General features: G+C 69.3%; 42 protein-coding genes and 1 pseudogene. 24 read left to right on the forward strand and 19 right to left on the reverse strand.

Annotated features, from left to right (window positions below):
- Positions 1-450: 450 nt before the first annotated feature.
- A complete protein-coding gene (locus ENSA5_RS36670; protein WP_146156404.1) occupies positions 451-3,492 on the forward strand; it encodes an alkaline phosphatase family protein in 3,042 nt (1,013 codons plus the stop codon).
- Here the strand turns inward: ENSA5_RS36670 and ENSA5_RS33915 are convergent.
- A complete protein-coding gene (locus ENSA5_RS33915) occupies positions 3,489-4,955 on the reverse strand; it encodes a transposase (protein WP_258183104.1) in 1,467 nt (488 codons plus the stop codon). The genes ENSA5_RS36670 and ENSA5_RS33915 overlap by 4 nt on opposite strands.
- Before the next feature lie 97 nt (positions 4,956-5,052).
- A complete protein-coding gene (locus ENSA5_RS33920; protein WP_146156405.1) occupies positions 5,053-5,640 on the reverse strand; it encodes a hypothetical protein in 588 nt (195 codons plus the stop codon).
- A gap of 60 nt (positions 5,641-5,700) precedes the next feature.
- Between ENSA5_RS33920 and ENSA5_RS33925 the strand changes: the two genes are divergently transcribed.
- The 3 genes from ENSA5_RS33925 (at position 5,701) to ENSA5_RS33935 (ending at position 9,833) form a co-directional block, all read left to right on the forward strand.
- Positions 5,701-7,884, forward strand: a complete 2,184-nt coding sequence (locus ENSA5_RS33925; protein ID WP_444843378.1) for a molybdopterin-containing oxidoreductase family protein — start codon at positions 5,701-5,703, stop codon at positions 7,882-7,884.
- A gap of 99 nt (positions 7,885-7,983) precedes the next feature.
- The gene (locus ENSA5_RS33930; protein WP_146156406.1) at positions 7,984-8,958 is read left to right on the forward strand and encodes a DUF4003 family protein; all 975 of its coding nucleotides are present in this window, start codon (positions 7,984-7,986) and stop codon (positions 8,956-8,958) included.
- 155 nt (positions 8,959-9,113) lie between these two features.
- A complete protein-coding gene (locus tag ENSA5_RS33935; protein WP_146156407.1) occupies positions 9,114-9,833 on the forward strand; it encodes a TlpA family protein disulfide reductase in 720 nt (239 codons plus the stop codon).
- Positions 9,834-9,871: 38 nt separating this feature from the next.
- On the opposite strand, the gene ENSA5_RS33940 is transcribed toward ENSA5_RS33935, so the two are convergent.
- The 4 genes from ENSA5_RS33940 to ENSA5_RS33955 all read right to left on the reverse strand — a co-directional run bounded on the left by ENSA5_RS33940 (position 9,872) and on the right by ENSA5_RS33955 (position 15,765).
- Positions 9,872-10,993, reverse strand: coding sequence for an acyl-CoA dehydrogenase family protein (locus ENSA5_RS33940; RefSeq protein WP_106395875.1), 1,122 nt, complete (start codon positions 10,991-10,993; stop codon positions 9,872-9,874).
- 198 nt (positions 10,994-11,191) lie between these two features.
- A complete protein-coding gene (locus ENSA5_RS33945) occupies positions 11,192-12,007 on the reverse strand; it encodes an EI24 domain-containing protein (RefSeq protein WP_106395876.1) in 816 nt (271 codons plus the stop codon).
- Positions 12,008-12,109: 102 nt separating this feature from the next.
- Positions 12,110-12,913, reverse strand: coding sequence for an MBL fold metallo-hydrolase (locus ENSA5_RS33950; protein WP_106395877.1), 804 nt, complete (start codon positions 12,911-12,913; stop codon positions 12,110-12,112).
- A complete protein-coding gene (locus ENSA5_RS33955; RefSeq protein ID WP_146156408.1) occupies positions 12,910-15,765 on the reverse strand; it encodes a peptidase MA family metallohydrolase in 2,856 nt (951 codons plus the stop codon). Before ENSA5_RS33955 ends, ENSA5_RS33950 begins: the two co-directional genes overlap by 4 nt.
- A gap of 147 nt (positions 15,766-15,912) precedes the next feature.
- On the opposite strand from ENSA5_RS33955, the gene ENSA5_RS33960 reads away from it, so the two are divergent.
- Complete coding sequence (locus ENSA5_RS33960; protein WP_106395879.1) at positions 15,913-18,159, forward strand: RelA/SpoT family protein; 2,247 nt, start codon at positions 15,913-15,915, stop codon at positions 18,157-18,159.
- A 262-nt stretch (positions 18,160-18,421) separates the two neighbouring features.
- Positions 18,422-19,282 (forward strand): hypothetical protein, encoded by an 861-nt coding sequence (locus tag ENSA5_RS33965; RefSeq protein ID WP_106395880.1) that lies wholly within the window; start codon positions 18,422-18,424, stop codon positions 19,280-19,282.
- Between the two features lie 196 nt (positions 19,283-19,478).
- On the opposite strand, the gene ENSA5_RS33970 is transcribed toward ENSA5_RS33965, so the two are convergent.
- A complete protein-coding gene (locus tag ENSA5_RS33970; RefSeq protein WP_146156409.1) occupies positions 19,479-20,786 on the reverse strand; it encodes a M23 family metallopeptidase in 1,308 nt (435 codons plus the stop codon).
- A gap of 273 nt (positions 20,787-21,059) precedes the next feature.
- Between ENSA5_RS33970 and ENSA5_RS33975 the strand changes: the two genes are divergently transcribed.
- Positions 21,060-22,139, forward strand: a complete 1,080-nt coding sequence (locus ENSA5_RS33975; RefSeq protein ID WP_146156410.1) for a hypothetical protein — start codon at positions 21,060-21,062, stop codon at positions 22,137-22,139.
- 125 nt (positions 22,140-22,264) lie between these two features.
- Here ENSA5_RS33975 and ENSA5_RS33980 read toward each other — a convergent pair whose 3' ends face one another.
- Positions 22,265-22,909: a DUF4920 domain-containing protein gene (locus tag ENSA5_RS33980; protein WP_106395883.1), complete on the reverse strand. Its 645-nt coding sequence runs from the start codon at positions 22,907-22,909 to the stop codon at positions 22,265-22,267.
- 170 nt (positions 22,910-23,079) lie between these two features.
- On the opposite strand from ENSA5_RS33980, the gene dusB reads away from it, so the two are divergent.
- Positions 23,080-24,303 (forward strand): tRNA dihydrouridine synthase DusB, encoded by a 1,224-nt coding sequence (gene dusB / locus ENSA5_RS33985; RefSeq protein WP_219906912.1) that lies wholly within the window; start codon positions 23,080-23,082, stop codon positions 24,301-24,303.
- Here the strand turns inward: dusB and ENSA5_RS33990 are convergent.
- Positions 24,287-24,889 carry a GIY-YIG nuclease family protein gene (locus ENSA5_RS33990; protein WP_106395884.1) on the reverse strand — a complete coding sequence of 201 codons (603 nt, stop codon included), beginning with the start codon at positions 24,887-24,889 and terminating at the stop codon, positions 24,287-24,289. The two genes, dusB and ENSA5_RS33990, sit on opposite strands and share 17 nt — an antisense overlap.
- A 42-nt stretch (positions 24,890-24,931) precedes the next feature.
- On the opposite strand from ENSA5_RS33990, the gene ENSA5_RS33995 reads away from it, so the two are divergent.
- Genes ENSA5_RS33995 through metF form a run of 3 tightly spaced genes read left to right on the forward strand, consistent with a single transcriptional unit; the run spans position 24,932 to position 27,331 of the window.
- Positions 24,932-25,741 carry an SDR family NAD(P)-dependent oxidoreductase gene (locus tag ENSA5_RS33995; RefSeq protein WP_181198442.1) on the forward strand — a complete coding sequence of 270 codons (810 nt, stop codon included), beginning with the start codon at positions 24,932-24,934 and terminating at the stop codon, positions 25,739-25,741.
- A gap of 14 nt (positions 25,742-25,755) precedes the next feature.
- Positions 25,756-26,364 carry a hypothetical protein gene (locus ENSA5_RS38730; protein WP_181198443.1) on the forward strand — a complete coding sequence of 203 codons (609 nt, stop codon included), beginning with the start codon at positions 25,756-25,758 and terminating at the stop codon, positions 26,362-26,364.
- Between the two features lie 37 nt (positions 26,365-26,401).
- Positions 26,402-27,331 (forward strand): methylenetetrahydrofolate reductase [NAD(P)H], encoded by a 930-nt coding sequence (gene metF, locus ENSA5_RS34005; protein WP_106395886.1) that lies wholly within the window; start codon positions 26,402-26,404, stop codon positions 27,329-27,331.
- Position 27,332: 1 nt separating this feature from the next.
- On the opposite strand, the gene ENSA5_RS38735 is transcribed toward metF, so the two are convergent.
- The gene (locus tag ENSA5_RS38735) at positions 27,333-27,509 is read right to left on the reverse strand and encodes a hypothetical protein (protein ID WP_181198444.1); all 177 of its coding nucleotides are present in this window, start codon (positions 27,507-27,509) and stop codon (positions 27,333-27,335) included.
- A gap of 20 nt (positions 27,510-27,529) precedes the next feature.
- Between ENSA5_RS38735 and ENSA5_RS34010 the strand changes: the two genes are divergently transcribed.
- Entirely contained in the window at positions 27,530-28,297 is a 768-nt protein-coding gene (locus ENSA5_RS34010; RefSeq protein ID WP_106395887.1) for an NAD-dependent protein deacylase, read from the forward strand.
- A 132-nt stretch (positions 28,298-28,429) separates the two neighbouring features.
- Here the strand turns inward: ENSA5_RS34010 and ENSA5_RS34015 are convergent, their stop codons facing one another.
- A complete protein-coding gene (locus ENSA5_RS34015; protein WP_106395888.1) occupies positions 28,430-30,376 on the reverse strand; it encodes a PEP-utilizing enzyme in 1,947 nt (648 codons plus the stop codon).
- Between ENSA5_RS34015 and ENSA5_RS34020 the strand changes: the two genes are divergently transcribed.
- The 4 genes from ENSA5_RS34020 (at position 30,366) to ENSA5_RS34045 (ending at position 34,060) form a co-directional block, all read left to right on the forward strand.
- The gene (locus ENSA5_RS34020) at positions 30,366-30,902 is read left to right on the forward strand and encodes a hypothetical protein (RefSeq protein ID WP_106395889.1); all 537 of its coding nucleotides are present in this window, start codon (positions 30,366-30,368) and stop codon (positions 30,900-30,902) included. The genes ENSA5_RS34015 and ENSA5_RS34020 overlap by 11 nt on opposite strands.
- Before the next feature lie 172 nt (positions 30,903-31,074).
- Positions 31,075-31,824, forward strand: coding sequence for a hypothetical protein (locus ENSA5_RS34030; RefSeq protein WP_219906913.1), 750 nt, complete (start codon positions 31,075-31,077; stop codon positions 31,822-31,824).
- A complete protein-coding gene (locus tag ENSA5_RS34040; protein ID WP_146156411.1) occupies positions 31,821-33,356 on the forward strand; it encodes a YHYH protein in 1,536 nt (511 codons plus the stop codon). Before ENSA5_RS34030 ends, ENSA5_RS34040 begins: the two co-directional genes overlap by 4 nt.
- Entirely contained in the window at positions 33,353-34,060 is a 708-nt protein-coding gene (locus ENSA5_RS34045) for a hypothetical protein (protein ID WP_146156412.1), read from the forward strand. Before ENSA5_RS34040 ends, ENSA5_RS34045 begins: the two co-directional genes overlap by 4 nt.
- A 7-nt stretch (positions 34,061-34,067) precedes the next feature.
- On the opposite strand, the gene ENSA5_RS34050 is transcribed toward ENSA5_RS34045, so the two are convergent.
- Together ENSA5_RS34050 and ENSA5_RS34055 are read right to left on the reverse strand one after the other, a co-directional pair.
- On the reverse strand, positions 34,068-37,193 hold the full coding sequence (locus ENSA5_RS34050; protein ID WP_106395893.1) for an efflux RND transporter permease subunit: 3,126 nt from the start codon (positions 37,191-37,193) through the stop codon (positions 34,068-34,070).
- Positions 37,190-38,725 carry an efflux RND transporter periplasmic adaptor subunit gene (locus ENSA5_RS34055; protein ID WP_106395894.1) on the reverse strand — a complete coding sequence of 512 codons (1,536 nt, stop codon included), beginning with the start codon at positions 38,723-38,725 and terminating at the stop codon, positions 37,190-37,192. The genes ENSA5_RS34050 and ENSA5_RS34055 overlap by 4 nt, the downstream gene beginning before the upstream one ends.
- Positions 38,726-38,927: 202 nt before the next feature.
- Here ENSA5_RS34055 and ENSA5_RS34060 point away from each other — a divergent pair, with 202 nt between their 5' ends.
- Genes ENSA5_RS34060 through ENSA5_RS34070 form a run of 3 tightly spaced genes read left to right on the forward strand, consistent with a single transcriptional unit; the run spans position 38,928 to position 40,773 of the window.
- The gene (locus tag ENSA5_RS34060) at positions 38,928-39,425 is read left to right on the forward strand and encodes an ArsI/CadI family heavy metal resistance metalloenzyme (RefSeq protein WP_106395895.1); all 498 of its coding nucleotides are present in this window, start codon (positions 38,928-38,930) and stop codon (positions 39,423-39,425) included.
- A gap of 8 nt (positions 39,426-39,433) precedes the next feature.
- On the forward strand, positions 39,434-40,033 hold the full coding sequence (locus ENSA5_RS34065; protein ID WP_106395896.1) for a sigma-70 family RNA polymerase sigma factor: 600 nt from the start codon (positions 39,434-39,436) through the stop codon (positions 40,031-40,033).
- On the forward strand, positions 40,030-40,773 hold the full coding sequence (locus ENSA5_RS34070; protein ID WP_106395897.1) for a crotonase/enoyl-CoA hydratase family protein: 744 nt from the start codon (positions 40,030-40,032) through the stop codon (positions 40,771-40,773). Before ENSA5_RS34065 ends, ENSA5_RS34070 begins: the two co-directional genes overlap by 4 nt.
- Before the next feature lie 44 nt (positions 40,774-40,817).
- Here ENSA5_RS34070 and ENSA5_RS34075 read toward each other — a convergent pair whose 3' ends face one another.
- Positions 40,818-41,273, reverse strand: coding sequence for an HU family DNA-binding protein (locus ENSA5_RS34075; protein ID WP_219906914.1), 456 nt, complete (start codon positions 41,271-41,273; stop codon positions 40,818-40,820).
- Positions 41,274-41,383: 110 nt separating this feature from the next.
- Positions 41,384-41,992, reverse strand: coding sequence for a hypothetical protein (locus ENSA5_RS34080; RefSeq protein WP_146156413.1), 609 nt, complete (start codon positions 41,990-41,992; stop codon positions 41,384-41,386).
- A gap of 150 nt (positions 41,993-42,142) precedes the next feature.
- On the opposite strand from ENSA5_RS34080, the gene ENSA5_RS34085 reads away from it, so the two are divergent.
- Complete coding sequence (locus ENSA5_RS34085; RefSeq protein ID WP_106395900.1) at positions 42,143-42,772, forward strand: hypothetical protein; 630 nt, start codon at positions 42,143-42,145, stop codon at positions 42,770-42,772.
- Positions 42,773-42,791: 19 nt separating this feature from the next.
- Complete coding sequence (locus ENSA5_RS34090) at positions 42,792-43,676, forward strand: hypothetical protein (RefSeq protein WP_106395901.1); 885 nt, start codon at positions 42,792-42,794, stop codon at positions 43,674-43,676.
- Between the two features lie 100 nt (positions 43,677-43,776).
- Here the strand turns inward: ENSA5_RS34090 and ENSA5_RS39525 are convergent, their stop codons facing one another.
- Complete coding sequence (locus ENSA5_RS39525; protein WP_258183106.1) at positions 43,777-44,946, reverse strand: DUF898 family protein; 1,170 nt, start codon at positions 44,944-44,946, stop codon at positions 43,777-43,779.
- Between the two features lie 2 nt (positions 44,947-44,948).
- Here ENSA5_RS39525 and ENSA5_RS39530 point away from each other — a divergent pair, with 2 nt between their 5' ends.
- Positions 44,949-45,629: a hypothetical protein gene (locus tag ENSA5_RS39530; protein WP_258183107.1), complete on the forward strand. Its 681-nt coding sequence runs from the start codon at positions 44,949-44,951 to the stop codon at positions 45,627-45,629.
- Here the strand turns inward: ENSA5_RS39530 and ENSA5_RS39885 are convergent.
- The 3 genes and pseudogenes from ENSA5_RS39885 to ENSA5_RS34105 form a co-directional block, all read right to left on the reverse strand.
- A pseudogene (locus tag ENSA5_RS39885) lies at positions 45,610-45,834 on the reverse strand (FHA domain-containing protein); the annotation flags it as partial. The gene ENSA5_RS39530 and the pseudogene ENSA5_RS39885 sit on opposite strands and share 20 nt — an antisense overlap.
- Positions 45,835-46,013: 179 nt before the next feature.
- Entirely contained in the window at positions 46,014-47,750 is a 1,737-nt protein-coding gene (locus tag ENSA5_RS34100; RefSeq protein ID WP_106395903.1) for a carbon starvation CstA family protein, read from the reverse strand.
- A gap of 127 nt (positions 47,751-47,877) precedes the next feature.
- Positions 47,878-48,621 (reverse strand): serine aminopeptidase domain-containing protein, encoded by a 744-nt coding sequence (locus ENSA5_RS34105; protein WP_181198445.1) that lies wholly within the window; start codon positions 48,619-48,621, stop codon positions 47,878-47,880.
- Between the two features lie 371 nt (positions 48,622-48,992).
- Between ENSA5_RS34105 and ENSA5_RS34110 the strand changes: the two genes are divergently transcribed.
- Positions 48,993-50,831 (forward strand): hypothetical protein, encoded by a 1,839-nt coding sequence (locus ENSA5_RS34110; protein ID WP_106395905.1) that lies wholly within the window; start codon positions 48,993-48,995, stop codon positions 50,829-50,831.
- A 29-nt stretch (positions 50,832-50,860) separates the two neighbouring features.
- Positions 50,861-51,691 (forward strand): hypothetical protein, encoded by an 831-nt coding sequence (locus ENSA5_RS34115; protein ID WP_146156415.1) that lies wholly within the window; start codon positions 50,861-50,863, stop codon positions 51,689-51,691.
- The last annotated feature ends 425 nt before the right edge of the window (positions 51,692-52,116 follow it).

A 52,116-nucleotide genomic window follows, 5' to 3' on the forward strand; every position in this document is an offset into this window, starting at 1 on the left:
GTCGCCTCGCGCCGGAATGTTCGCCCAGGGCGCGAAGCCAAAACGCCGCTGTACCGGGCGTACTGCAAGTTTTGGCGACAAAGCCCTCGGCGAAAAGGCCAAGCGAGGCGGCGCGAGGCATTGCACCACGGGCTGCTAGCAGCCCGTGGTGCAATGCATCGTGTCGCCTCGCGCCGGAATGTTCGCCCAGGGCGCGAAGCCAAAACGCCGCTGTACCGGGCGTACTGCAAGTTTTGGCGACAAAGCCCTCGGCGAAAAGGCCAAGCGAGGCGGCGCGAGGCATTGCACCCCGGGCTGCTAGGCCTGAATCAAGCGCTGTCGTGGGTCCACCTCGCTACGTCGGTGATCTCCTCGTGGGTGGGAGCGCCGAGCTCGTGAAGGCGCAACGCACCGAACGCAGAGCTCGAGGAAGGACGACCTGCGCGCCCCGCTCTCGCTCGGATTCCGCGCATGGAATTCAGCTGGAGTTTGATGGCGATGTACGCCATGATTGGCGTGCAGAGTCCCCAGAGACTGCTCATGAAAAAACCGCTTGGCAAACACGAGACCTATATCCGCATGCAGAACAACATCGACCAGCGGGTCCTTGTTCAGCTCTACCTGCGCAATCTGCAGAGGGTGGTCCAGAGTAAGTCCTGGGTGCTCGAGCCCGGGGAGACCTCGCCCAAGCGCGTTGAAGAAGCGTTTATTGCGGCCTACTTCTCGCAGTTTGGCTTGACATGGGACGGGTGGTTCTGCGTGCTGCACGTTCCTGGGGGCAGCGAAGAGGGCACCTACATCAGTCGGCCGGGTGGCAACGGGAGTATCGCGAACCCAGAGTACCTCAACGTCGACCTCTCACCATCTGACGCCGGCGTGTTCAACACGTTCACGATCAGCACCTCGGATTTTCAGGTCAACCTGGCCAAGCACTCGAACCACTCGCGCATGAATAAAGTGCGTGACTTTCGAGATGTGCAGCACGTGTTCTTGTTGATGCTCGAGAACCGCTCCTTCGACCAGATCTTGGGCAACTCGGGTCTCCCCGACATTGCGCATGCAAGCGCCGGGAGCGACTACAACGAGGTCGACGGCCAGAAGATCTACTTCGCGTCGGGCGCCAAGCCGCGCATCTCCGTCGACCCGCACCACGAGTTCGACGACATCCTCGAGCAGCTGTGCGGCAAGGGGGCCAAGCTCGGCGCTGACGGCTCGTATCCGCCGATCCTGAAGTCGAAGGCGACGCTGTTCGCGCAGCAGTACCGCGATATCGATCCCGAGGCGGGTCCGGACTCTCAACCCAGCTTGGACAATGACCTCGCACCGGGCTCCGACGTGGTGCTCTTTGGGTCGGGCGTGCCCAATGTGGGCATCGAGCGCGAGGGCTTCTCTTCGGCCATGTGCCGGGTCGACGGCGGTCAGGCCTTGCTGTCCATCCTCGACTCGGTCAAGGGCAACGTCGACCTGTCGCTGCAAGTGGCCGAGGCGACGAGTCCGGCGATTACCCGGCTCAATGGGCACTCCGACAACTGGGTCGTGGCCTATGTCGACCCCAACGCCAAGCTGTGTCTCGCCCGCAACCTGAACACCCCCCCGAACTATGGGGTTGCGCACGGCACGAGCCCTGCGATGACGGCGTTGAGCAACGGCTCGGACTGGGTCTGTGCCTTCGTCGGGGCCGATGATCTGCTGCAGTTCTACACCAGCTCCAACAACCTCAACACGCCCAGCGTCCAGGTGCTCGCAGGCACGAGCCCGAGCATTTCGGCGTGTCCGAACGGGGATTATGTCGCGGCCATCATCGGCGCCGATTACCATGTCGAGCTCGTATATGGGAATGGCGATTTCCACTCCTACAGCAACTGCAAACCCAACCCCCAGACGCGCCCGTCAGTGGCGGTGCGCCCTAACGGCGACTGGGCCTTCGCCTACCAGAACACAGACAATCAACTGACGGTCTACACCCAGATCGAGGGCCAGGGGAAGCGCCACAGCACCGGCATTCCGATGATGGCGTCGACCTCGCCCTCGCTGGTGGCGAATGGCAACAAGGGCTGGTTCGTCGCGATTCAAGGCGCCGAGGGGGCGGTCCAGGTACTGACCCACGAGGCGGTCTCACTGTACATCGGTGAGCCCATGGACTCGACCTCGAGTCCGCAGCTCTCGAATCGGGCCAGCGGCGGTTGGCAGCTCGCTTACAAGACCCAAGCGGGCAACCCCGCGCTGATCAACAGCATCGGTGACACCCCCATCTACGCACCGCCGTCCGACATCATGACCGGCTTCAACACGCCGGTTCAGCTCCCCGTCTTGTACACGCTGGCCGACAAGTTTGAGGTCTGCGACAAGTGGTTCTCCTCGCTGCCGGGGCCGACGTGGCCCAATCGCTTCTTCTCGCTGTGTGCGTCCTCTGGTGACCTCGACGACAGCCCATCGGGGGCCGAGATCTCGGAGTCGATGACCTTCTTCGAGTACGAGCCCAAGGGTGGCACGATGTTCACCCAGCTGCCCAAGACCAACTGGCCCGGCAGCAGCACGCCTTTGACCTACCGCATCTACAACGACGCGCTCTACCCTGGCACTCATCGTTACAAGAGTCAATTTGCCTATCAGCCGGACCGGAGCAAGGGGAGCACGGGCTCAGGCTGGATGCCGATTGGAATGGCTCTCGAGGGGGCCTCGTGGTCGGACTGGTACTCGCTCGACCGATTCGCTCGCGATCTGAACGCCCCCTATGAAGCGGCCTTTACGCTGATTGAGCCCCACTATGGCAACGCGCGGGGCGACACCTACCAGGGGGGCTCCTCGCAGCATCCCCGAGACGACTACTACGGCGGTGAGGCCCTGATTCGCGCGGTCTATGAGACCCTTCGTTCGTCGCCGCTGTGGTTCAACAGCCTGCTGATCATCACCTATGACGAGCATGGTGGGTTCTATGACAGTCGCCCGCCTGGGCCTGCGGTCTCACCTCAGGCCGGGCTTCGGGGCTCGAAGAAGGGGTTCAACTTCGAGACACTGGGGCCGCGTGTTCCGGCTGTCTTGGTCTCGCCCCTGGTGGGCGATGGCAAGTGCAGCACGACCTATGACCATGCCGTGATTCCCGCGACCATCGAGGACATCTTCGACATGAAGCCGATGTCAGACCGCGACGCGGCCTCGACCAGCCTGACGCATCGCCTGAAGTACAAGCTGGGCAGCGATGAGGGGCCTCGAACCGATTGCCCGAGGGTGCTTCCACCACCGGCCAAGCCCTACGCGAATGCCGAGCAGCAGGAGGCTGCGGCGGACTCTGCGCTGCCCGAGCAAGGCAACCTGCGGGGGGCGATGCAGATTGCCTTGAAACTCGCGCTTCAGCTGTCCTCGGACGAAGAGCGGCCAGGCGTCATCGCGCACTACAAGAGCCTGCAGACGCGCCAAGATCTCGATGGGTTCATGAAGTACGTCGCGGAACGCTTGGAGCAAGCGCAGGCTGAGCGCGACAAGGCCGAGGACGCGGCACAGGTGAAGGTCTAGCAGGCCGGGGTGGAAAGGAGTTTGCGAGGCACGGTCGAGGTGATCTCCCGGCCTCGACTCCACGGGCGACGGACAGCGCAGTCGCGGTCACAACCGGGCCGAGCGACGACACGAGCGCTGATACACGCACGCACCAGGTCGACGAGCACCATGAGGAGCGAAAAGAAGGCCGCAAGCCTCCCTTGAAGGCTTCGCGGGGTCCCGACTCCGAATGTCTTGCGCATCAGCAGCCCCAGGTTGTAGCCGGCGTTGTGGATCAGCACCCGCTTGAGGATGTTGTCGTGCCGTCGTAGGTGGGTCCGACCCATGCTCGTCGGCCCGTACATGTGAGCGAAGGGCCGCTCGAGCAGCTCGCCTCGTTGACGCATCAGGTGCCGACCGCGTCGACCCTTGACCCGGCGCCGGTTCGCGTAGACGAGCTTCTTTTCGACCTGCTTGTTTTTCCAGTTTCGTCGGCCCCGCTTGGGCTCGGCGATGTAGGTCCGAATACCGTCCTCGTCGAGATCGCACAGCTTGTGGTTGCTGTGATAGCCCTTGTCCATCACGGCTTCTTCGATGCGCTCGGCGACCTCGACGGCGGGAGACCCAGGCTCATCGTCGTCGTCGCTGTCATCGTCATTGCGCTCGGTCTCGAGCGTCTCGCGGACCTCGGACAGGTTGGCCTGCGCAGCCTCGAGCGTAGCGTCGACGCTCTGGGTGTCGTGCGTCGTTCCACCGTGAAGCGTGACCCCGAGGATCGCTCCTTCGTGCATGTCGACGGCGTGCTCGACCTTGTGAGCCATGTGCGTCGAGCCATCCTTCATCTTCGTGACTTGGGCGTCGGGCTCGTGCGGGTTGACCCACAGCTTGTTCGAGCCCTTCTTGGGTCGCTTGCGATCGAGGCGGGCGATGTCCTCGCGGGTCGGCTCCTCGATGCCCTCGGCCTTGGCGAGCTCGACGAGATAGTCCTGGTAGCTCACCCCGTCTTCGCGGCGTACCAGGGTCCGCAGCGCAGCGTTGGCCTCGAGGTCGCTCCCGTCGATGCCGATCGTCTTACCTCGGACCAGTCCTGCGCGGGCGAGCTGCGTCAGCACCCAGTTGAAGACCCGGTCGTGGACCTCGAGGTCGAGCCGGCGTCGCGTTCGGCCCAGCGTCGTGTGATCTGGCGGCGTCTTGGTCAGGCCCAGGCCTAGAAACTCGCGCAGACTCAGCGAGTCAGCGACCTGCCAAGCGATCCCACGCTCGCTGTCGATGCCCTCGAAGTAACCGATGAACAGGCAGCGAAAGTACACGCCCGGCGCGAGCGACGGCCGGCCTCGGCCCGAGTAGAAGCGCTCGCACTCGCGCTCGACGAAGTAGTCGAAGCCGTTCTTGCGCAAAATGCCCTCCAGCGCATCGTAGAAGGGATGTCCTGCTGAACGGGGGACGTCCTTGTAGGTCACGAACAGACCGGCCTGCTCGTCTTCCTTCGAACCCATCGTCATCGCGTCGGCACTCTACTGGAGCCCGACCTCGTTGTCCCCTGCGTGGTTGTCGCCACGCGTGGTTACCGCGGATTGCACCCCGGGCTGCTAGACGAGGCTAGGCGCCAGTGGTCCTTTCCCGCTCGTGAGCCTCGCGGCGACCTTGCTCGCGCTCGTCGGCGACGCTGCGGCGCCGGATCAGATCGTGCTGAACCACCACGATGACCAAGAGCAGCGGCACCGCGGGGGGCCAAAGCGCAAACACGAACAGCGCCAGCAGCCCCCCGAGCAAGCCGTGCAACAGCCGCTGCCCGAGCCACATCGGCACGGCGAGCACGGCCGCGAACAAGGCCGCGAGCGCCGACACGGTGTTGGCCGCCAGCGGCATGCCCTCGACGACCGCGACCGCAAACCACAGCACCGTCGACAGCGCGAGGATCCCACCGACGCAGGCCAGGAAGTGGAGCGTGAAGAAGATCAGGCTGCCGGGGTCGCGCTCGAACCCGTACATCGGGCGCAGGTTCGGCGTCGCCTCGGGCGCGCCCTGGCGAAAGGGGCCGGCGGCCGCGCCGGGCGAGTCGAAGCCCCGCAGGGCCAGACGCTCAAAGCGCCACTTGGGCCACGCCCGCGCGATCGACCAGGCCGTGAGCGCGACGCTCGCGAGCCCAAGCCACAAGGGCGGGCAGCTCGAGGGGTGTTCCAGCATCGCCTCTCGACCAGTCTAACGCGAGACACCCGAGGGCGGTAGGATCCCTGGGTGGCCCGAGTGTCCAAACGTGAACGAAGCGCGATCGAGCGGGGCCTTCGCGTCGTCACCGGCGCCTGTCCCCACGACTGCCCCGACACCTGCGCGTGGCAAGTCGCGGTCGATCCCGACACCGAGCGCGCCGTCGACATCTGGGGCCACGCCGATCACCCCTTCACGGACGGCAAGCTGTGCGGGAAGGTCGACAACTACCTCGAGCGGAGCTACCACCGCGAGCGCCTGACGAGCCCGCTGCGCCGGGTCGGAGCCAAGGGCGCCACGAACGGGCCCCGCTTCGAGGCGATCAGCTGGGACCAGGCGATCGAGGAGATCGCCGCCCGGACCGGGCACGCCATCGAGCAGCACGGGCCCGAGACCGTGCTCCAGTACTCCTACGCCGGGACCATGGGCCTGGTCCAGGGCGAAGGCATGGCCCAGCGATTCTTCAATCGCCTCGGCGCCACGCGCCTCGGTCGGACGATCTGCGCGAGCGCGGGCATGCAGGGCCTGAGCTACACCCTCGGCCGCGCGATCGGTCCGGACCCGCTCGACTTCGAGCACGCCGGGCTGATCTGGCTGTGGGGCACCAACACGCTGTCCAGCAACATGCACCTGTGGCCGGTGATCCAGCGCGCGCGCAAGGCTGGCGCCAAGGTCGTGGTCATCGATCCGGTTCGCACGCGCACGGCGCGAGCGGCCGACGAGTGGGTGCCGATCCGCCCGGGCACCGACGGCGCGCTCGCCCTCGGCCTGATGCACGTGCTGATCCGCGAGGACGCGATCGACCGCGACTACATCGAGCGCGGCACCCTTGGCTTCGAGCAGCTGCGCGAGCGCGCGAGCAAGTGGCCCCCCGCGCGGGTCGAGGCGATCACCGGGATCCCGGCCGCGCGCATCGAGGGCCTCGCACGCGAGTACGGCCAGCGCGGCGCCAAGCCCCCCGCGATCCGGATCAACTACGGGCTCCAGCGGCACCGCGGCGGCGGCATGGCGGTCCGCAACATCGCCTGCCTCCCGGCCCTGGTCGGAGCCTGGCGCCACCGCGGCGGCGGCGTGCAGCTGAGCAGCTCGGGCAGCTTCATGCTCGACCGGCGCGGGCTCGAGCGCCCCGATCTCCTCGGTGATCGCAGCCCTCGGACCTTCAACATGAACCGCCTCGGCCAGGCCCTGAGCCTCGATCCCGAGCAGCGACGCCAGGCCCACCTGCGCGAGCGCCCGGTCGACAGGCCGCCCGAACAGCCCGGGCCGCCGGTCCACGTGCTGTTCGTCTACAACTGCAACCCGGCCGCGGTCGCCCCGGATCAGTCTGCGGTCATCGCCGGGCTCGCGCGCGAGGATCTGTTCACGGTCGTGCTCGAGCACTTTGCGACCGACACGGTCGACTGGGCCGACATCGTGCTCCCGGCGACGACGCAGCTCGAGCACTGGGACCTCCTCAAGTCCTACGGACACCTCTACCTCGCCCTCAACCGACCGGCGATCGCCCCGGTCGGCCAGAGCTTGCCCAACTCCGAGATCTTCCGCCGCGTCGCGCGAGCCTGCGGGTTTGACGAGCCCTGCTTTCACGAGACCGACGAGGCCATGCTCGAGGCCTTCGTCGACAGCCAGGCCGATCCCTGCATGGCCGAGATCAGCTGGGCGCGGCTGCTCGACGAGGGCTTTTGTCGGCTCGCGCTGCCCGATCCCTACCTGCCCTTCGCGGCCGGCGAGTTCCCGACCCCCAGCGGTCGCTGCGAGCTCTACAGCGCGCGCATGGCCGAGCACGGCTACGATCCGCTGCCGGCCTACACCGCGCCCGAGTTCGCCGACGCCGAGCTCGACGATCCCGAGAGCGAGGCGAGCCCCGGGCTGCTCCACTGCATCTCGCCCCCGGCGCACTCGTTCTTGAACAGCACCTTCGTCAACGTCGAGAAGTTCGCCGCGCGCGAGAAACAGCCGCTGCTGCTCCTCCACCCCGACGACGCGGCCGCGCGCGCGATCACGGACGGCGTCGAGGTTCGCGTCGAGAACGAGCGCGGCGAGGTCCGGCTGCGCGCGCGAGTGACCGACGAGGTCGTGCGCGGGACCGTGGTCGCGTCCAGCATCTGGTGGACCAAGCTCAGCCCCGACCGCCGCAACATCAACTGGCTGAGCTCACCGGCCGAGACCGACATGGGCGCGGGCGCGCTGTTCTTCGACGTGCCCGTGCGAGTGCGGGCGTCGTAGCGCCGCCTCTGCGGCGACCGACGACGAGACCGAGGATCCCGAGCGCGCCAGCGTGCTCGCGCTTGGGCCCGGCGACGGCTTGCTGCTACCGTGGGCGCGATGGTGTTTCGTGGCTTCGAGCCAGGCGGCAGCGAGTTCCTGCGCGACCCAGTCGCGCGCTTCAAGGCCCTCGACGAGGCGCTCGAGCTCAGCCGGGGCGCGCTGACGAACCGCATCGCCCAGCGCCTCGCGGCAGTCAACTTGATCCTGACCCCCGGCGATCCGGCCGAGCTCGCCGCCGCGGCTCGAACCCTCCAAGGTGAGTTCGCGGCGCGCCTGGGCATGACCAAGGCCCCGCCCTCGCTGCGCCTGATCTTCGCGGCCCTCCTCCTGCGCCACGGCGACACCGCCGACGCCCTGGCCGACGAAGCCGATCGCGTGAGCCGAATGATGCGCGTGGTCGGGCTGCGCTGGGGCTCGACCTTCGAGCTGATCGCAACGATGGCCATGCGCGTCCACGCCCGCGGGATGCCGATCCCCGAGGCTCAGATCGAGCGCATGCGGGCGATCTACGAGGCCATGAAGGTCCACCACTGGTGGCTGACGGGCCCCGAGGACTTCCCGACCTGCGCGCTGCTGACCACGCGGCCGGGCAGCCCCGAGGCCCTCGCCGGTCGGGCCCACGAGATCTACGAGGCGATCCACAGCGAGCTCAGCGTCATGCGCGGCGACCCGCTCCAGACCGCCAGCAACATCCTCGCCCTCGCCGACGCGCCCCCCGCCGATCTCACCCACCGCTTCGGCGCCCTGATGCGCGACTTCAAAGCGGCCGGCATCAAGATCCGCGCCGACCGCTTCGACGAGCTCGCGGTGCTGTGCTTCTTGCCCCGGTCGAGCGCCGCCGTCGTCGAGACGGTGGTCGAGTACGACCGTCAGCTATCGGAGCACGTGAAGTGGCACGAGAAGCTGATGACCTTCGGCTTCGCCAGCAACCTGGCCTTCATCCACATCGTCGGCAACGACCCGGAGTTGGGAGCCTTGGCCGACGTCAAGCCGCTGCTCGACATCATGTGGATCATTCAGCAGGGTGGCTAACGCTCGAGGCAGCAACGGGCCTACATGTAGCTCCTCGGCTACTCCGGGCGCGACGAGCTGCCCTCTTGGGCCGCGACGCTCAAACCGCGATGACCCTTGCCATTGGGGCCCAGGTCTGGGATCAATGTTAGGTCATGCGCAGTACTGTATTTTCGGTGGTTCTGTTGGGTCTCTCGGTTCCGCTGGTGCTCGCAGGCTGCGACTCGGACGACGGTGACCCAACCCTCGACAGCGAGACGGCCGCCAACGGCGACACGGCTGGCGAGGGTGAGGGCGACACGGCCGACGAGGGTGAGGGCGAGGACGGAACCGACACCGGTGGTGAAGAGCTGGGCTGCCAGGCCGAGACCCCCTACGCGGGCGGCTGGGACATCGGCTGCTGCCAGGACGAGATCGTGCCCAACGGCTGGGCTCCGGGCGCTGTCAACGTCGGCACGATCTTGCCCGACTGGACCTTCAACGACCAGTTTGGCGACGCGGTCCGGGTCTACGACTTTTGCCACGAGGCCATCTATTTCGACTACGTCGCCCTGTGGTGCGGCTCTTGCCAGGCGCTGGCGCCCACGGTCTCGGGTCTATTCGACACTTACGATCAACGAGGCCTGATGACCCTCACCTACGTCAGTGAAGGGGCCGACGGGAGTCCGGCGACCCTGGCCGACGTCCAGGCGTGGACCAACACCTACAACCACAAGGGCCTGGTCGTGACCAGCGGCCTCCAGGACGTCTGGTACCCCTTCGGCGTCGACACGGGCGGAGGCTCGTTCAGCATCTCCCTCCCGGGCGTCATCCTGGTCGGGCCCAACATGAAGATCGCCAAGATGGGCGAGCCGACCATCCAGGAGATCGAGCTCGTCATCCCCGACGCACCGTAGCGAACACGCGGGTATTCAGGCGGGTCCAGGCCAGGCCATCAAAACAGCTCCTGTCCGCAGATCGCCTTGCCGATGAAGTCGTAGAGCACGTCGGTGGTCGGGGCCATGATCGAGGCCGCCTGCGCGTCACGGAAGCGGCGCTCGACCCCGACCTCCTTGCGGTAGGCGGCGCCGCCACACACGCGCATGCCGAGGGCCGCGACCTCGAGCGCCGCCTCGGCCGCGGCCGCCTTGATCTCGAGGACCCGGAGCATGGCGTCTTCGCGGCCGCCCTCGATCGCGGCGATCGAGTCCTCCCACAGCACCCGGATCTTGTCGGTCTCGATCTGCATGCGCGCCAGGTAGGCGCGGATCGTGGGCAGATCGGCGAGCGTGCTGTCGAGGTGCTCGAACCGGCCGCCGCTGCAGTGGGCGATCGCGGCCGCGGTGATGCTGTGCATCAGCCCGAGCGAGGCCGCGGCGTTGCACAGCGTGAAGATCGGCAGCGCGGTGCCCATCATCAAGTCGAAGCCCGCGCCGTCCGAACCGAGCCGGGCCGAGCTCGGGATCCGGACCCCGCTCGCGCTGACCGGGGCGCTGTCGTTGCCGCGCAGGCCGAGCCCGCGGTAGGGCCCGTCGACCGCGAGGCCCTTGGCGTCGCGGGGCACCAACCACAGCGTCGAGACGCCCTCGGCCGCCACCGGCTGGCTCGACCAGACGTAGACATCGGCGTGGTTGGCGGAGGTGATCCAGCTCTTGCGGGCGTCGAGCACGACCTGGTCGCCGTCGGCCCTGGCCGTCGACAGCGGCGCCCAGAAGTGGCTGCGAGAGCCCGCCTCCGAGATGGCCAGGGTCGACAGCATCTCGCCAGACGCGACGGCCCGGCGCGTGTCCGTGTCGGCGAAGGCCTCGATCAAGGCGGCGCCGCAGTAGTGCATGCAGACCACCATCGCGGAGCTGCCACAGGACCGGGCGAGGCGCTCGACGACCCGCGCGGCGTCGCCTAGCGAGCGGCCCTTGCCGCCGACTTCGGTCGCGCTGATCAGCCCGAGCAAGCCGAGCTCACGCAGCGCCTCGATCGTGGCGGTCGGGTACGCGCCGCTCTCATCGACCTGGGCGGCTTGGGGATCGACCCGCTGTGCGATGGCTTGGTCGAGGGTGTCGAATGAGTTGTCTTGCATCTCGAGTCTCCTGCGGCGGCGCGCCGCCAGAAGGCTCAGGCCTGCGCACCCGCGTGGTGATCGGGCCCGGTAGCTCCGGGCGCAATGGGGGTTCAGCGCGGTGCGAACATCTCGTCCTCGTCGGCTCCGCGTATCCTGCCCGCGCCGGCTTGCGAGGACAAGGCCGCTAGCAGCCCGGGGTGCTAGCAGCCCGGGCTGCTAGGCTGGGCCCCGCGACACCGCGCCACGATCGTCCCCGTCCAGCGCTCCTTGGTCCGGCCGCTCACGCGGGTCGACGGGCAGCTCCTTGGCCACGAACGCAGCCCCCGCGACCTGGGCAAAGCCGAACAGCAGCGGACCGGCGATCGGGATCGCGAGCATCAACGAGATCGGCAGGCCGAAGCCAAGCAGCGCCTTTTGATGGCGCCCGACGATCTCGCGCTGCTCGGCGTGGCGGATGTCGAGGCACCCGAAGTAGGGGTCGAGGAGCTCCCAGGAGACCGTGCGCGCGGCGAGCCACAGCTCACCGAGGGTCCCGGCGATCGTGCCGACCACCGGGATCAAGCCGATCAGCAAAAAGCACAGGCTCAGGCCGAGGAACTTGATCAGGCGCCAGGTCGCAATGCCCATCGCCGGCCCCAGCGGCATGCCCTGCTTGGCCGCGAGCGCCGCCGCGCGATCGGGGTCGAGGACCCGCAGCCCGGCCATGAACACGCCCTCATTGAAGAAGGGAAACGCGATGTTGACCGTGAAGATCGCCAGCAGCGGCCCGATCAACAGCGCGACGACGACCCCGACGACGCGCACGACCCACATGGTCACGACCAGCCACAGCGCCGCGTCGACGGCTGGCGCGGTGTTGGCCCACAGCGCCCAGATCGAGCCCGAGCTGATCGCGAGGCTGAGCACGAAGATCACCGCGACGACCTTGAGATAGGCGCGGCGCACGTCGGCGCTGCCAACCGCCACCTTCATGCCGTCCGCGGCGATGCGGAAGCCGCGAACGTAAGGGCTGGTCGAGGTCTGCTCGGACATGGGGCCGCTCAACTCGGGGACGGCGGACCGATTCCCCAGGATCTCCTATCACATGGCCGCAGAGCTCGGCCGAAAATGATCTCGATCTCGATCCGTCCGCGCTCATGTTCGCGGCGGGGCTCCGAGCGCGAGCGAGTCGCCGGGGCTCGGGGTCAGGAGCTCGAACATCCCGCGTTCGAGACCGCGCGCGGCCGCGCGGATCGCCTGCTTGGCCTCCGCTGCGAAGTGCAGCAAGGCCAGGGTCTCGACCCCCGCGTGCTCGGCCAGGACCACGCAACCCTCGACGTCGCCGTGTTTGCGCTGCCCGCTCGCGACCGCAAAAAAACACTCGTGGACCAAGACCGAGACCCCGCGGGCCAGCGCCCGCGTGCCCTCGGTCACCGCGCCGTCGCCCGAATACATCAAGGAGCGCAGCCCGGGCGCGTCGATCCGCAGCGCGTGGTTGACGATCGAGTGGGCGCTCGCGGCGATCCGCAGCTCGAGCGGACCCAAGCGATTGACCGCCCCCGCCTCGAGCTCGACGAACTCGATCGGGTAGCACTTGTGCGGCGCGTAGCTGCCCGGATACCCGAGCTCGAGCACCTGCTCGAGCCGCGCCCGGGACCCGGGCCCCCCGAGCACCGTCAGCGGCCGCTCGCGCCCGCCGAGGCGCATCCACAACAGCAGCGCCGGGAGCCCAAAGCAGTGGTCCGCGTGACCGTGGCTGATCCAGACGCCGTCGAGGAAGTTCACGTCCTGGCTGATCGCCCAAAACGCGTGGGGCACCGCGTAGCCACAGTCGAGCAGCAGCGTCCGCGGCCCTCGAACCAACAAGCTGGTGTTGGGCAGCGCAGGATCGAGGGCCTCGCCCGTTCCGACGAACACCAGCTCGGGCCCCAGGTCCTGGGAGACTGGTTTTATCGTCATGGCGCGTGCTTCTTGAGCTTCTTGCGCGCGGGCTCGGGTAGCTCCTGGCTCTGCAGCGCCCGCGGGGCCAGATCTTTGACCCGCGGATCCCCGATCTCCTCGGCCGCGATCGCGGCCATCACGACCACGTCGAGGGTCGCGTCGGGCCGCAGCGCGGTGACCATGACCTCGTCGAGCATCGCGGTGATGTCCTGCTTCTTGGCCTTGTTGCGCTTGGCGATCAGCGCGCTCGCGGCCAGCGCGACCGGGTGCAGCGGGGCGATCGCGTTGGCCCGGTCGACCGCGGCCTCGAGCCGCTTGTCGCCGGTCGCCGCGGCCAAAATGATCATGCGCAGCGGCGGCTCGAGGCTCATCGCGTCAATCGCCAGGATCTTCTCGAGCTGATCGATCTCGAGCGCGACGTCCTTTTGCTCGCGGGCGATCTTCGCAATGGCCATGAAGGGCGCGAGCGACTCCAGGGCGAAGCTCGCGGCCTTCTCGTACTGCTTGATCGCGCCCTTCTCGTCGCCCTTTTGATCGAGGACCGCGGCCAGGGTCGAGCGCGCGTGAAAGCCGTCGCCCTGGGCGGCGATCAGGTCCTCGAGCAGCTTCTGCGCCTCGTCGAGCTCCCCGGCGCCCGCGACCTCGAGGGCCTTCATCAGGGCCTTGGTCCGCGGATCGTCGGGCTTGTCCTGGCTCGGCCGAAAGCCCGAGAGCTTGCGGTCGAGCTCGCTGTCGAACCACGCCGAGAAGTCGGCCTCGACCGTGGCCAGATCCTTGCCGAGGATCTGCTTGAACAGCTCGTCAGTCGACTTGCCGGTCGCGTAGCCCTTTAGCAACGCGACGATCTTCGGGCGCCCGTAGGTCTCGCCGAGGTAGCGCATCGCCCAAGCCGCGGTCGCGTAGGCGACCTCCATCATCAGCGGGCTCTCGGCCCGGAGGAAGGCGAGCTCGAGCTCCGAGAGCTTGCGCAGCTTGTCGTGGCGCCGGGCCTCGAACAAGAGCTCGGCGCTCTCGCGCGCCCACGAGGGATCGGCGACCTCCGACTCCCACTCGGACAGACCCTCGGTGAACCACCGCGGGACCCGCCCGGCGCTGAGCTCGATCGCGTAGCTGTGGGCGATCTCGTGCCAGATGACCTGGTTGAAATTGTGCGTGCCCGAGTAGGGGCCGATCGAGGTGATGACCGCGCCAAAGCAGACCCCGACCGCGCCGAGGCTCGGGACCCCGACCGTGCGGATCGAGAACTCGTCGGGGTCGGCGTACATCTCGATCCGCAGCGGGCTGATCTTGATCCCGTAGCCCTTGTCGAGGGCCTCGCGCGCCCGCGTGATCGCGGTGACGTAGCCCGGCGCGAGCATGTCTTGGAACTCGGCGGGCAGGCGCAGGGTCAGGTCCTTCTCGACGCGCTCGGCGTAGTGCGGCTCGATCCGCTCGCTGTAGAGCTGGCGGACGTTGAGCGTGCGGGCGTTGTACTTGTCTTTCTTCCACGCCTTGTCGAGGGCCTCGCGCCCGGCCGCCTCGTCGCCGAGGCGCAGCTTCGAGAGGCCGAGGGCGCCGAGGACGTAGGGATCTTTGGGCAGGATCTTGGCGCCCTCGACGAGGACCGCGTCGGCCTCGGGGTAGAGGTGCAGGTAGCCGAGCAGATCCGACAGCTGCGAGAAGAACCGGCCGTCGCGGGGGTTGAAGGCCAGGACGGCGTCGCGGGCCTTGGCGTAGCCGCGGGTGTCACGATCGAAGATCGCCAGGGCCGCGAGCACGATCTGCCCGCCGTGGTGCGAGGGGTTGACGTTGACGACGTGGTCGACGATGTGGGCCCGGGCGACCTCGCGGTGGCCCTCGATCAGCGCGACCCAGGCCAGGACCGCGTGGGCGTCGGCGTTCTCGGGGTTGACCTGCAGCGACTCCTCGGCCGCGCGCGAGGCCGCGGCGAGCTTGAATTGATCGAGGAACACCCAGCCCATCTTGGCCAGGGCCTCGGGGTTCCACGGATCGCGCGCGAGCACCTGCGCGAGGGTCTCGCCGGCCTCGCCGGGCTTGTACTTCTCGAGGAAGAGCTCGGTCAGCTCCATCGAGATCTCATCGCCGATCTCGCTCCCCGCGCTGGCCGGGGCGGCGCGCTCGGCCTCTTGCAGCACGCGGCTGCTGCTCTTGAACGCGCGCTCGGCGAGGCCTGCGTAGGCGGTCCCGAGCAGGTCCTCGGCGGACTGGGCCGTGCCGTCGCTGTACGAGGCGTAGAGTTGATCGATCAGCTCGCGAGCCTCGCGCTCCTGGGCGCGCCCGGTCAGGAACATCAGGCGCACGAGCTCGCCCGCGAGCAGGATCTCGTCGGGCGCGAGCTTGCGCGCGTCCCGGATGTGCTGCTCGGCGCCCTTGATGTCGCCGCGGGCGAAGCGGAGCTGGGCGAGGCGGCGCAGGGCCTCGGCCTTGACCTTCGCGTCCTTGGCCGACTTGTGGAGCGCGCTGAGGGTCTTGTCGGCCTCGTCGAGCTGACCGACCAAGCGCTGGCCGCGGGCGAGGGCGAACCGGGCCTCGTGATCGTTCGCGTTGGACTCGAGGTGCTCGACCAAGAATTTGATCGCGCCGTCGGGGTTGCCGTGGGCGACGGCGACGAGGGCCGCGTCGCGGGTCTGAGGGTCGGCCGGCTTCTCGCGCTCGCGCGGTCCGGTCGGCTCTTGCTCGAGGGCCTCGCCGACCTCCGACGCGATCGCCTCGGGGTCGATCGCACCGCCTTCGCCGCCGCTCGCGTCGCCGCCCTCGTCGACGACCCCGCCCTCGTCACCACCGTCCGGTGAGACCGTGCCGTCGGTCTTGCAGCCGACGGCGAGCGCGAGGAGCAGGAGCAGGTGACGCGTGCGCGGACGGATGAGCATGGCGAGGTCGAGGCCGCAGCGCACGTGGGCGCACTGCAGCCAAATTCTGTGGGCGCCGCGCGGGGCTGTCAAACGGACGGCGACGGCGCTCGGCCTGGCGCGAGGCGCATCGGGCATCGCTCGCGCGCGCTGCTACACTCCCGCGCGATGTCGGACCCCGCCGAGGCTCCCGCGATCGAGGCAAGCGTCGCCGAGATCCTCGACGTGTGCCGCAGCAACCACCGCGCCGGGGCGTCAGCGCCAGACCAGCTCGCGCCCATGCTCACGGCGCTCGAGCGCGTGCTCCTGCGCCGCTGCGAGCTCGACGAGCCCGGCTGTGAGCGAGCGCTGCGACGCACGCTCACCCTCGCCCGCCTCCGCCTCGATCCGCCCACCCTGATCGCCAGCGCCATCGCCCTGCCCGGCGTCGACCTCGACGGCCGCCGAGATCCTCGCTTCGAGGCCGACACGCGGCTGCGCGCAGAGCTCGAGCTCGAGCCCGAGCGCCTCGTCGAGATCCAGGGCCTCGTCGACGGGGTCGAGCGCCTCGCCGCGATCCACTGGAACGCCCTCGACGAGGAGTCGGCCGAGTCGCTGCGGACCATGTTCGTGGCCATGGCCGCCGACACCCGCGTCGTGCTCTTGACCCTCTGCGACCGGCTCGAGGTCATCCGCCAGCTGCGGCTCGTCGATGCCCCCGAGGTCCGACGCCGGATCGCGCTCGAGACCCGCGAGGTCTTCGCCCCGCTGGCCAACCGCTTGGGCATCGGGCAGCTCAAGTGGGAGCTCGAAGATCTGGCCATGCGCGAGCTCGAGCCCGAGGTCTACGCCGACATCCGAGCCAAGCTCGCGGCCAAGCGCGAGGAGCGTCAGCGCCACGTCGACCAGGTCGTCGACGCCCTCCGCTTCGAGCTCGATCAGCTCGGCCTCGTCGCCGAGGTCAACGGCCGGCCCAAGCACATCTACAGCATCGTCAAGAAGATGCGGCGCAAGCGGGTCGGCTTCGACGAGATCTACGACGTGACCGCGGTCCGGGTGATCATCGAGGCCGACGACGAGGCCGTCGGCAAGCGCGACTGCTACGCGGCCCTCGGCCTGGTCCACGGGCTGTGGGCGCCGATCTCCGGCGAGTTCGACGACTACATCGCCCGGCCCAAGCCCAACGGCTACCGCTCGCTGCACACCGCGGTCATGGGCCCGGGCGGCCGCCCGCTCGAGGTCCAGATCCGGACCCGCGACATGCACCTGTTCGGCGAGTTCGGCGTCGCCGCTCACTGGGCCTACAAAGAGGGCAAGCGCGACGCCAGCAAGGCCCAGCGCTTCAACCTCCTGCGCCAGCTCGTCGACTGGCAAAAGGAGCTCGTCGACCCGCGCGAGCTCGCCGAGGCGCTCAAGACCGATCTGTTCGAAGACGAGGTCCACGTGTTCACGCCCGGCGGCGACGTGATCGCCCTGCCCGAGGGCGCGACGCCCCTCGACTTCGCCTACCGCGTCCACACCGAGGTCGGGCACAAGACCCGCGGGGCCCTCGTCAACGGCGTGATGGTCCCGCTCAACCACACCCTCGCAACCGGCGACCGCGTCGAGATCCTCAAGAAGAAGCACGCCGAGCCGAGCCGCGACTGGCTCAGCCCGCACCTCGGCTACCTCCACACCGCCAGCGCCAAGCAAAAGATCCGCCAGTGGTTTCGCCAGCAAGACCGCGACCAGGCCGTGGTCAGCGGGCGCGAGGCGCTCGAGCGCGAGCTCGTCCGGGCCGGCGTCAACGGCAAGCCCGAGCTCCAGAACCTCGACGAGCTCGCGCTCGCCCACGACTTCAAGTCCGGCGACGATCTGCTCGCGGCGATCGGCTTCGGCGATCTCAACCCCCAGGGCCTCGCGGCCGAGATCCTCGAGCGTCAGCGGCCCGAGCCCGAGCCCGAGCCCGAGCCCGTCGCCAGCCCCACCGTCGCGAGCACCCCCGAGGCCGCGGGCGTGTCGGTCGGCGGCATCAGCGACGTCATGAGCCAGCCCGCGCGCTGCTGCTCACCGGTGCCCGGCGACGACGTCGTCGGCTGGGTCAGCCGCGGGCGCGGGATCATGATCCATCGCCGCGACTGCCCCAACATCATTCACAATCAGGAGCCCGAGCGGATCATCGACATTGACTGGGGGCGCAAGCATCGACATCGCTATCCGGTCAAGCTCAGCCTCGAGGTCGTCGATCGGCCGGGGGTGTTGCGGGATATCGCCGATGTGATCTCGAACATGGGGATCAACATGCGAGCGACCCACAGCTCGCGCAGTCGCAAACGCTCGGGCACGCAGACCTTGACGCTGGAGCTCGAGGTCGATGAGACCACGCAGATCGTCCGGGCGCTCGGGCGGCTCGAGGGGCTGCCCGTGGTGCTCTCGGCCCGGCGGATCGCAGGCTAAATGAGCAGGCGATGAGCGTAGCCGCGGTCCGACCACGGAGGTCACGCGCTCGACCTGAGCTGTGCGCGTTTGGTGAATTTGCGCGCGTTCGAAGGTCAATGCTGCTGCAAGTCGTTCGTGGCACCTCAGTTGGGCCCCCTCGAGCACATGGTCTTGCAGGTCTTGTCACTACGGCCGCTGAGCCGGGCGATCTTGTTGACTGAGATCGGATCATGGCAGGCTCGCCGACACCCGGAAGGCAAGCCCACCCGGCCCCGACGCGATGACCCGGTCCGATTACTACACCGAACACCTCGACGAGCAGCTCGACGAGCACGGCGACATCACCCCGCCATGGGCGAAGTTTCCGAGCTACGAGGCCGGCTCGATCGGCTGGCGGATGGGCGCGGGCGAGACCTGGCTGTGCTTCGTGTCCGCGTTCCTCGACCGCCTCGGCGAGGACCCCAGCGCGCGTGAGGCCTACCTCCGCCGCCACCCACCAGCTCCGCACACCTGGACCGAGTGGGTGTCCTCGGTCCTCGACACGAGTGAGCGAGACGACGACGACGACGACGACAACGACGACGACGACGACGACGACGCGGCCATGCTCGCCGAGCTCGAGGCCCGAGGTCTCGTCGCAGCTGACGCGTCCTACGACTGCTGGCGCGCGCTCAATCCCTCGCCCGGCTGGCCTTGGGAGTGGGGCGAGGACATCCTGAAGGTGGCGCGTCACTACACCCGGGAGCTGAGCTTTTGGTCGCGTCAGGTCATCGTCGATCGCCCGACCGTGCCCGCGGTCCCGGCGACCGCCCCCGCCAGTTGGGACCCTGTGGTCCACGTCCTGCGCGGCGCTCGACCGGAGCCCGCGCTCAACCAGGGCCTGGTCGCCTTGACGACCTTCCTGGCCGCGGGCTGGCCACCCGCGCCGTGGACTTGCGGGCTCGAGATCGCCAGCTTCGAGGACAGCTTTGACGACGACATGGGCTACGCCGACGCGTTCCGGCTGTGGTTGATGAGCGCCTTCGATGATCGGCCGACCCTGGCGCGCTATCTGGCGACGCAGCGCGAGGCGCCCGAGGCCTGGCGCGCGTGGCTGTCCGAGCAAGTGTTCTTGCCGGGTAGTCGAGCGCGCAGCGCTTGATTCAGGGCTCGGGGAGTCGATCACCGAGCCAGAAACTCGAGCGCGGATTCGAGATCCGTGGTCACCAGCACCGACTCGGCTGTCCGGCGCGAGGCGACACGATGCATTGCACCCCGGGCTGTTAGCAGCCCGGGGTGCAATGCCTCGCGCCGCCTCGCTTGGCCTGTGTGTTCGCTGGTTTGTGCGCTCGCGCAGCTCACAGCGCGGTGAGGTATTCGTTCCCGCACACATCCGTGACGGCGAGCGAGAACGACTCGCCGAGCCCGAGCAGCAGACCAGCCGCGGCCAACCCGGCAAAGTCGATGTCCAGCTGCCAGCTCGCGCTGCTGCTGTCGAAGTCTGCGGGGCTGAACGTGATCCCGACGCCCTCGAAGTCGAGCAGAGGCAGATCCGGTTGTTCGAGCCCGACGATCTCCTGGAAGTCGATGCGCAGCTCGTCAAGGAGCTCGCCCTGCAGACCGCGGATCTGCAGCGTGACGAGCTCGACGTCGAGCTGCTGGCTGAGATCCATGACCGAACCAGGGGCCCCAGGCGCGCGCGGGATCTCGATGTGAGCGCGAACGCCCAGGCCGTTCAAGCTCAGGCTCGCGCTGTGCTTGGTCGTGTCGAAGTGCGGCAGATAGGCGAAGGGGTTGCGAGCGTGGGCCGACGTCGGATACGACTCGCGGATCTCGAAGTGCAGGTGCTCGTAGGTCGCGCCGCTATCGCCGATGACCGCGATCTGATCTTGTCGTTGCACGCGTGGATACGCTGTGATCGGCTCGCCGCTGGACTTGAAGTGGGTCCGTCGGCGGCCGCGATTCTCCGCGTTCGTACCGGAGCCGCCGAGGTAGTAGTACTCGCCCAGATCGACCTCGACCTGGGCAGCGGCGTCGCCATCGACCCCGAGCCGAGCCGGGAACGCTCCGAGCTCGAGCTCATCGAGGTGCATGTACACGCTATAGAGGGTCGGCGCGCCCGGGTGTAGATCGGCCTCGAGGTGTTCAATGATGACCACGTTGCCGGCCGATTCCGAGTAACTGGCGATCGCACCTTCGTTTGGGTTCGGGCGGTTCCCGATCGCGTAGATCGTCCCATCTGCGACGGCGTAAACCGGGTCGTGAAAGCCACCGTCGTCGGCGTGACCGGGGAGGTCGATGCCGTCGTGCCAGTCATAGCTGCCAGCGAGCAGGCGCGGACCAAAGGCGTCGTGGACCCGGGTCTGGTCCGTGGCCGTCCCCGTAGTCGGCCAGACCAGGTCGAACCCGCAGCCCCCCGCCTCGGGTTGGTTTGGGGAGGCGGGTGAGCTCGGGGGCTCTGGCAGCGGGTCCGGGATCGGCGGCGTCTCATCACCCTCGTCCGTGTCCGATTCCGCGCCCATGTCCGATTCCGCGCCCGTGTCCGATTCATCGTCCCCGAGCTCGGTCGGCGAGTCGACGCTGTCAAACGCGTGCTCGAGCCCATCCTCGCTACACCCCAACACGATCGAGCAGACCACCAAGATAACTGCGGGACGCGGTGCCATTGCTCAATAGTGTGCCTCAATCTGATAATTAGCTCAAATTTTTGACGTAATCCCGAGCACCACGCATGCACAAGCCAATACTCGCCGATGAACTTGGTCAGCGAGCCGAGCAGCCGGGCGCCGGGGTCTCCGACGCAGATCCAATCCCCGGGAGGATTGTCCCCCAGCGACCTTCTGAGATCGCGCATTCGCCGCTACTCGTGGTAAATCGCGAAGGAGCCCGGAGCGATATCGACCTCCTCCTCGACCACCCGGGCGCGAAAGAATGACAGCATGAGCGTGACCACGAGCATGTGGCTGGGTGTCTTGTTCCTCGCGCTGGCGGTCGCCGCCGTGCTGCTGCAGGCGTGGCTGTGGGGACCCAAATTCTGGAATGAAGAGACAAAGAAGACCGAGGCGCCCAAGCGCTGGCTGCGGTTTCACGCCTTCGTCGGCTACGTCTACGGGCTGATCTACATCGCGATGATGTGGAACATGTTTCCGCGCCTGTGGCAGTACCAGTACGAGCTCCCGGCGCGGACGGTCATCCACGCGGTCGTGGCGATCATCTTGGGTGTCTTGCTGATCACCAAGATCATGATCTTGCTGTTCTTTCGCCACTTCGAGGAGGCGACGCCGAAGTTCGGCTTTGGGCTGATGTTGTGCACGGTCGTGCTGATCACCTTGTCGGTCCCCCACGCGGCCCGGGCTCTCGATCTCCAGGGCCGGACCGCCGACCCCGAGAACATCGCGCGGACCGAGAAGGTGCTCGAGACGATCGACTTTGGCGAGGGCGCGCCCGAGCTCGCCGAGCTGACCTCGAGGCGCGGCCTCCAGGAGGGCCGCGACCTGCTCGTCAACAAGTGCGTGACCTGCCACGACATGCGCACGATCCTGCTCAAGCCGCGCACGGGCGCGCGCTGGCACGAGCTCGTGATCCGCATGCAAGACAAGCCCGACCCGTTCAGCAGCAACCCGCTGTCCGACGAGGAGGTGCCCTACGTGACCGCCTACCTGATCGCGATCTCGCCCGACATCCAGGCCTCTCGCAAGCGCAAGGTCGCAGACGAGCGCCAGGCTCGCGCGGAGCAGGCCAAGACCGTGGCCGCGATGGCCAGGGCGCCCGAGGCCGCGGCCGCAGCCGCCGACACCTCAGGCCCGAGCATCGAGGTCGACGAGGCCAAGGGCAAGGCGATCGTCGAGGCCCGCTGCAAGGACTGCCACGAGCTCGACGAGGTCGAGAGCTACGGCGGGGCCGACATCGCGGGCTGGGCCGAGGTCGTCACCTCGATGGTCGAGGAGGGCGCCGAGATCACGAAGGACGAGGCGATGGTCCTCGCGCCCTACCTCGCCCACGCGTACCCGAAGAAGTGAGCGGGGGCGCTCAGCCCCCGGGGATGAGGGCGAACAGCGCGCTGAGGACCTAAAACGAGTCGCGCCCACGAATTGAACGAGCCGCCTCGCGCAACGCGGGCGGCTCTCGTCGTGTGCGATTGAACTCAGCTGTTGGCGGCGAGCTCGACAGCGGTCGCGTGAAGGAAGATCTCCTGCCGCGGCCCGTCACCCTCGAGCTTGTCGTCGCCGTCTCGCTTGAGGTGCGCGACGTTGGCCTCGGTCAGCTCCTTGGCCTCGAGCGTGCCCTCGACGATCGCGGCCTTGCCCTCGCCATCCATCGGGATTGCGAACGCGTGGTCCTTGACGAGCACCCGCGCCGAGAACTCGCCCTCGTTGATGACCATCCAGCAGCCCTTCTTCTGACACACGCTCTCGACGGTGCCGCTGACCTTCACGGCCTCGCTCGGCACCCCGCTGGCCAGCACGGCCGACAGCGGCTGGGCCTCGGCGAGCGCGAACGCTGCGCCAAAGTGGCCGGTCGACTCGGTCGGCGCGGCCTCGCCATGCTCGCAGCTCTCACCCTCGGCCTTCTTCTCTTCGTGGATGCAGCCTTCCTCGGGGTCGACGGTCCCGGCCGCGACCTCCTGATCGCCGGCCTTCTTGGCGTCGGCCTTGGCGTCGGCCTTCTCCTCGGCCTTCTCGTCCTTCTTGTCCTCAGCTTTGTCCTTACCCTCGTCGGCCTTCTTGTCGCAGGCGGTCAGGGGGGTCAGCGCGAGGGCGAGCGTGAGCATCATCGGCAACGAACGCATGGCCGGCAGTTTGCCATGGACGATCGGGTGGTCAATGGTCCGACACCCGCGATTTGCTCCGGTACAGTGGGCAAAAGCTCACGCGGGGCGGGCGGGCACGCCGCAAACGAGAGAGGCTGCTGAAAAGGGTTTTCGTTTTCTGAGCTCGCCCAAGTAAGGGAGACTGCGACGTGGCCCAAAGCCCAAAGCCCGTCCGGCTCGGCGCGATCGAGCTGTGGCCACCGGTGGTGCTCGCGCCGATGGCCGGGGTCACGGACTACCCCTTTCGCGCGCTGTGCCGTCGCTTCGCAGCCGAGGCCTTCGCCCGCACCGGTGGCCCCGATACCGCGACACCGGGCCAGACACCGGGCTTGTTCGTGAGCGAGATGATCACCGCGCGGCCGCTGGTCGAGGGCAACCGCAAGACCCTGCGCCTCGCGAGCTTCGGCCCCGACGAGTCCCCGCGCAGCCTTCAGCTCTACGGCGTCGACCCCTACCACGTGGGCGAGGCGGTCAAGCGCCTCGTCGGCGAGGGCTCGATCGATCATCTCGACATGAACTTTGGCTGCCCGGTGCCCAAGGTCACCCGCCGCGGTGGCGGCTCGGCGATCCCGGCCAAGCCCAAGCTGCTCGCGAAGATCGTCCGCGCCGCGGTCGGGGCCGCGGGCGAAATTCCGGTCACGATCAAATTCCGCAAGGGCATCGACGATCGCCTCTTGACCTTCCGCGACGCCGGGCGCGTCGGGCAGGACGAGGGCTGCGCAGCCGTTGGGCTCCACGCGCGCACGGCCGCGCAGTTCTACGAGGACGGCGCCGACTGGGACGCGATCGCGGAGCTCGTCGATCTCCTCACAATCCCCGTGTTCGGCAACGGCGACATCTGGGAGGCCGACGACGCGCGCAGGATGATGCGCGAGACCGGCTGCGCGGGGGTCATCATTGGGCGCGGGTGCCTGGGGCGGCCGTGGTTGTTCGCGGAGCTCGTCGAGCTGCTGTGCGGCCGACAGCCCGGCGCGCCGCCTCGCTTTGGGGTCGTCGCCGCGATCATGCGCGAGCACGCCGGGGCCATGGTCGCGTGGTCGGGCCGCGAGGGGTCCGAGCGTGGGCGGGCGGGGCTGTCCGTGGAGCAGGGGGCGCTGCGGGCGTTTCGAAAGCACGCGAGCTGGTACACGAAGGGTTTCCGGGGCAGCACCGCGCTGCGCGAGCGGCTGATGCACGTCGAGACGCTGGCCGAGCTCGACGAGCTCCTCGCGAGCTGCGACCCCGACGAGCCCTTCCCCGACCACGCGCTGCGGGCCGTCCGAGGCAAGCGTGGCCGGCTGCGCAAGGTCGTGCTCCCAGCCGGCTACCGCGACGAGCTCGATGACGATCGCCCGCCAGCGGCAGACGCCGAGCAGCTCAGCTCCGGCGGCTGAGGGCGCCCTTCTTTGCCGTCTTCTTCTTTTTCACCGTCTTTTTCTTCGCCGCCGTCTTCTTTTTCGCTGCAGTCGTCTTCTTCTTCGCCGCCGCCGCCGTCTTCTTCTTTTTCTTCGCCGCCGTCTTCTTTTTCTTCGCCGCCGTCTTCTTTTTCGCTGCCGCCGTCTTCTTCTTCGCTGTCGCCGTCTTCTTCTTCGCCGCCGCCGTCTTCTTCGCTGTCGTCGTCTTCTTCGCCGCCGTCTTCTTGGCCACGCTCCGGGTGGTCTGCGGGGTCTCGAGCTCGGCCGTGGCGATCGCTTCGCGCGAGCGGCTGGGCTCGCTCGGCTCCCAGGTCGATCGCCGCGGGCCTCGGCAGCGCTTGAGCTGGTACTCGTGAATCGAGGCCTCGCTCCGCGAAAAGGGGCCCCAGGTCCGGGCCAGTGTCCAGGGTCGCCCGGCCCGGGTCGACTTGGCGCCGCCGGGCTGCTCGCCGTTGTGCTGGGCGAGGCGCCGGTCGAGCTCGGTGCTGATCCCGACGTAGGTTCGGCCCCGAGCCGATCGCAGCAGGTACAGCCACCAGCGCAGGGCCTCGGTCTCGTCGCTCATTGGTCAATGAGGCTGCCCCGAAGTTCCGCTAGAGTCCACGCGATGGCGCTCGATCTCCGTCAACGCAAGGTCCTGCTGACTGGCGCATCCCGAGGCTTGGGGGCGCACATCGCCCGGGGGCTGGCCGAGCGCGGCGCGACGCTGATCCTGACCGCCCGGGATGAGACCCAGCTCGCCGACACGGCCGCGGCCTGCGAGGCCCTCGGGGCCCCGGTCACGGTCCTCGCGGCCGACCTCGCGCGCGCGGACGAGCGCGCGAGCCTGAGTTCGGCCGCCGGCGAGGTCGACATCCTGATCAACAACGCGGGCGTCGAGTACACGCGGCGCCTCCTCGATCAGACCGACGCTCAAGTCGAGGCCCAGCTCGCGCTCAACCTCACCGCGCCGATCGATCTCACCCGCCGCGCGCTCCCGGGCATGATCGCCCGCGGACGCGGGACGATCGTCAACGTGTCGTCGATGTCGGGCAAGGGCGCGACGCCCTACAACTCGGTCTACGCCGCGACCAAATCCGGGCTCACGGGCTTCTCGGCCTCGCTGCGGATCGAGCTGCTCGGGACCGGCGTCCACGTCGCCGTTGTCTGCCCGGGCTTCGTCTCCGCAGGCATGTGGGGCCGGACGGGGCTGCGCGCCCCCCTGGCGTTGCGCGAGGTCAAGCCCGAGAAGGTCAGCCGGGCGGTGCTTCGGGCGATCGACGGCGCCCCCGAGGTCCTGGTCACAGCCGGACCGGTCCGGCCTCTGCTCGCGCTCCGCGAGCTGTTCCCCGGGATCGAGGCGCCGGCCCTGCGCGCGATGGGCATCCTCCGCGCGCTCGAGCGCCGCGCCGACGCGCTCGAGCAGACGAAGGACTGATACAATCGCAGCGTATGGGACCTCGCTCGAGCGTCGGTGTTGGGCTGTGCGTGCTGCTCTCGCTGGCCTGCCGGAGGGACAACCCGGCCTTCGACGCCGCGGCGACCGAGACCCAGCAGATGGAGATCGGCGACAGCAACGACACCGAGGGCGCGAGCGCCGACTCGAACTCCGGTGAGGGTGACGGCGACACCGGGCCAGGCGACGGCGACGGCGACACCGGGCCAGGCGACAGCGACGGCGACGGCGACACCGGGCCCGGCGACGGCGACGGCGACGGCGACACCGGGCCAGGTGATGGCGACGGCGACGGCGACGGCGATGGCGATGGCGAGACCGAGACCGGAGCAGGCGAGACCGGCACCGACAGCGGCGACACGTGCACGAACCTCGACCTCGAAGCGGACTGCCTCGAGTGCATCAACGACCAGTGCTGCGAACCGCTGTTCGCCTGCGACGGCCTCCTAGAGTGCGCGTGCTACATCACGTGCATCCTCCAGGATGGAAAGCCCCAGGACCAGTGCGTGATCGAATGTAACATCGACGATGAGCCGCCTCCGTCCTCCGGCGCCGCGCTCGAGTGCATCCTCGACGGAGAGTGCTCGGACTTCTGCGACAACTGATGTCCCCGGACCCACGGCCGTGCTATCCGATGCTGGCATGCTGATCCGCGATCGACTCGCCCACAAGCGCCCGGTGTTCAGCTTCGAGTTCTTCCCGCCCAAGAACGCGAAGGGTGAGCGCGTGCTGTGGCGGAGCCTCGAGCAGCTCGCCCCGCTCGAGCCCGACTTCGTGTCGGTGACCTACGGGGCCGGCGGCAGCACCCGGACCCGGACCGTCGAGCTCGTCGGTCGGATCAAGCGTGAGCTCGGCGTCGAGCCCCTCGCCCACCTGACCTGCGCGGGCAGCACCCGCGACGAGCTCGAGGCCGTCGTCGAGCGCCTGCTCGAGCAGGGCATCCGCAACATCCTGGCCCTGCGCGGCGATCCCCCCCGGGGCCAAGAGACCTTCGAGCACACGCCCGGGGGCTTTCGCTACGCGAGCGAGCTGACCGCGTGGCTGCGCGATCGCTGGCCGGAGCTGTGCGTCGGCGGGGCCTGCTACCCCGAGGTCCACCCCGAGGCCCCAAGCGGCGAGGCCGACCTGCGCAACCTCCAGGCCAAGGTCGACGCGGGCGCGGAATTTTTGATCTCCCAGCTCTTCTTCGACAACGCGGCCTACTTCGAGTTCACGGATCGCGCGCGCGGGGCCGGCATCGAGGTCCCGATCATCCCGGGCATCATGCCGGTCACCAACGTCAAGCAGATCGAGCGCTTCACCAAGATGTGCGGGGCGACGATCCCCAAGGTGCTCCACCAGCGCCTCCACGCGATCGCCGACACCAAGGACGGCTACGACCCCCAAGAGGTGTTCTGGACCGGGGTCAGCTACGCCGCCCACCAGTGCCGCGAGCTCCTCGATCGCCCTCCCGGAGGGCCCTTCCGGCGCCAAGCTTCGACGGTCGCCGGGGTTCACTTCTATACGCTCAACCGCTCGCCCGCGACGCGGGCCCTGTTCGAGATCCTCGAGCTCGCGCGGCCCGTGCGCTGAGCTACTCGGTCTTGGCCGGCGACGCCGCCTTGGTGTCGTGCTGATTCGCGCCATCGGCTCCGGGCTCGTCGAGCATCGGGCGGATCACGAAGAACCACAGCAGCGTGATCACGAGGGCGACGAGGGGCACGGCGTAGGGCTTGAGCTTGTCCATGGTCAGCGTGGTTGCGAGGGCCACCTAGGATTAGCATGGGGGCCATGGACAGCCAGCGCGACCTCATCGAGCGAGCGGCGAAGCGCCTCGCGCCGGCCCAGAGCATCCTGTTCGTGACCGGCGCCGGGATCTCGGCGGACTCGGGCCTCCCGACCTACCGCGGCGTCGGAGGGCTCTACGATCAGGGCGAGACCGAGGACGGCCTCCCGATCGAGGCCTGCCTGTCGGGGCCCATGTTTCGGGCCGAGCCGAGCCGGACCTGGAAGTACATCCGCGAGATCGAGCAGGCCTGCCGCGGCGCGAAGCCCAACACCGCCCACGCCCGGATCGCCGAGCTCGAGCGGTCCCGGGAGCGGGTCTGGGTCCTGACCCAGAACGTCGACGGTCTCCACGCGGCCGCCGGGTCCGAGCAGATCCTCGACATCCACGGCGACGTCCACCAGCTGATCTGCACGGCGTGCGCCTGGCGAGACCGCGTGACCGACTACAGCGAATTCGACGGCCGCCTCGCCACCGACACGCCGAGCTGCCCCGAGTGCGGCGCGGTCATCCGGCCCGACGTGGTCCTGTTCGGCGAGCTGCTGCCAAGGGCGAAGATCGAGCGGCTCCAACGCGAGCTCGAGCGGGGCTTTGACGCGGTGATCTCGATCGGGACCACCGCGGTGTTCCCCTACATCTCAGCCCCGGTCCTCGCGACCCGGGCCGCGGGCGGCCTGACGATCGAGATCAACCCGGGGACCAGCGAGGTCTCGGACCTCGTCGACATCCACCTGCGGCTCGGCGCCGCAGCGGCGATGCAGGCGCTGGTCTAGTCCTCAAGGGGCCTTTCAAAAAGGCCCCTCGCTCCGGCGGCAAAGCCCCCTCCGCTCACCCCAAACGCTCGCCTTGCGGCTCGTACGAGCCCTAAATCATTCAGCTTTTTAAATTCAGCGCTTGATTTAGGTCTAGTCCGACGCGAACAGGCGCCGGGCGCGGGTGTCGACGCGGGCGATCGTGCCCTCGGCCAGCCGCGTGCACCCGTGGCAGCCGATCAGCGCCGACAGCCCGAGCTCGCGGGCCATCAGCGCGCCATGAGCGAGCGCGCCGCCGTACTCGGTGCAGACCGCCCGGACGCCGAGCCGGACCAGGGCGACCGCGGCCTGGGCGGTGAGCGCCGGGATGCACAGGACCGCGCCCGCGACCGGGGGGTCCGCGAGCAAGTCGCGCAGGTCCCGACGCTGGGCGATCGGCCCCTCGAAGGGCTCGCCGATCGCGAGCCCGCGCAGGCGCCCGCCGAAGGGGTGCGGCAGCGGCTGTCCGTCGATGATGCGGCTGGGCGGATCGAGCTGGGCCTGAGCCGCGAGCAGCTCCGCGCGGCGACGAAGCTCGCGCTCGAGCTCGTCGGCGTCGCCGAGCGCGAGCGCGTCCTCGTCGAGCGCGACGAGCTCGTCACCGTCGAGCAAGAACACCCGCGCGTCGTCGATGTCGAGGCGCCGACCGGCGTAGCGCCACAGCTCGCGCAGCGGGGCGAGGCCGCAGGCGAACAGGTGGTCGTCCCACTCGCCGAGCAGCCGCGCGGCCGCGGCCTCGCTCTCGGGTAGAGCGTGCTCCTCCTCGTCGTCGTCGACCTCGTCGAAGAGCTCGGCGAGGCTCGGGCTCGCGATGTCCCAGACCGCCGGCAGCACGTCGAGGAAGTGGGCCCGCGCGCGCAGGCTCAGCGGCGCCGTCTCGGACTCGGCGTCGGTGCCGGGGTCGTAGTCGGCGCCCGCGGTCCTGGCCAGCGCGGCCTTGCGGGCCGGGACCAGGCGACCCACGTACTCGTCGATCATGGCCAGGAACAGCGCCTCGGCCCGCGCGAGCGCGGCGCGGATCGGGGGCTGGTCAGCGAGGAGCGCGGCGAAGCTCGCGAGCTCGACGCGGGCCTGGGGCAGGGCCGTGTCGCGCAGCCAGGCCAGCGCGTCGTAGACCGACATGATCTCGCCGCTGTGCGCACCGAGCTCGCGGGGCAGCACGCGGACGTAGAGCCACCCGGCCAGGATCACGGGATCGCCCGACCTGCCCGGCCGCAGGGTCCCGAGCCGCCGCATGACCCACGCGTGCGCGCGCGACAGGGGCGCGGGGTTGTGCTCGCCGTCGAAGAGCAGCGAGCCGCGCATGTGTTTTTGCTGGCCCTCGCGCGCGACGGCCTCGGAGAACGCGGCCCAGCCCGGATGCAGCGCGGCGGTGAGCGGCCGGGCCTGAACCAGCCAGGCCTCGCCCTCGGGATCGACGACGATCTCGAGATCGGCGCCGTGGGGTCCGCCCTCGCTGGCGGAGACCTGAGCCGCGAGCGACTCGACCTTGGCGCGGCTGTCGTCCCCCCACTCGCCGAGCGGCCCGGCCCAATCCGGCGAGCGGCCCTCGGCCAGCGGCTCGGGCCCGGCGCCCGGGCCGTGGACCTCGACGTAAAAACGATCCCCCGGCTCACCGCCACGCACGACCACCAGCAGCGCCCGACGCGGGACCTCGCGCTGGATCAGCATCAAGGTCCGCTCGGCGTTGAGGTTGCCGACGTCAACGAGGGTGCGACCGTGGGCCTCGATCATCGCGAGCGCGCCCTCGAGCTGGCTGAGGTCGCGAAGGCCCGGGATCGACATGCCGAGCCCGGCGCCGCTGGTCTGCTCGCGATCTTCGCGGCAGCCCGCGCTCCGGGCGATCAGCGCGTGGCCGGCCTCGAACTGCTCGCTCACCCACGCGAGCGCTTCGTCACGCTCGCTCGCCGTCGCCCGCAGCACCGCCCGCGCGCGAGCCAGATCCAAGACGACGCCTGGCGGCACCCGAACCCCGCGGGCGGCCAGCGCATGCTGGCGCGCGACCTTGGGGTAGTCGCCGAGATCATCGCGGTCGGGGGCCTCGCCGATCGTGAAGCTCACCCGGCGATTCTACGCGCTCCAGGATGGATTTGGGGACACGACCTCATTCAAGCAAGATCCCCTCGTGCAGATCCACCTACCTTGTCCGCCACTGGCCGAGTGGCTGCCAGTCCGCCTGGCGGGCATGAAGGTGGCCGCGTGGGCGCCGAAGCAGGCCCCACGCCGGGTCCGCTCCGTGCTCGCGCAGTGGCCCGCGCTGGCTCCGGACGAAGCCAGCGGGGCAGGTGGCGCAACACCCGATCAACTCGACGCCCTGTTGTTTGGGGTCTCGCTCGAGCGGCCGGAGCCGCCCGAGTCGTGTCTGCCCGCGCTCGCGCCCGGAACGTTGATCGTCGAGCTCGCGGTGCCGCGCCCCCGAGTGATCCGCGGTCTCCTCGGGCTCGAGCGCCGCCCGCTCGCGCGCGCGGCCGCCGGTCAGTCGCGCGTTTTGCAGTGGCTCGCGCGGGGCTACTACAACCTCGAGCAGTGGGAGAGCGTCGATCCTCACGGGGTGGTCGTCACGCTCGCGCAGGCCCGCACGATGTAGCGGCGGCCTGCGGCCGCCTCAGCCTGGACCTGACATCGAGCGCCCAGCTGCGGGATACGCAAGCCGAGCTGCAGCAACCGCAGCCGCTTCGGCCCGATCCCCATCGCGGTCGCCGTCGGTGGAGGCAGATGGTCGCACGGTGGTGGCACATGGCTTGCTTATCGGCCCCCGCATGGTTCAACAATATCGAGCTTGGGCGTTCGCCTGGCTGCTCGTCGGCTGCGTCGCAGACGACGGGTCCGCCGGCGACGCGAGCACCGACACCTCCGACACCTCCGACACCTCCGCAGAGACAGACGGCGACGGCGACGGCGACGGCGACGGCGACACTTCGGCCGGCGCGACGACCTACCAGGGCGAGGTCTGGGCCGACAACTGGTCGTCCATGTACGTCGGCGAGACGCTGGTGATGGAGGACTCGGTGTCGATCACCACTGAGCGCTCGTTCAACGCCGAGGTGTTCACCTTCGAGGCCACGCCGCCCTTCTTGATCAACGTGGTCATGAAGGACTTCATCGAGAACGACTCGGGGCTCGAGTACATCGGCGAGCCCAACCAGCAGATGGGCGACGGTGGCTACATCGCCCAGATCACCGATCTCGACTCCGGCGAAGTGGTCGCGGTCTCGAGCTCGGAGTGGACCTGCCTGACGATCCACGAGGCGCCGCTGAACACGGACTGCGAGGACGACCCCAACCCCGAGGAGACCTGCGAGGCCGAGATCTCCGACGAGCCGGCCGCGTGGAAGAGCGAGGACTTCGACGACTCGGCGTGGACCAACGCCAGCGAGTACACCGAAGCCGAGGTCTCTCCGAAGGAGGGCTACAACGAGATCACCTGGGACGCGTCGGCGACGCTGATCTGGGGCGCCGACCTCCAGACCCACAACACCATCCTCTGCCGCGCCTGGGTGATGCCATGAAGTGGCACGCTTGGGTTGTGATGGTCAGCCTGGCGACCCTCGCCTGCGCCGACGACAGCGGGGCGGACGACGAGCTCGGCGAGACCGGCGAGAGCGGCAGCGGCAGCGGCGACGGCGACGGCGACGGCGACACCGGCGACGGCGACACCGGCGAGGCCGTCGGCGAGTGCTCGGGCTGGGATCTGCTGAGCGACTTCTACCCCGATGTCAGCTTCGGTGATCTCAGCGCGTGCAGCGGCGAACAGGCCGAGGCCATCGAGGCCAGCCTGATGAACTTCGACGGGTTGACGATCACCGGAGACTCGGTCGTCGGCGAGGACGGGAGCAACACCGCGAGCCCCTGCGTCGAGGTCTTGTGCGACGAGGACTACGCGTACATCGCCTCGAACGCCCTGCCCCACTACGATCCTCAGGCGGCGCCGATCTTCGACACCACCGAGACCCCGATCGTCCACCGGATCCCGCTCGTGCCCGTGGCCGTCAGCTCCGACGTGAGCGCCGACGACTGGTACGACGCCCCCGGCTGCGAGTCGGCGCTGGGCATGGCCGTCGTCAACATGACCCCGACCATGCCGCCGTCGAGCCACTGCTGGTACGAGACCAAAGACGGCACCGCGAACACCGGCGAGCACTACGTGACCGACGGCGAAGAGGTCGTCCACAAGGTCATGTGCTACGGCCAGACCGCGTCGCTGATCACGGGCATCCCCGCGTTCGCGCCCTGCGAGGAGGCGCGGCCGGATCCCTACGGCTCGCCGCTGTTTTGGGCCTACGACGATCCCGACGAGTTGTTCGTCGACTACTGCGGCACCCACCCGGCGGCGATCACCCACAACCACTGGCTCAACGAGGTCTGCCTGGCCCAGGACGCCGACGACAAGCCGGCCAACAGCTACGCCACGGGCGCGGCGAGCTTCGTGATCGAAGACCTCGACGCGGCGGACTGCACCGTCGAGTCGGACACCCTCGGCTGGGCCTACGACGGCCACCCCCTCGAGGGCGGCTGTGTGTGCATGGAGCGCGACGACGACGGCACCTGCACCGATCTCCGACGGGCGCGCTCGGGCTACGTCTACGCCGGCCTCGCGCGGTGGGCGAACGACGCGAGCGACGACGCCAACATCCACACGGACGCGGTCGTTGCCAGCCACCTCGGGGTCGAGCTCTCCAGCTGCACGACCCGCGACGACTGCTGCGACGGCGACACGATGAACTGCCGCCTCTACTGCCACCCGCTGCTGGTCGAGGACGCTGGCGAGGTCGCGCTCGAGCAGCGCTGCGTGACCCCGGACTACAGCTGGTGCGGGCACGAGTTCGTCGAGCACGACGACGTGCTCGAGGACGACGGCTACGTCTACCTCGACCGCTGCAACGGGGTCGAGACCGCCGACGGCTACGTCTACGCGGGCACGCCGACCTTCCCCTACGTCAACGGCTGCTACAAGGACGACCCGAGCGAGATGGCGATCGACGACACCTACACGCGGCTCGACATGGACATGGGCGGCATGGGAGGTGGTCCTCCGCCATGACCAACCCTCGACTCCTGCTCGGGGCCGTGCTTGCCCTGGTCGCGTGCGACCCCGAGCTCGAGCTCGAGCCCGAGCCGCCGCCCGACAGCCTGATCGCCGCGCGTATCCACTATGCGCTGGCCAGCGACTGGGAGGAGGCCGAACTCGTCGACGGCGCTCGGGTGTTCACCACCGACCTCGGCTACACCGTCGGGCTGACCTCGTGGTGGCAGAGCACCACCAACCTCGAGCTGGTCGCGTGCCCCGAGGACGAAGAATTTCGCCACGCCGGTCACACCCACGACGTCTCGCAGCTCGTGCTTCAGGTGATCGAGAATCTCGTTGACGGCCAGACCACGCTCGTCGGCGAGGCCGAGGGCGGCGAGCTGCCCTACTGCAACCTGTATCAGATCATGGGCACGGTCCCCCTCGACGGGGTCGAGATCACCTCGCGCGTGGCCGGCTGGTACCGGGCCCCGGGCGCGGCCGAGGCCGTCTCGTTCGACGCCGTCAACACCGTGCCGGTGTCCGTCCTGCCCGAGTTCACGATCGGGGCCTGGGACGAGACCCTCGACGTCGACGAGGCCCGCGTCGAGCTGGTCCGCTACCCCGCCCGGGCGTTCGACGGGCTCATGCTCGAGACCCTCAGCGACCTCGACCTCGCGTTCTCGGCCAGCCAGGCGCTGGGTTGGGACGCGGAGGTCCACTGGGCGCTGGCTCGCTGAGCCGGCCTCAGGGCGCCGAGGGTGCCTCCAGCTCGGAGTCTGGTTCCGCGCCCGCGCCGAGCAGCCCGAGGTCGGCGAGCAGGACATAGGCCGCGGGCAGCAGCACGAGCACGAGCACGGTGCTCGCGGCGAGCCCGAACACGATGCTCGTCGCGACCGGGATCAGCATCTGCGCCTGGCGGCTGGTCTCGAACATCAGCGGGACCAGCCCGGCGATCGTCGTCGCCGAGGTCAAGAGCACGGCGCGGAAGCGCTCGCGGCTCGCCTTGGTCGCCGCGGCGATGACCGACATGCCCCCGGCCCGCGCGCGCTTGATGAACAGCATCAGCAAGATCGAGTCATTGACCACGATCCCCGCGAGCGAGACGAAGCCGAGGATCGACTGCGAGCTCAGCGGCGCGCCGATCAACATGCTGCCCGCGACCACCCCGACGAAGGCGAAGGGGATCGCGAGCATGACCAGCATCGGCTCGATGTAGGTCCGCAGCTGGAGGCTCAGGACCGCGAAGATCGCGAGCATCCCGAGCAGCGCGCCTTGGGCCATCGAGCCCAGGGTCGTGGCCGAGTCTTCGATCTCACCGCCGATCGAGAACTCGAGGTCGGAGTACTCGGCGCTGATCTCGGCGAGGCCGGTGTCACTAAACTCCGCCATCAGCGCGGCGAGGTTGACCTGCTCGCGATCGAGGGCCCCGGACACGGTCACGGTTCGCGCGCCCTCGCGGCGCTTGACGGTGCCGTAGCTGCGCGACTGATCGATCAGCGCGATCGAGCCGAGCGGCACCCAGGTGCCGTCCTGGAGCCGGATCGGCAGGATCTCGAGATCGGCGATGGTGTCGCGGTGGTTGCGCTCGAGCTCGACGAAGACCTCGAACTCCTCGCCGCGCTCGAGCAGGTTCTCGACCGACACCCCGGCGAGCGCGGCCTTGATCTGCGAGGCCACGGTCGCCCCGGTCAGGCCCGGGGTGCCGATCCCCGGGCGCAGGCGCACGCGGATCTGGGCCGTGTCGAGCTCGAGGTCGTCGCCGAGGTCGGACACGCCGTCGATCGCGGCGAAGTAGTCCTCGACCTTGGCGGCGGCCTCGTCGAGGCGCTCGAGGTCGTCGCCCGCGACCCGGACTTCGATCGCGTTGCCGCTGGGGCCGCTGCGACCGCCAGCTCCAAAGTTGGCCGAGATCGCGTTTGCGACCGACCCGAGCTCCTCGCGCCACGCGTCGGTGAACTCAGAGAGGGTCGTCTCGCGGACCTCGACGCTGAGCAGATCGAGCGAGACCGTCGCGAGGTGGGGGCCGCTCGCGTCGACGGCGGAGTTGTAGTTGAAGCGCACCGAGCTGTTCCGGACCAGGGCCTGGCCCTCGGGCTGCTCCGAGCTGAGCCGGTCCGAGACCCGCATCGCCGCGGCCACGACCCGATCGGTCTCGCGCTTGGTCGCCTCGAGCGAGGTCCCGGCCGGCATCTCGAGCCGAAACTCGACGACGTCGCCCTCGGCGTCGGGGAACGCCTGGTAGCTCAGCTTGCCGCCCTGCACGGCCCCGAGCGCGACCAGGAAGGCCGCGAGCCCGAGGCTGACGGCGGCGTAGCGGTGGCGGACCACGAAGTCGACGGCCCGGCCCAGCCCGCGCTCGCGCAGCCACTCGAACCCGTCGTCAAAGCGCTGGCGCATCGCGGACCGACGCCCGCGCGGACGCAGCGAGTGGCCGAGGTGGTTGGGCAAGATCAAGAAGGCCTCGACCAGGCTCATGGCCAGGACCGCGATCAGCACGACCGGGATGACCTGCAGCGTCCGGCCGATCCGGCCGTCGATCGCCGACAGCGGCACGAACACGCAGATCGTCGTCGCAAACGAGGACAGGATCCCGCCCGCGACCTCGCGGACGCCGACGATCGTGGCCTCGAGCGGCGCCTTGCCGGCCTCGAGCTGCGAGGCGACGTTCTCGGCGAGCACGATCGCGTCGTCCATCAGCAGGCCGATCGCGACCAGCAGGCCCATCATCGTCATCATGTTGAGGCTCTGACCGGTCATCGACATCACCCACAAGGCGCTGAGGAACGCGACCGGCATCCCGGCGACGACCCAAAACGCGAGGCGGAGATCGAAGAACAGCCACAGGGTCAAGAACACCAAGAGCAGGCCCTGGAGCCCGTTGCTGAGCAACAGCCCGAGGCGGTCCTCGATCACCGAGGTCGTGTCGTTGATGATCTGAAACTCGACGCCGTCGGGCTTGAGCGGCTCCTGCTCGTCGATGAAGCGCTCCATCGCCGCGAGGACCTCGAGGCTGTCCTCGGTGCTGGCCTTGCTGACGACCAACATCCCGGCGCGTTCGCCGTTGAAGTAGGTCTGCTCGGCCTCATCGGAGAACGCGTCCTCGACCGTGGCGACGTCGCCGAGCAGGATCTCCCCGCCACTGTCTCCGGTCGCAACGACGACGCTGCGCAGCTCGTCGGGGCTCACGCGCTTGTCCTCGTAGCGGACCAGCAAGGTCCGCCCGCGCAGCTGCAGCTCGCCGAGCGGGCTGTCGAGGCTCTGGGCCGCGATCGCGTCGGCGACCCCGGACACGTCGAGGCCGTAGCGGCTCAGCGCGACCTGATCGAGCGAGATCTGGAGGCGGTGGGTCGAGAACCCGGCGACGCTGACCTGCGAGATGTCGGGATCGGAGAGCAGGCGCCGGGCCAGCCGCTCGAGGTAGAGCTTGAGATCCTGCCCGGACATCGCCCCGGTCACCGCGATCGACGCCACGCTCCGCGCGCGCGACTGGAGCGAGACCGAGGGATCGTCCATGTCGCTCGGGAAGTCGTTGATCCCGTTGACGGCCGACTCGATGTCGGTCAGCAGCGTCTCGGCCTCGAAGCCGTCGGAGACCTCGACCGAGACCGACGCCGAGCCCTCGCGCGAGCTCGCGCTGATCGTCTCGACGCCCTCGAGCCCGCCGAGCACGTCCTCGATCCGCGCGACCACGGTCTCGTCCATCGTCTGGGCGTCGGCGCCGGGGTAGGAGGCGCGGATCTGGATGACGTCCGACTCGAACTCGGGGTAGGTCTCGCGCTGGAGGTCGGGGAGCGAGAGCACGCCGATCAGGATCAGCGCGATCATCAGGAGGTTGGCCGCCGTCGGGTGGCGAGCGAAGTAGTTGATCATTGCGAGCCCTCGTCGGCGCCGAGCAGACCCGCGAGGCGCTCGGTCTCGTAGACGTCCTCGGTCGGGGCCACGCGCATACCGTCGACCGCCGGGATGACCTCGCTGACGATGATCTGATCGCCGGCCGCGAGCCCGGCGGCCACGCACACGAACTCTTCTTGGGCCCAGTCGATCTCGATCGTGCGTCGCTCGAGCTGGCCATCGACGGCGACGTGGACGACCCCGTCGTGGACCGCGTCGATCGGCACCGCGAGGCAGCCCGACTTGGCCGCCCCGACGAAGTCGACAGAGACGTGCAGACCCGAGCTCAGCGTGACCTCGCCCGTGCCTTCGCGGCGCTGGGAGCGATCGACCTCGACGACGACGCCGGTCGTGCGCGTCAAGGGATCGACGCCCGCGAAGCGACTGAAGCGCGCGGGCCAGGCCGCGTCGACGCCCGACACCCGCAGGCGCACCGTCGGCTGGACGACCTCGGCGATGCGCTGGAACCACTGACCGCGGCGCGGCTGCCCGGACTCCTCGGCGTCGGAGGGGCCGTCGCCGGGCTCGCCCGGCTCGGCCTCGGCTCCCGCGTCGGGGTTGGGCTCGGGCTCGGGCTCGGGCTCGGGCTCGGGCTCAGCTTCGCCCTCGGACCCAGTCTCGGCCTCGGACCCAGCTTCGGCCTCGGACCCAGCCTCGGGCCGACTGCGCTCGGGCCGGGCCGGCAGCAGGGGATCGATCCCGCCGATCGGCAGCCGCGCGGTGACCTCGAGGACGTCGAGCCCCTCACCGACGACGACGACCTGGTTCGCCGACACGCTCTGGCCCGTGGTCGCGCTGAGCTCGCTGACCCGCATCGTGAACGGCGCGACGACCTTGGTCCGGGCCAGGACCAGCTCGGCGCCGGTCACCCCGGCGTCGACCTCTTCGAGCTGGGCCTGGAGGATCCGACGCGAGGCCGGCAGCTCCGCGAGGGTGTTGCGCAGCGAGACGACCGATTTTTTCGCGCTGAGCACCGCGGCCTCGGCGGCCTCGACCTCGCTGAGCGAGGCCGTGCCCTGGCGATGCAGCGACTCGGTCCGCTCGAGCTCCTTGTTTGCGAGCGCCAGCACGTCTTCCTCGACCTCGAGGCTCGCCTTGGCGCTGGCCTCACGGGCCAGGATCTCGGCGAGCTGAGCCCGGACCCCCTTGGCCGTGGCGACCGAGCGTTGCTTCTCGAGCTCGAGCTCCCCGGGATCGATCTCGAACAAGACCGTGCCCTCGCGGACGATGCGACCGACCTGCACGCTCGGATCCATGTCGATGATCGTCCCGCCGACCTCGGCGACCCCCTGCCAGGTCCGCTGGGCGGTGACCTCGCCGTAGCCGGTCACCCGCGGGACCGCCGACGCCTCGGCGGCGACGATCACCCGCACGGGCTGGGCCTGCGCGCCGCGAGCCCGCCCGCGCGCGCTCCCGGCGTCTCGCGTCAACCACAGGTAGGCTCCGACGCCGAGGCCCACGAGGCCGAAGAAGATGAGCGCGCGCTTGAGGATCGACTTGGGCTGTGACATCCGGCTCTCGTCGCCCGAGTTTCCGCGGCCAGGACGAGATGAGGGATGGCGCAGACGTAAAGCCTAGGTAAACGACCGCCTCGCCCGCGCCTCGCGACACTGAGGTCCGCCGCGCGCGCAGCCCCGTTGACCCGGGTTAGGCTGGGGCCGAGCCGGTCAGATTATCTTGCGTCCATCGTCCCCCTGCCGCGTCAGCCTGGCCATGCAACATCACACCACCGCCGTCGAGTTTCCCACCCGCATGCGCGCACACATCGCGCTCGCTTGCCGCGACATCGAGTGCTCCCGGGCCTTTTACGAGCAGCTGCTCGGCCTCGCGCCGGTCAAGGTCCGCGCGGACTACGTCAAATTCGAGGTCACCGAGCCGCCGCTGAACTTGACCCTCAACCACAGCGAGAGCGCGACCCCCCAGCGCGCCCCCGCGCACTTCGGCATCCAGGTCAAGTCGACCGCCGAGGTGCTCGAGCGACGCCTGACGATGGAGCGCGCCGGGCTCAGCGCTCGGACCGAAGAGGGCGTCGGCTGCTGCTACGCGATCCAGGACAAGGTCTGGTTCGTCGACCCCGACGGCAACGACTGGGAGATCTTCGTGGTCACCGAGGCCGACATCCCCGAGCACACGCGGCCGAGCCCTGACAAAGAGGTTGGGCCCGAGGCCGAGCAAGACCGCGGCTGCTGCGAGCCGACTTGCTGCTCGTGACGCAGCCAATGGCGACGACGACGGCGACGACCCCTGCTCACGCGAGCATCGACGAGGCGGACTGGCGCCGCCTCGACGCTGTCTTGCACGGCTTCTTTCGCGCCCGCGTCGCCAACCCCGACGCCCGCGCCGACCTCGTTCAGGACGTGCTCTTGCGCATCCACGAGCGCCGCGAGCAGCTGCGCGAAGGCGATCGCCTCGACGCGTGGGCGTTTCGGATCGCCCGCAACGCGCTCGTGGACTACCACCGCCGCTCGCGCCCGCAGGTCGAGCTGCCCGAGCTGAGCGAGCCACCGCCCGAGCCGGTCAACGACGCGCCGCGCGTGCTCGGCTCGTGGCTTCGCGGCCAGATCGAGCTGTTGCCGCCGCGCTACCGCGAGGTCCTCGAGCTGGTCGAGCTGCAGGGTCTGTCGCAACGCGAGGCCGCGACCGCGCTCTCGCTGCCCTACTCGACGCTCAAGTCGCGGGTCCAGCGGGGCCGCGACCTCCTCCACGCCAAGCTGCTCGAGTGCTGCGCCGTCGAGCTCGACGTGCGTGGGCGGGTGAGCGACTACCAGCCCCGCGCGTGCCAGCCCTGTGGGTGCCAGGGGACGCCGAACAACACATGACCGTCCGCTACGAGACCGAAGACCGCGCCGCGATCGTGACGATCGACCGGCCGCAGCGCCGCAACGCCGTCGATCGCCCGACAGCCGAGGCCCTCGCCGCGGCCTTTCGCCGCTTCGACGGCGACCCCGAGCTCGACGTCGCGATCCTCACTGGCGCCGGCGGCTGCTTCTGCGCTGGCGCCGACCTCCACGCGATCGCCGAGGGTCAACCCAACCGGGTCGCGCCCGAGGGCGACGGTCCGATGGGTCCGACGCGCATGCGCCTGAGCAAGCCGGTCATCGCCGCGGTCGAGGGCTGGGCGGTCGCCGGGGGCCTCGAGCTCGCGCTGTGGTGTGACCTGCGGGTCGCCGCCACCAACGCCCGCTTCGGCGTGCTGTGCCGACGCTTCGGCGTGCCGCTGATCGACGGTGGCACCGTCCGGCTCCCGCGCCTCATCGGCCACGCCCACGCCCTGGATCTGATCTTGACCGGGCGCGAGGTCCACGGCGACGAGGCCAAGGCCATGGGTCTCGCCAACCGCCTGTGCGAACCAGGCGAGGCGCTCACGAGCGCCCGGGCGCTCGCCGCCCAGCTGAGCAGCTTCCCGCAGCTCTGCATGCGAGAGGATCGCCTGTCGAGCTACGAGCAGTGGTCCCTCGACCAAGACGCCGCGATCGCCAACGAGCTCGAGCACGGCCAGCGAGTCCTCGGGGACCCCGGCTTCGCCGCTGGCGTGCGTCGCTTCACCGACAAGTCCTGAGTCGAGCGCGCTCGATTCAGGACTTGTGGGCCTCTCGAACAGGCTCAGATCACGTCTTCGGACAGCGACTCGTCGCGGCGGCGGGGCGGGGGCGGCTTGCTCGGCCCCGACGAGGGCGCCGCGCGAGTCGGCGGCGGCTGCGGGGCGTCGGCTTCGGGGACCCAGCGACCGTTGACCCGCTCGCGCAGCTCCTTGCCGACCTTGAAGAAGGGCAGGCGCTTGGGCGCGACGTGGACGACGTCGCCGGTCCGGGGGTTGCGACCCTCGTAGGCCTTGTACTGCCGGACCGTGAAGCTGCCGAAGCCACGGATCTCGATGCCGTCGCCAGCCATGAGCGCCGTCGTCATCGAGTCGAAGATCGTGTTCACGACCATCTCGGCTCGGCCTTTGGTCAGCCCCAACTCTTGGGCGACACGCTCGATCAGCTCGGACTTCGTCACCGTTCGCTCTTGGATTCGGGAGACGCGGGAGAGCCACTCCGCACGCCCACGGGGGTGCATGGTATGGCTAAAAAGCGAGAGATATCAAGATGTTTTGCGGGCCAAGGCGACCGCTCGGGCGAGCGCCTGGACACTCGTCCCGCCCGCGTTTGTCGCGCTGTCTCTGGCCCTCACGGCTCGAGCGCCGCAGGCTGCTTGGCGGGGCCGAGCGCGCGGGCCTGGTTGATCTGCGCTGCGAGCTGCTCGGACTGGAGGCTGCCCACGTAGGTGACCTTTGCGTTCCCCTTGCGATCGCGCCACGCGATCCGGACGGCCCGCCCCCCATCGCCGGGCATGTTGTACACCCACCCACCCTCGCTGTTGAGGCGGATGCCCCAGCCGCCGAAGCGCTTCCAGTCATACTCGACCATCTCGGCCGACTCGATCGCCGAGATCGGGATCTTGGGTCCGAACAGACCGTACTGAACGTTGACATGACCCTCGGACACCGTCACGCGCAGGACCGAGAACAGCAGCCAGACCGGCAACAACACGAGCACCGTCGCGACGGTTTCGATCCACGCGCCGGACCCCACGAACGCCGCGCCGATCGTGAACAACGAGACCGCGCCAAAGATCGCGTGCAGAGGCCACGGCGCCCGGCTCTTGTCGCGATACAAGACCGTCCCCTCCCCACTCATGTACTCGGCCTCGTAGGCGTCGGGCAAACGCCCAGCCCCCTCGCGCTCGGCGAGCCCGGCCTCCGGCTCACACACCGCGAGCTGCTTCTCCTCAGCCACGTTCAAGGTTCAAACGCCAAGCCCGCTCCTGTCAACCGAAGTCGTCCGAGCCCTCCTCGAGGGCAACCACAAAGCTCGAGACCAACCGCCGCGCGTCGCAGAGTCGCTGACGCCCGCGGGGGTCTAAAAAACCCTGGTATGAGACTTGCCGTGGACCTCACGATCCGGGAGCGCGTCGCGGGCTTCGATCCCGCCGCGTTTTGGCAAAAAGCTCCCGGGCGGGAGCAGTGGCGCTCGATGGTCGCCAAGTACGAGGCCCTCGACGCGGCCGCGAAGCTCTCCGAGGGACCGCGGGGCGCCGACTACAAGCTCGCCCTCGCGGACCTGGCGTCGCGCTGGCCCGGGGGCCTGCGCGAGGGCGAGCTGATCGGACCCGCGCGGGTCGCAAAGCGGCTCCGCGCGGCGTCGGCCGGCCTCGCACAGCCCGAGCGCCCGCGCGCGGACTGGCCCGACGAGGCCGCGCGAGCCGTGCTCTGCTGGGCCGAGTTGCACGATCTGATCCGCGATCAGCTCGCGTTTCGCCGCGCGCTGTCACCCGGTCTCGCGCCGAGCACCGAGGCCTTCGCGGCCTGGACTCAGGCCGCCGCCCGGACCCCTCGGTGGCCCGATCCCGCGCGGCTGCCGGCGATCGTCGGCGCCAAGCTCCGGGTCCGGGGCGCGTATTTGTGGCTCGCAGCCCGCTCGGGGCTCGACCTCCCGAGCCTCAACGGGCTGCTCCTCGCTCGCGCCGGGCACTGGGATCGCCGCCCGGATGATCCAAGCTGGGCTCACTCGCCCTGAACTTGATAGTCTTGGGCCAATGGAGGCGATCGCCACCCGATCGATCGCTGGCGGCGCGCTGGCGCTGTCGCTTCTGATCGGTGGATGGAGCGGCTCACGCCTGACCCTCGACCTCGCCGACGCGGTCGACGTGGCCCTGGCCAAGCGCGTCGATCCCGACGAGGCCCAGCGCAAGGCGCTGGAGCGAGAGGCCAGCTACCAAGACAGCGAAGCGTACTACCAGACCCACATCGACGAGGCCGTCGCGCGCTTCGAGCTCAGCGCCCCCAGCCGCCAGCGCCTGCTCGAGCCCAACACTTTTTATCATGTCGCCTCGCCCGGCGATCTCCGGACGATCGAGCCCGGCGCGACCCTGCGCGAGGCCGGGCTCGAGATCGGGGTCAAGATCGAGGAGATCAAGGTCAAGAAGCGGGGCGTCACGACCCGGACCAAGCACACCCTCGCAACCCTGGCCAACGTCGGCGAGCTCCCCCTCGCCTACTTCCTCGACATGCGCAGTCAAACCGGCAGCTGCCAGGTCCGCGCGATCGGCCGCTACAACACCATGGTCCTGCGCCCGGGCGAGCGAGCCGAGATCTCGGTCTGCTCGGGTGAGCACGCCGTCGAGATCGTCGATCTGCGCATCATGGAGGTCACCGAGCTCGGGGCCCTGTGGGTCAGCAAGGTCCCGCCCCAGGCGGTCGGCCACGACGAGCTCGGCGCGCGCTCACACTTCGCGGGCGAGGGCGTGCCGATGTGCGCCGAGATCCCCGCCGTCGCCTTCGCCAGCCGGATCGACGCGGGCGAGGTCGAGTGGGAGGACATCGTCGACTTCTACAGCCGCCACGACTGCGAGCACTACCGCTGGTGGCCGGGCTACCGCCGGATCTCCGCGCCCCTCGAGCGGCTCCCGGCGATGCCCTGAACCGACAAGACGGCCCCAACCAAGACGCCCCCAACCAAGACGCCCCCAACGAAAACGGCCCGGAAGATCCGGGCCGTTTTGCGTTGAGAGAGGCTACGCGTCAGGCGTACCCACCACCTTGGGGTGGTCCACCGTAGCCACCGCCACCGGGCGGAGGTCCGTAGCCCGGCTGCGGCTGTTGCGGCCCGCCGAAGCCCGGCTGGCCGCCCGGCGCCCCGAACTGCTGCTGCGGAGGCTGGCCGTACGCCTGGCCTTGCGGCGATCCGCCGATCTGCTGGACGGCGCCGCCGCCCATGCCCACCTGCGCGGGCGCGCCCCCCTCGGAGAACACGACCGTGTTGGACAGCTGCCACTTGAACAGCTTGGCCATCATCCAGAACATGTAGATGCCGAAGGTCACGATGCTCAGCAGGTAGCCGACGAGGATGATGACGAAGAGCTCGCCGCCCTCACCGGTGAAGCGCATGCCCAGACGCTGACCCTCGACGTTGATCTTGGTGTTGTCAGCGTTGAACTTGATCAGCTTGACCTGGAACCAGGCCATGTAGATGCCGAAGGTGATGAGCGTCAGCAGGTAGCCGACGATGAAGGTCACGAGCAGCTCGCCACCTTCGCCGACGAAGTTCAGGCCGCCGACCTCCTGGCCGTTCTTGGTGATCTTCGTGTTCTCGGCGAACCACTTGTTCATCTTGCACATGAACCAGGCCCCGTAGATGCCGAAGGTGATCGCGGTCAGCAGGTAGCCGACCAGGAAGGTCACGAAGAGATCGCCGCCGGTGCCGTCGAAGCGCGGCTGGTACATCGTGCCGTCGTCGGTCATCGCGGTCGTGTTCTCGGCGAAGAACTTCTGCAGCTTGCAGATGAACCACGGTCCGTAGATGCCGAAGGTGACCATGGTCAGCAGGTAGCCAACCAAGAAGGTCACGAACAGCTGGCCGCCCTCGCCCTCGAACTTGAACCGGACGGTGCCCTTGGCCGTGGGGCCGAAGGTGGTCCGCTCGGCCATGAAGTTGGCGAACTTGCAGATGAACCACGGCCCGTAGATGCCGAAGGTGATGAGCGTGAGGATGTAGCCGACGAGGAGCTGGCCGAGCAGCTCGCCGCCCGTGCCGGAGAAGTCTCCGCGGACCTCACCGCCAGGCGAGGCTGCCATCGCGGCGCCAGGCTGACCGTAGGGCGCGGGGGCCCCTCCCGTGTTGGACGGCGGACCTCCGAAGGCCTGGCCAACCGCGGCGCCCGCGGCCATCGCACCACCGGCCGCTGCGGCCATCGGTGCTCCTCCGTATCCACCGGGCGGCTGACCTCCGGACGGCTGACCTCCGGGCGGCTGACCTCCAGGCGGCTGACCTCCGGGGGGCGCTCCGTAGGCTCCTCCGGGCGGCGGCCCCCCAGCTGGCGGACCTCCGAACGCTCCGGGCGGCGAACCGCCAGCTGGCGGTGCTCCGGGCGGCGGACCTCCAGCTGGCGCTCCGAAACCTCCTCCGGGAGGAGCTCCCGGCGGCGGGCTCCCGGGCGGCGGCGCACCAAAGCCTCCCTGGGGAGGTGCCCCGGGAGGCGGACCTCCAGCTGGCGGTGCTCCGGGCGGCGGCGCGCCGAAACCTCCTCCGGGAGGAGCTCCGGGCGGGGCTCCCGGCGGAGGAGCTCCGGGCGGCGGCGCTCCGAAACCTCCTCCGGGAGGACCGGGAGGGGCTCCGGGCGGCGGCGCGCCAAAACCCCCTCCGGGAGGCCCTGGCGGGGCGCCTGGAGGACGCGGAGCTGCTCCGGGCGGAGCTCCGGGCGGAGCTCCAGGCGGAGCGCCCGGCGGACGCGGCATGCCGCCCATTGCGATCATGGTCTTGCCTGCTCCAGCGCGCTGGTTGGCGCCTTGGACCGACATCACCGTCATCACGGTCTGACCGATCGAGAAGCCTTGCCCGGGGGCGAGCGAGAACTCCGGCGTCCGCTGACCGTTGAAAAAGGTCCCGTTGGTACTGCCGAGGTCTTTGACGCGCACGGCGTCATTCTCGAAGTGGATCTCTGCGTGGCGACCGGAGGACTGGGGATCACCGAGGACGATGTCACCGGCCTCGCGGCCAATGCTCGTGACCCGGGCACCAATGTTGCGGGTTTCAGGGGGTTTGTTGACGTATTGGATCTTGAGAACGTAGTGGCTCGACACTCACGGCCTCCGCGGTTGGGTGCGCGAGCATCCCAACTGGCGCCAGGCGGCGCAAGTACCGTGTGGCCTGGCGGCGACCAGAGCCCGCGAACTGTGCCGGACAGGGAAAAGCGGGGTCACGAGAGTCCCCGAGATCGCGGCCCCGCGCCCCGAGCTCGAGCTCGACGGCCCAAAATCGCTCAGGCCTCCCGTGCGGCTCGTCGCTCTCGGAGCAGCCGCACGAACAGCCCGAGTGACTCGGCGCTCATCCACAAGATCAAGCTGCTGAGCACGACCGTCAGCCCCAGCAGCAGCCAGTTCTCCTCGGCCCAAAAAGCGAGCAGGTGCAAAACGAGCGAGAACATCGTCACCCCCATCACGAACACCATCGGGATGACCAGGGGCAGGACTGGGCGGCGCCGCTGCCAGAAGTACAGGGCCAGGACCAGCAAGGTCAGCGAGGCGATCATCTGGTTGCTGGCCCCGAACACCGGCCACAGCGCCCACGCGGCCTCGCGCACGCCCCCGTCGCCGTCGGCGACCCGCATGGTCGCGAGCACGATCGCGGGCAGCACCGCGATCATCGTGGCGACGTAGGGGTTTTGGAGCGCCTTGACCTTCAGGGCGTCGCCGATCTCGGCGATGATGAAGCGCTCGATCCGGGTCGCGGTGTCGAGGGTCGTCGACGCGAAGGAGATCACCAGCACCGCCATCAGGGTCTGGGCCAGCACGGCCGAGATCCCCAGCTGTTGGAGGAACGCGCCCCCGCCGAGCACGAAGGCCGCCGCCTTGTTGCCCGACGCGTGAGCCCAGTTGTCGTAGTAGACCGCCCAGCTCAGATCCTCGACGGGCCCCTGCCCGGGCAGGGCGCAAAAGCCCACGAGCCCGATCCCGGCGACCGCGGCCATCGTCGAGGCCAGCGCCAGCGCGCCCTCGCCGAGCATGCTGCCGTAGCCGATCATCCGGGCGTCCTCGAGCTTGTCGAGCTGCTTGGAGGTCGTCCCCGACGCCACCAGCCCGTGGAAGCCCGAGATCGCCCCGCACGCGATCGTCACGAACAAGAAGGGGAACATCGAAGGCGCGTCGTCGCCGGACATCCGCACGGCCGGGGCGTCGAAGCTCGGGTGGGCGACGAAGATGCCGAGGAAGAGCAGCCCGAGCCCGACCACGAGCTGGTGGCTGTTGACGTAGTCGCGGGGCTGGAGCAGCAACCACACGGGCAGCAAGCTCGCGACCGCCGAGTAGGCGAACAGCGCGAGGATCCAGGTGAGGTTGACCTGGTCCTTGTCGAGCCCGGTGTCGGCGAGGTCGAGGGGCACCTTGGTCCCGACCCACACGAACACGTAGAGCACGACCAGGGCCACGAGCGAGGGCAAGAGCGGCGGCAGCTTCTTGACGTAGAGCAGCCAGCCGATGACCAGCGCGACGACGATCGCGATGTTGACCGGCAAGACCGAGGTCGGGACCGCCATGAACAGCCCGGCGATCGCCATGGCGAACACCGCCAGCACCAGCCAGCTCAGGACCATGATGAAGCACAGGAACATCAGGCGCACACGACCGCTGACGACCTTGGCGGCGACGTCGGCGATCGACCGGCCCTTCTCGCGCACGCTCACGACCAGCGCGCCGTAGTCGTGGACGGCGCCCATGAACACCGTGCCGAGCACGACCCAGACCAGGGCCGGGAGCCAGCCCCAGTACGCGGCCACGCACGGGCCGATGATCGGCGCGGCCCCGGCGATCGAGGTGAAGTGGTGGCCGAACAGCACCGGCCGCTTGGTCGGGACGAAGTCGCGCCCGTCCTCGAGCTCGTGGGCCGGGGTCACGAACCCGGGCTCCTCGTCCGCGAAGATCCGCCGGCCGAGGAAGCGCGCGTAGAAGCGGAAGCTGGCGATGAACACCAGCAAGACCAACGCGGTCACGACGGCGACCATGGCGGGCAGTGTCGCGCCGAACGCCGAGCTTGGGAAGCACTGATGCGCCCCCAGGCGTCAGCCCCCCAGCCGTCAGGAAGTGGGGTTCGAGCCCGCTTCTAAATTGAGGAGCCCGTCGTCCAAGGCATCATGAAGCGATCGGGCTCTCGGACATCAACGCGTTCCACAGCGTCGTCCACGTCCCCCACGCGTGGCCGCCCGGGGCCGTCTTGACGTGCGAGACCGGCAGACCGCCAGCCAGGATCCGGTGGGCCCGGGCGCCGAAGTCATCCTCGCCGTACATGAGGTAGAGCTCGGTCTCGCCGGCGCCCTGCTGTGCGCTGATCTGCTGGAGCATGCGCCAGATCTCGATGTCCCAGCGCGCGTCGTCGATCTCGGCCGGAGGCTGCCAGGCCGCGAGCCCGCCCGCGCGCTCGATCTCGCCGAGGATCTTGCGACGGCCGAGGTAGGGCGCCATCAGGATCAGCCCGTCGACCTCCTCGGGGTAGGTCCACGTCGTCAGCAGCGCCCCGAGCCCGCCCATCGAGATCCCGACCAACCAGATCTCCTCGTAGCGATCGCGGTTGGGTGCAAGGACGTCGTGCTCCAAGCGCTCGAGCAGGGTCCGCGAGCGGTAGTAGCCGATGTGGGCGTCGACCTCGAGCATGTCGACGTCCATGCCGCTGTCGCGCATGGTCTGCACGAAGCCGTGCTTGTCGTAGGTCCCGACTCGATCTCCGGCGCCGGGCAGCATGATGACCAGCGCGCGGGCGTGGTCGCCGTCGCCGCCGTAGGCCGCCGTGGGGATCGGCGCCTCCAGCTGCCCCGCGCAGCCGGACAACACCGAGACCAGACTGGAGACGAAGACGACGCGGGTGCCGAGGGTAGCCATCGTGCTCACCTCTTTCGCGTAGCATGGGCCGTCGGGTCGCGCAGCTTCGAGGCCCGCGCCGTGCGATCGCAATTGGAGCCGGGCGCCCATGGAGACCCACGGGGTCGGCTTTGTCGAAGGCGACCTCCCCTCGCTCTCGGTCGGCCTCGTCCCCGAGTTCATGGCTGCCGGGCTGCGCGCTGCCAACGAGCTCGTCGAGACCCGCGGTGATCCTCGACGAGCTCAGCGCCGCGGACGCCCGCCAGTCGTCGAGCGCTTCGCAAGCATCGGCGCCGACGAGGCGGACGCTCGTCGAGGCCCGGGTCACAGACGCCTCCAAGCCCGTCTGAACCGTGTTGCCGTTCGAGTCGGCGCCGTGGTAGCTCGGAGTCATGCGCCGCACGATCCTCACGGTACTGATGGGCCTGGCGTGCGGCTGCTATCTGCTCAGCGACGAGCCCAAGGCGCGCAAAAAGACCGACGCCGGGGCGAAGGGCGAGGTCGAGCGAGACACTCCCGCGGCCGACGCCGGGGACACGCCCGCGGGCCAGACGGCCGAGCCCGAGGGCCAGGCGAGCGAGTGCCCCACGGTCCTGACCGGCGTCGAGACCAAGGCGCGGACGATCGCGTCGAGCTGCGCGCCGGTCCGCGTCCGCGGGCTCTACCGCGTCGACGGCGGGACCTTGAGGATCGAGCCTGGCGTCGAGCTGCGCTTCGAGCCCGGCGCCGTGCTCGAGGTCGGCCGGGATCAGCCCGGCACGATCACCGTCGCCGGGACCGTGGACCAGCCCGTGCGGATGATCGCCGACTCGGTCAGCGACAGCGGCGGGTGGAAGGGCGTGCGCCTCCACGCCCACGCCGACGGCTCGTCGCTCGAGCACCTCGAGATCGCCAGCGCCGGGACCGAGGACCACGCCTCGCTGTGGATCGAGGCCGCCGAGGTCAAGCTCGTCGGCCTGATTGTGCGCAGCCCGACCGCGCTCGCCCTCGAGCTCGTCGGCGAGCGCGGGCCCGAGCTGCTCGGCGCCGAGCTCTCGGGCGCGGGCGTGGTCGCGCGCGCGACCCCAGCCGCCGCCGCCGGGCTCCACGATCTGAAGCTCGAGCCGACCGCGCGCGTGGCCATCGCGGCCGGGCGCGTGGCCACGACGCTCGAGTGGCCCCCGAACGCCTACCGGATCGAGGGTGTCCTCCGGGTCGAGGGCGAGGCCGGCCTGCCCGCGCAGCTGTCGCTCACCCCCGGCACCACCCTCGACTTCACGCCCGACGCCCGCGTCGTGATCGGGGGCTTGGGGCCGGGCTCGCTCAGCGCCAGCGCCAGCCCGCCGCCCCCCGAAGGCGCGCCGCCACCACCACCGGGGGCCAGCGGGCGGATCGAGCTGCGCGCCGCCGAGGACAACCGCCCAGGCTCGTGGGCCGGGCTCCACGTCCAGGATGAGGGGCGGCTGTCGCTGCGCTACGTCGAGCTCGCCCACGGCGGCGCGCGCGATGAGGGCGTGGTCCTCGCCGAGGGCAGCGCGAGCCTCTCGCTCGAGGGCTGCCGTTTTCACAGCGACCTCGTCGGAGTCGAGCTGCGCGGCATGGACGTGAGCGTCGAGGCCTTCGCCAACAACGAATTCACCGCGGTCCCCGTCGCGCTGCGCACGACCCCGGCGCTGCTCGGCGCGCTCGGGCCCGACAACCGCTACGACGAGGCCGCGCAGATCCACGTCGAGCGCGGCAAGATCGAGGCCGACGCGACCTGGGCCGCCCAGGCCGCGCCGATCCGGATCCAGGGCGACGTCTTCGTCGACAAGGGCGCGACCTTGACCCTGGCCGCGGGCACCAGCTTGCGCTTCGACCCTGGGGTGATCCTCGGCGTCGGCTACTACGAGCGCGCGACGGTGGTCATGAGCGGCAGCGCCGAACACCCGATCCTGCTCGGGCCCACGCCCAGCTCCGAGGCCAGCTCCGAGGCCAGCTCCGAGGCCGAGGCCCAAGCCGCCTGGGGTGGGATCGTGCTCGGCACCCACACGACCAAGGCTCGCTTCGAGCACGTGAAGCTGCGTTCAACCGCCAACGACGCGGGCATCGAGCTGCGCGACGCCGCCGACGCGACCCTCGTGAACGTCGACTGCGCCAGCTGTGCGGGCGCGACCGTGAAGTGGGACTGCGAGTCGACGATCGGCAACATCGCCGTGACCGCCAGCGAGGGCACCGACGCCGCGATGATCGCCCCGACGCAGTGCAAGTAGAGTAATACTGAGCACGGATCCGTGCGGTGGTGAATCGTTCGCCCGCGCGCATCGTGTGCCCCAAGATGCCGCTGCTCGAGCTCGCCCTCCTGACCCACTCCCTCGTGGCCCACGGCCAGCTCGATCTCGGCCATCTCGGCCACGCTCTCGCCGCGCCCGTCCACACCCTGCGAGCCGCCGCCTCCACCCGCCCCGGTCCAGAGCCCTTCACCTACACCAGCGAGGCGCGCGGCGGCGCGGTCCAGTGGGATCCCGGGGCGCCCGCGACCAAGGCCACCGAGAAGCTGCTCGATCTGGCCGAGGCGATCGACGACACCCGGACCGACACGACCTACTCGCACAGCACCCGGGTCCGGCGCAAAGAGGGCCTCTATCACTTCGACTGCTCCGGGATGCTCAACTGGATGCTCGCCCGCGTCGACAAGAAGGCGCTCGAGACCCTCGACCGCGAGCGCCCGGTCGCCGCGACCTACGTGCGCACGATCCAAAAAGCCCCCACCACCCGCGCACGCCGCGGCTGGCAGCAGGTCGCCGACATCGAGGACGTCGAGCCCGGCGACCTGTTCTCGTGGCGACGCCCGCCCAACTGGCCCAAGGGCGGCAACACCGGTCACGTCGGCATCGTGATCGCCCGGCCGGCCCCCGTCGCGCACATCGAGAACGCCTACCTCGTCCGAGTCATCGACTCGACCCGCTACAAGCATCAAGACGACACCCGCGGACCCGACGAGACCGGCTTCGGCATGGGCACGATCTTGTTCATGACCGACGACGACCGCCACCCGATCGGCTACGCCTGGCACGGCGCCGACAGCAGCGGGTTCTACCGGACCGACGTCGCCTTCGGCCGGATTCATTAGGACCCCCACAGCCGTCAGCAACTCTGCCACGCACGGCCCCAAGCGGCCGGTCGCTCCTCGCTCCGCTCCTCGCTCGGTGGGCTGGTATGAGCTTCGCCTCCGCCTCCGTGGCCCCCTAAAGGGGGCTGGTTTGGACCCCCACAGCCGTCAGCAACTCTGCCACGCACGGCCCCAAGCGGCCGGTCGCTCCTCGCTCGGTGGGCTGGTATGAGCTTCGCCTCCGCCTCCGTGGCCCCCTAAAGGGGGCTGGTTTGGACCCCCACAGCCGTCAGCAACTCTGCCACGCACGGCCGCAAGCGGCCGGTCGCTCCTCGCTCCGCTCCTCGCTCGGTGGGCTGGTATGAGCTTCGCCTCCGCCTCCGTGGCCCCCTAAAGGGGGCTGGTTTGGACCCCCACAGCCGTCAGCAACTCTGCCACGCACGGCC

Origin of the sequence: Enhygromyxa salina, assembly GCF_002994615.1 — a bacterium.
GTDB classification, from domain to species: domain Bacteria; phylum Myxococcota_A; class Polyangia; order Nannocystales; family Nannocystaceae; genus Plesiocystis; species Plesiocystis salina_A.

Excerpts from the sequence above, each read along its gene's own strand:
- ENSA5_RS36670 (WP_146156404.1), top strand. The coding sequence starts at position 451 with ATGGAATTCAGCTGGAGTTTGATGGCGATGTACGCCATGATTGGCGTG.
- ENSA5_RS33915 (WP_258183104.1), bottom strand. The coding sequence starts at position 4,955 with ATGACGATGGGTTCGAAGGAAGACGAGCAGGCCGGTCTGTTCGTGACC.
- ENSA5_RS33920 (WP_146156405.1), bottom strand. The coding sequence starts at position 5,640 with ATGCTGGAACACCCCTCGAGCTGCCCGCCCTTGTGGCTTGGGCTCGCG.
- ENSA5_RS33930 (WP_146156406.1), top strand. The coding sequence starts at position 7,984 with ATGGTGTTTCGTGGCTTCGAGCCAGGCGGCAGCGAGTTCCTGCGCGAC.
- ENSA5_RS33940 (WP_106395875.1), bottom strand. The coding sequence starts at position 10,993 with ATGCAAGACAACTCATTCGACACCCTCGACCAAGCCATCGCACAGCGG.
- ENSA5_RS33945 (WP_106395876.1), bottom strand. The coding sequence starts at position 12,007 with ATGTCCGAGCAGACCTCGACCAGCCCTTACGTTCGCGGCTTCCGCATC.
- ENSA5_RS33950 (WP_106395877.1), bottom strand. The coding sequence starts at position 12,913 with ATGACGATAAAACCAGTCTCCCAGGACCTGGGGCCCGAGCTGGTGTTC.
- ENSA5_RS33955 (WP_146156408.1), bottom strand. The coding sequence starts at position 15,765 with ATGCTCATCCGTCCGCGCACGCGTCACCTGCTCCTGCTCCTCGCGCTC.
- ENSA5_RS33960 (WP_106395879.1), top strand. The coding sequence starts at position 15,913 with ATGTCGGACCCCGCCGAGGCTCCCGCGATCGAGGCAAGCGTCGCCGAG.
- ENSA5_RS33965 (WP_106395880.1), top strand. The coding sequence starts at position 18,422 with ATGACCCGGTCCGATTACTACACCGAACACCTCGACGAGCAGCTCGAC.
- ENSA5_RS33970 (WP_146156409.1), bottom strand. The coding sequence starts at position 20,786 with ATGGCACCGCGTCCCGCAGTTATCTTGGTGGTCTGCTCGATCGTGTTG.
- ENSA5_RS33975 (WP_146156410.1), top strand. The coding sequence starts at position 21,060 with ATGAGCGTGACCACGAGCATGTGGCTGGGTGTCTTGTTCCTCGCGCTG.
- ENSA5_RS33980 (WP_106395883.1), bottom strand. The coding sequence starts at position 22,909 with ATGCGTTCGTTGCCGATGATGCTCACGCTCGCCCTCGCGCTGACCCCC.
- ENSA5_RS33990 (WP_106395884.1), bottom strand. The coding sequence starts at position 24,889 with ATGAGCGACGAGACCGAGGCCCTGCGCTGGTGGCTGTACCTGCTGCGA.
- ENSA5_RS33995 (WP_181198442.1), top strand. The coding sequence starts at position 24,932 with ATGGCGCTCGATCTCCGTCAACGCAAGGTCCTGCTGACTGGCGCATCC.
- ENSA5_RS38730 (WP_181198443.1), top strand. The coding sequence starts at position 25,756 with ATGGGACCTCGCTCGAGCGTCGGTGTTGGGCTGTGCGTGCTGCTCTCG.
- metF (WP_106395886.1), top strand. The coding sequence starts at position 26,402 with ATGCTGATCCGCGATCGACTCGCCCACAAGCGCCCGGTGTTCAGCTTC.
- ENSA5_RS34010 (WP_106395887.1), top strand. The coding sequence starts at position 27,530 with ATGGACAGCCAGCGCGACCTCATCGAGCGAGCGGCGAAGCGCCTCGCG.
- ENSA5_RS34030 (WP_219906913.1), top strand. The coding sequence starts at position 31,075 with ATGGTTCAACAATATCGAGCTTGGGCGTTCGCCTGGCTGCTCGTCGGC.
- ENSA5_RS34040 (WP_146156411.1), top strand. The coding sequence starts at position 31,821 with ATGAAGTGGCACGCTTGGGTTGTGATGGTCAGCCTGGCGACCCTCGCC.
- ENSA5_RS34045 (WP_146156412.1), top strand. The coding sequence starts at position 33,353 with ATGACCAACCCTCGACTCCTGCTCGGGGCCGTGCTTGCCCTGGTCGCG.
- ENSA5_RS34050 (WP_106395893.1), bottom strand. The coding sequence starts at position 37,193 with ATGATCAACTACTTCGCTCGCCACCCGACGGCGGCCAACCTCCTGATG.
- ENSA5_RS34055 (WP_106395894.1), bottom strand. The coding sequence starts at position 38,725 with ATGTCACAGCCCAAGTCGATCCTCAAGCGCGCGCTCATCTTCTTCGGC.
- ENSA5_RS34060 (WP_106395895.1), top strand. The coding sequence starts at position 38,928 with ATGCAACATCACACCACCGCCGTCGAGTTTCCCACCCGCATGCGCGCA.
- ENSA5_RS34065 (WP_106395896.1), top strand. The coding sequence starts at position 39,434 with ATGGCGACGACGACGGCGACGACCCCTGCTCACGCGAGCATCGACGAG.
- ENSA5_RS34070 (WP_106395897.1), top strand. The coding sequence starts at position 40,030 with ATGACCGTCCGCTACGAGACCGAAGACCGCGCCGCGATCGTGACGATC.
- ENSA5_RS34075 (WP_219906914.1), bottom strand. The coding sequence starts at position 41,273 with ATGCACCCCCGTGGGCGTGCGGAGTGGCTCTCCCGCGTCTCCCGAATC.
- ENSA5_RS34090 (WP_106395901.1), top strand. The coding sequence starts at position 42,792 with ATGGAGGCGATCGCCACCCGATCGATCGCTGGCGGCGCGCTGGCGCTG.
- ENSA5_RS39525 (WP_258183106.1), bottom strand. The coding sequence starts at position 44,946 with ATGGCCGCAGCGGCCGGTGGTGCGATGGCCGCGGGCGCCGCGGTTGGC.
- ENSA5_RS34100 (WP_106395903.1), bottom strand. The coding sequence starts at position 47,750 with ATGGTCGCCGTCGTGACCGCGTTGGTCTTGCTGGTGTTCATCGCCAGC.
- ENSA5_RS34105 (WP_181198445.1), bottom strand. The coding sequence starts at position 48,621 with ATGGCTACCCTCGGCACCCGCGTCGTCTTCGTCTCCAGTCTGGTCTCG.
- ENSA5_RS34110 (WP_106395905.1), top strand. The coding sequence starts at position 48,993 with ATGCGCCGCACGATCCTCACGGTACTGATGGGCCTGGCGTGCGGCTGC.